Here is a 57,671-nt window from a genome sequence, read left to right as displayed (position 1 = left end):
GCACCATCGTGGTGGTCGGACACGGCATGGTCGGCCAGCGCTTCCTGGAGGAGCTCGCCGCCCGCGGGATCACCGACCGGGCCCGGGTGGTCGTGCTGGCCGAGGAGCCGCGCGCCGCCTACGACCGGGTGCAGCTGACCTCGTACTTCTCCGGCACCACCCCGGACGAGCTGTCCATGGTGGAGGGCGACTTCCTGACCCGGCACGGCGTCGAACTGCGGCTCGACGACCCCGTCGAAGCACTGGACCGCGAGGCGAGGACGGTCACCACCCGCGGCGGCTTCACCGTCCGCTACGACAGCCTGGTGCTGGCGACCGGCTCGTACCCGTTCGTTCCCCCGGTGCCGGGCAAGGACAGCGAGGGCTGCTTCGTCTACCGCACCATCGAGGACCTGCTCGCCATCGAGGAGTACGCGCGGCGCTCGCGCACCGGCATCGTGGTCGGCGGCGGGCTGCTCGGGCTGGAGGCCGCCGGTGCGCTGCACGGGCTCGGCCTGGACACGCACATCGTGGAGTTCAACCCGCGGCTGATGGCCCTGCAGATCGACGAGGGGGGCGGTGCCGCGCTGCGCCGCACCGTCGAGGAGATGGGGCCGGTCGTGCACACCGGCGTCGCCGGGCAGGAGATCACCGCGGACGAGAACGGCGCGGTCACCGGCATGACACTGTCCGACGGTTCCTCCCTCGCCGCCGACCTGGTGATCTTCTCCGCCGGTATCCGTCCCCGCGACCAGCTCGCCCGCGAGGCGGGGCTGGAGGTCGGTGAGCGCGGCGGGATCGTCGTCGACGAGCAGTGCCGCACCTCGGACCCGGCCGTCCTCGCGATCGGCGAGTGCGCCAAGGCCGCGGACGGCACGGTGTACGGGCTGGTGGCGCCGGGATACGAGATGGCGGCCACCGCCGCCGACGCCCTGGCGGGCGGGGAGCGCGGCTTCACCGGCGCGGACACCTCCACCAAACTGAAGCTGCTCGGCGTGGACGTGGCGTCCTTCGGCGACGCGCACGGTGCCGCCGAGGACTGCCTGGACGTCGTCTACTCGGACTCCCGCTCCGGCGTCTACAAGAAGCTGGTCGTCGCCAAGGACGGCACCCTGCTGGGCGGGGTGCTCGTCGGGGACGCCGAGTCGTACGGGCTGCTGCGCCCGCTGACGGGCAGTGTGCCGCCGGTCGCGCCCGAGCAGCTGGTGCTGCCGGCCGGGCTGTCCCCGGCCGGGTCGCTGGGTCCGTCCTCGCTGCCGGACGAGGCCGTGATCTGCAGCTGTCACCACGTCGACAAGGGCACGGTGCGGGCCGCGGTGAGCGAGCACCGGTGCACCACGCTGCCCGAGGTGAAGAAGTGCACGAAGGCCGGGTCCGGCTGCGGCAGCTGCGTGAAGGTGCTGGGGCAGCTCGTCAACGCCGAGCTGGAGGCAGCCGGTGTCACGGTCGACAAGGGTCTGTGCGGCTGCTTCTCCCACACCCGTCAGGAGCTGTACGAGGTGGTGCACGCCCTGCGGGTGACCTCCTACCGGCAGCTGCTGGCCTCGCACGGGCGGCCGGAGGCGCGGGACGGCGAGGGCTGCGAGATCTGCAAGCCCGCGGTGGCCTCGATCCTCGCCTCGCTCGCGCCGACGATCGGCGCCCCGGGGCACGTGCTGGAGGGTGAGCAGGCGGCTCTGCAGGACACCAACGACCACTTCCTCGCCAACATCCAGCGCAACGGTTCCTACTCGATCGTGCCGCGGATCCCGGGCGGTGAGATCACCCCCGAGAAGCTGATCGTGATCGGCGAGGTGGCCCGCGACTTCGGGCTCTACACCAAGATCACCGGCGGGCAGCGCATCGACCTGTTCGGGGCCCGGGTGGACCAGCTGCCGCTGATCTGGTCCCGGCTGGTGAACGCGGGCTTCGAGTCGGGGCACGCCTACGGCAAGTCGCTGCGGACCGTGAAGTCCTGCGTGGGCTCGACCTGGTGCCGGTACGGGGTGCAGGACAGCGTGCGGATGGCCATCGACCTGGAGCTCCGCTACCGGGGTCTGCGCGCCCCGCACAAACTGAAGTCCGCGGTCTCCGGCTGCGCCCGGGAGTGCGCGGAGGCGATGGGCAAGGACTTCGGGATCATCGCCACGGCGAACGGCTGGAACCTCTACGTGGGAGGCAACGGCGGGGCCACTCCCCGGCACGCGGACCTGCTGGCGCAGGATCTGTCGGACGCCGAGCTGGTCCGCCTGATCGACCGGTTCCTGATGTTCTACATCCGTACCGCCGACCGGCTGGAGCGCACCTCGGTGTGGCTGGAGCGGATCGAGGGCGGCCTCGAACACGTCAGGGACGTCGTCGTGCACGACTCGCTGGGGATCTGTGCCGAGCTCGAGGCGCTGATGGCCGACCACGTCGCGCACTACCGCGACGAGTGGGCCGAGGTACTCGGTGACCCGGAGAAGCTGGGCCGGTTCGTCTCCTTCGTGAACGCCCCGGACGCTCCGGACCCCTCGGTGCGGTTCGTGTCCGAGCGGGACCAGGTGAAGCCGGATCTGACGATTCTTTCCGGGCCGGACATTCCGGTCCGCACCCTCGAAGGGAGCACCCGCTGATGACCACCGCGAGCATGACGCAGGCACCGGACCGGACCGCCCCGGAGCCTTCCGCTCCGACCGCACCGCACTCGTCGGCCACGGTCACCGGAACGGCGTCCCGGGTACAGATCCGGGCGGGCGGGCAGTGGGTCGCGGTCTGCGGGGCGGACGACCTGATTCCCGGGCGCGGGGTGGCCGTCGTGCTGCCGGACGGCAGCCAGGCGGCGGTGTTCCGGGACCGCGGCGGACGCACGTACGCGGTGGGCAACCGGGACCCGTTCACCGGCGCCTACGTGCTCTCCCGCGGGCTGCTCGGGTCGGCCGGCGAGACACTGTTCGTCGCCTCCCCGCTGCTGAAGCAGCGCTTCGACCTGACCACCGGCCAGTGCCTGGACGACCCCGAGAAGGCGGTGCCGGTGCACCCCTGCCGCACGGTCTGACGCTTCGCCCGCCCGAGGGCGGGCCGGGGCAGCCGTCCCCGGCCCGCCCCGGGCTTCGAGCCGGTGCGACCCGGAACGTCCCGTTGGTTGAGGGCTGAACGGACCAGGAGGGGGCCCACCGGCCCCTGCCTGCGGCGACGCGCTCGCCGCCAAGCTGTAGGCGAGCGACAGTGGAAAGCGTAATGTCGCCGCAGGCAGCAGGTCCTACCCGGAGGTACACCATGACTCAGCAGATCACCGTCGGCCTTGACGGCTCCCCCGAAAGCCGCGCAGCCGCGGACTGGGCGGCCAGAGAAGCCGGCCATCGCGGACTGTCCGTGCACCTGGTGCACGCCTGGCTGCTCGAGCCCCTCACCACCCCGCCCACCCGGGACACCGCCTGGTCCCAGAAGCTGCTGGACGAGGCGGCCGCCGAACTGACCGAACGCCACCCGGGGGTGACCGTCACCACCGGCCCCGTCTCCGCCACCGCCACCGTCGGCCTGCTGGAGCAGGAGGACAACTCCGAGATGATCGTGCTCGGTTCCCGCGGGCGCGGTGCCCTGGTCGGCTTCCTGGTCGGCTCGATCGGCCTCCGGGTGCTGGCCCGGGCGAAGAAGCCCGTGGTGCTGGTCCGCGAGGAGGAGGCCCGCGCGGCAGCCACCGCGGGCAGCGAGATCGTCGTCGGCGTCGAAGACCTGGACGGCCCGGCCGCCGCACCGCTCGACTTCGCCTTCTCCACCGCGAAGACCCGCGGTGACACGGTCCGGGCGGTGCACGCGCTGCACCACCGCGACCGCAGCGGCCGGCTGGAGGAGGAAATCGCCCGGGTGCGCGGCGGGCACGACGACGACAAGAGCCTGGCGGACGCCCTCTCGCAGGCGAAGGAGCAGCTGAGCGCCGCCCTGGCGCCCTGGCGCGAGCGGTACCCCGACGTGCAGGTGACCGAGGACGTGCGCCCCGGGAACGCCGCCGAGGTGCTGCTGACCGGGGCCTCCGAGGCTGCGCTGGTCACCGTCGGCCGACGGACCGAGCGCCCGGCCCTCTCGCCGCGCATCGGCTCGGTCGCCCACGCGGTGCTGCACCACTCGGCGGCGCCGGTCGCCGTCATCGCCTACAGCTGAGCACACTCTCCGTGGACCGACGCCCCGGATCCGACGGCTCCTCCCTCAGCGGGGGAAGGCCGCCGGATCCGGCGTCGCCGCGCCGCGCGGCCGGCGGTGCCCGCCGTCAGGGGGTGGCGAGCGGCAGTGGCAGCAGGCGCTGCTCCCCCGGGGCCAGAGCGATGCTCCGGTCGGGCAGCATCACCCGGATGGGCGGCTCGTCCGACGGCGGGACGGTGATCAGCAGTTCCCCGGGCTTCATCCGCACCTCGATGCCCCAGTGACCCCGGTAGCGGATCGAGAAAGTGAACTCCGACAGCTCCGGCAGCGGGGCCGGGTCCAGCCAGAGGGCGCCCTCACGGGTCTCCAGACCGGTGAGCCCGCGCTGCAGCAGATCCAGGGTGCCGGCCATGGCACCGAGATGAATGCCTTCCTCGGTGGTACCGCCCTGCACGTCGGCCACATCGCTGAGCAGGGCCTGCTGGCAGTGCTGCCACGCCTGTTCGTGCCGGGCCCGGGCCAGCACCCAGCCGTGCACCAGTCCGCTGAGCGTCGATCCATGGCTGGTGCGGGCCAGGTAGTAGTCGGCCGTGCGCCGCCACAGCTCATCGTCCAGACGGTGGCCGAGCCGGGCGAACAGATCGGACAGCTCGGTGGGTGAGAACAGGTAGCCGAGCATCAGCGCGTCGGCCTGCTTCGACGCCTGGTACCGGTTGACCGAGTCGCCCTCGGCCTCCAGGATCCGGTCGAGCCGGTGGATGTCGCCGTACCGCTCGCGATAGCCGGCCCAGTCGAGCTCCTCCAGCTTCCCGTATCCCTCGAACTGGCTGACGACGCCCTGGTGGAAGGGCACCCGGAGCCGCCGGGAGACGTCCTCCCACAGCTCCAGCTCGGTGCTGTCCAGCCCGGCCCGCTCACACAGCTGGTCGCGGCGCGGGGCCGGTACCGTGCGGACGAGATCCAGCGCCCGCCACAGCACCCAGGCGGCGGTGACGTTGGTGTAGGCGTTGTCGTCGAGCCCGGCCCGGTCCGCGTCCGGGTATGCCTCGTGGTACTCGTCCGGCCCCACCACGCCGAGGATCCGGTAGCGCTCGTACGCCGGGTCGAAGACCGCGGCGTCCGCCCAGAACCGGGCGATCTGCAGCAGCATGTCGGCGCCCTTGGTATGCAGGAACTCCAGGTCGCCGGTTGCCTGAGCGTACCGCCAGACGTTGTACGCCACCGCCGAGCCGACATGGTGCTGGAGCCGGGAGTGGTCGGGCAGCCAGCGGCCGGAACGCGGGTTCAGGTGCAGCTGCTGGGTTTCCTCCCGGCCGTCGCTGCCGCTCTGCCAGGGGTACATCGCCCCGGCGCGGCCCGCCCCCCGCGCGGCCCGGCGCGCGGCCGGCAGCCGGCGGTGCCGGTACTCCAGCAGCGACCGGGACACCTCGGGGAAGTGCAGGTTCAGATAGGGCAGCACGAAGAGCTCGTCCCAGAAGACGTGTCCGCGGTACGCCTCGCCGTGCAGCCCCCGGGCCGGCACCCCGACGTCCAGCTCCGCGGTGTGCGGGGAGAGGGTCTGCAGGACGTGGAACAGGTGCAGCCGCAGAATACGGCCCGCCTCCCCCGGCTCCTCCAGCCTGGCCTGCCCCCAGAGGGCTTCCCACGCCGCGGCGTGCGAGGCGAGCAGGAGGTCCACCTCCGGCGCATGCTCCAGCCGCTCGATCGCGGCCTGCAGCGGGCTGCTGATCGCCGGGTCGCGGGAGGTGTGCAGTGCCACGGTCTTCTCCACCACGGCGGGCCTGCCGGGCTCCACGGGGACGGTCACGCACTGGGTGGCGGTCCGGTCCGTGAGCCGGGTGGTGGCCGGTCCGTGAGCCGTGCCGTCGGCCGCCTCGGAGGTGATCCGGGTGCGGGCGGCCATCGCGATACGCCGGTCGGAGGTACTGGTGAGGCAGCGCAGCCAGACGGTGTCGGGGTCCGCGGTGCCGGTGCGGAACTCGGTCAGGTGCTCGCCGTTCAGCTGCCGGTACCGGGCCACTCCGTCGTTGGTGACCGTGCCGTCGATCGCCGACTCGACCTCGACCCGGCCCGACCAGTCCTCGGCGGTGAACGTGGTCGTCATGGCCGCCAGATGCTGGTCCCCCATGTGTACCAGCCGGGTCTGCCGCACTCCGGTGTGCCGGCCCTGCGCGTCCCGCACGCGCATGATCCGGGTCAGGGTGCCGCGGCGCAGGTCGAGTTGCTGGCGGTACATCAGCAGCTCGTTCTCCGGGTCGTCCGGGGAGAACCACCGGTCGCCGGGAGCATCGGCCCCCCCGGTGGCGCCGGGGGCATCGGGCGAGCGGATGCGGAAGCGGAGGGGGAGCCAGTTCGGCAGATTGACCAGGTCCTCGTTCTCCACCTCACGGCCGGAGACGGTCGAGACGAGGCGGTTGTAGAGGCCTGCGGCATAGGTGCCCGGGTAGTGGATCGGGTCCGCCGCCGCCTCCGGGGCGGCGCCCCGGGTCGCGAAGTAGCCGTTGCCCAGCGTGCACAGCGCCTCCCGGAGGCGCTCCTGACGGGGGTCGTACCCCTCGTACTCCCACATCCACTCCGACGCCATGCTTCAGTCTCCCCTCAGGTCTTCGGCGGAGCCGGTCAGCAGCTCCGCGAGGTCCTCGACGACCAGGTCCGCTCCGTGTTCCCGCAGGCTCGCCGCACCGGCCGGGGTGGCGGACCGGTCCACCCCGATCACCGGCGTGAAGCCGCCGGCCCGGCCCGCCGCGACGCCGGCCCGGGCATCCTCCACGACGGCTGCCTGCCCGGCGGGCACGCCCAGCCGGCGGGCCGCCTCCAGGAACAGCGCGGGGTCGGGCTTGCCGGGCAACCCGAGCCGCGCGGCCTCGTTCCCGTCGACGACGGCGTCGAACCACCCACGGCCGAGGCCGGCCGAGGCCAGCAGCTCCCCCGCGTGCCGGGAGGCGGAGACGGCGGCGCACGGCACCCGGCTGTTCCGCAGCACCTCCAGCAGCCGCACGCTGCCCGGCAACGCCTCCACGCCACGGTCACGCAGGGCGGCGGTGAACAGCTGCTCCTTACGGGCCGCGACCGCCCGGACGGATCCGGTGCCGGGCGGGTCGTCCGGCTCGCCGGCCGGCCGGTCCAGGCCGCGCGCGGCCAGAAAGGCCGCGGCTCCGTCCAGCCGCGACTTGCCGTCGACGTACCGGCGGTAGTCGTGGTCCGGATCGAACGGCTGGTCCCGGCCGGCACCTGCCCGCTCCCGCAGGCAGGCATCGAAAGCTTCCTTCCAGGCGGCCGCGTGTACGCCGGCGGAGTCGAGCAGGACCCCGTCGGTGTCGAAGACCACCGCCCGGCATCCGCGCAGGACCGGTCGCAGCGCTGCGTCCCCCACCTCGGATCAGCCCTTCCCGGCGCAATAGGCCGGGCGGGCCCCGGTGGCCCGGGGGCTGCCCGCGGAGCGGGAGCCCGGGGAGTGTCCCCTCCGGGCCCCCGGGTGGCCGGCCGTGCCGGTCGGTGCTTGGGACACGCACTCACTCCCCTTCGCCGCCGGGCCGCTCCGGCCCGTTTCTCTCCCTGTCTCCAGCTGTGCGGAGTTTACGCACGAGGACGCCGTTCCTCCTGTTTATCCACAACAGGAGGAACGGCGTCTGTTTCACGGGGTGTGGGGTGATGCCGGGACTGCGGGGGTGTGGGGGATGGGGGGACGGCGCCGGGTCAGGACCCGGCGCAGGCGGTTCCGTTCAGGCTGACCCGCGGAGTCGCGTACTCGTCGCCGCTGTTGGTCTGGAAGCCGAAGCTGAGCGAGCCGCCGGCGCCGATGTTGCCGTTGTAACCGAGGTTGCGGGCAGTCACCCGGTTGCCCGACTGACTGACCTCGGCGTTCCAGGACTGGGTGACGCTGCCGGAGGGCAGGTCGAAGGTGACCTCCCAGCCGTTGAGCGCCTGCTGCGAGGTCACCCGGACCTCGACCACGGAGCCGGCGTTCCAGCGGTTGATCTGCAGATCGGCGGAGCAGTCACCGACCGGGTCGGTGCCACCGGTACCGCCGTTGTCACCTCCGCCGTTGTCACCGCCGCCGTTGTCACCGCCGCCGTTGCTGCCGCCGTCGCCGTCGCCGCCGAACGCCTCCCGCATGGCGTAGTACGCGGGCTTGGGCTGGTAGTTGTCGTCGTAGAGGTTCGCCGCCCCCTGGCCCTCGAACCAGTCGGGCACCCAGGAGTCGCGGTCGCCGAAGCCCCACACGGTGATGCCCGAGCAGCGGCTCACCGCCAGGCACGCCTCGGTGACCGAGGTGTACTGCCGCGCCTGCTGCTCCAGCTTGCTGCTGTTGGACGGCATGTCCATCCGGATGTCCAGCTCGGTGACGACCACCTCGAGGCCGAGGTCCGCGAAGCGCTGGAGGTTCTGCTGGTAGTCGCCGGGCATCTGACCGAGGATCATGTGCGACTGGAAGCCGACGCCGTCGATGGGCACGCCCTGCTGCTGCAGCCGCTGCACGAGCTGGTACATGCCGTTGCTCTTGGCGTTGATGCCGTCGGTGTTGTAGTCGTTGATGAACAGCTTCGCGTTCGGGTCCGCCTGACGGGCCGCCCGGAAGGCGTCGGCGATGTAGTCCTCACCCAGCACCTGCAACCACTTCGAGTTGCGGAAGGTGCCGTCCTCGTTGAACGCCTCGTTCACCACGTCCCAGCGGTCGATCTGGCCGGCGTAGCGGCCCGCGTAGGTCGCGATGTGGTCGTGCATGATCTGGTTCAGCTCGGTGGCGCTGAAGTTGCCGTTCTCCAGCCAGCCGGGCATCTGGCTGTGCCACACCAGGGTGTGCCCGTAGGTCTGCTGGTTGTTCTGCTGCGCGAAGGCGATGAAGCGGTCCGCGCCGCCCCAGTTGTACTGTCCGCGGTTGGGCTCGACGGACTCCCACTTCATCTCGTTCTCAGCGGTGACGCTGCTGAACTCGCGGCTCGCGATGGCGGTGTAGGTGGAGTCGTTGAGCCGGTGGTCGGCGATGGCCGTGCCGACGAATCTGCCGCTTGACTGGGCCGCCTCGCGCAGGGTCTGATTCTGCGCGGAGGGCGGCTGGGCAGCGGACTCCTCGGCCGCCGAAGCGGTACCGTAGACCGCGACTCCAGTGAGCAGCGCTCCGGCCGCAACAGCGACCCCTGCTCTGCGCATCAGACGGTTGTGCGTGGTGCGATTACGAGACATGCCTGTCCCTTCTTGTCATGACCCCCGCAGCCGACGGGGACAGTTCTATGGGGGCCCCCGACAGCCGTCAACCCTTCCGGAATAATCTCGGAAAACTTTCGGTACTGTCAGCGTGCTCACCGCGGGGTGGAGAATGCGGCCAGGAGGGCTCATGACAGTCGAAAGAAAAGTGACCATCACGGCGATCGCCCGGGAGGCCGGGGTATCGGTTCCCACCGTCTCCCGGGTGGTGAACGGCCGCTCGGACGTGGCGCCCGAGACCCGGGCGAAGGTCGAGGGCCTGCTGCGCCTGCACGGCTACAGCCGCCGCGCCAGCGCCCCCGGGGACCGCGCGGGCCTACTGGACCTGGTGTTCAACGACCTGGACAGCCCGTGGGCGGTGGAGATCATCCGCGGCGTGGAGGAGGTGGCGCACGCCGCCGGGATGGGCACCGTGGTGTCCGCCATCCATGACCGCGCGGGCCCGGCCCGGCAGTGGATGAACAACCTGCGGGCCCGCGCCTCGGACGGGGTCATCCTGGTGACCTCGGCCCTGGAGCCGGTCCTGCACAAGGAACTGCACCGGCTCGGGGTTCCCATAGTGGTCGTCGACCCGGCGGGCTCGCCGGCCCTGGACGCCCCGACCGTGGGCGCCACCAACTGGGCGGGAGGCATGGCCGCCACCGAGCACCTCCTCGGGCTGGGACACACCCGGATCGGCTTCATCGGCGGCCCGCCGCGCCTGATGTGCAGCCGGGCCCGAATGGACGGCCACCGTGCCGCCCTGGAGGCGGCGGGTGTGCCCGCGGACGACGACCTGACGGTCCCGGGCGACTTTTACCACGCGTCCGGGTTCACCGGCTGCAACACGCTGATGGATCTGCCCGTGCCACCGACCGCGATCTTCGCCGCCAGCGACCAGATGGCACTGGGTGCCATCGAGGCGCTGCGCTGCCGTGGCCTCCGGGTGCCGCAGGAGGTGAGCGTGGTCGGCTTCGACGACCTGCCGGAGATGCGGTGGTCGGCCCCCCCGCTGACCACGGTGCGTCAACCACTCGCGGAAATGGGCAAGATGGCCGCCCGCACCGTCCTGCGCAAGGCACGGGGCGAGGAGATCGACTCCCCGCGGGTCGAGCTGGCGACGGAACTGATGATCCGGGCCAGCACGGCACCGCCGGGCGGCCTGCCGGGAGAGTAATCGTCTCGAAATGTAGGAACCGTTGACGCGGGTGTCGGGATGTCCGTAACTTCCTCAGCAACGAACCGATAATTTTCGGCGACTTTCCGGAAGGGCGCGACGATGCACACCTCACTCCCTCGGAGACTACGGATGATCGCGGCGATCTCCGCTGCTGCTCTCGGGACCTCCGCACTGGCCGCATGCGGCAGCGACAACTCCGGCGGAAGCGGAGACGCGCTGGAGGTGTGGGTCTACCAGGACGCCTCGACCGCGGTGCAGGAGCAGTTCATCGAGCAGTTCAACGAGACCTCCGACATCAAGATCAACCTGACGCAGATCCCGGGCGACAACTACCAGGACAAGACCCGCACCTCCCTGGGCACGCCCAATGCGCCGGACATCTTCTTCAACTGGGGCGGCGGCAGCATCAGCGACTTCGTGGAGCAGGACATGCTCCTCGATCTCACCGACATCCTCAATGACGACCTGGAGTTCAAGCAGTCGTTCATCCCCTCGATTCTGGATGCCGGCCGGATCGACCAGCAGTACTACGGCATCCCCATGCGCGGCGTGCAGCCGGTGCTGCTGTTCCACAACAAGGAGGTCTTCGAGGCCGCCGGTGTCGAGCCGCCGAAGACCATGGACGACATCTGGAATCTCGTCGAGGTCTTCCAGGCCGAGGGCGTGGTGCCCTTCGTGCTGGCCGGGGCCGACCCCTGGACCGAGCAGATGTGGATGCAGTACCTGCTCGACCGCTACGGCAGCACCGAGGTCTGGCAGCGCATCCAGAACGCTGACTCCGAGGCCTGGGGCGACCCTGCCATGCTCTGGGCCGCCGAAACCGTCCAGGAGCTGGTCGAGGCCGGAGCCTTCGGCAACAACTTCCGTTCCATGGACTACGTCGCCGACGGTGCCTCCACCTTCTTCGCCCAGGGCGGTGCCGCCATGCACCTGATGGGCAGCTGGGAATTCTCCAACCAGAAGTCCAACCAGCCGGACTTCGCCGACAACAACCTGGGATGGACCGCCTTCCCCGAGATCGAGGAAGGCATCGGCGACCCCAGCGCCGTCACGGGCAACCCGACCAACTTCTGGTCGGTGAACGCCAACGTGCAGGGCGAGCGCCAGGAAGCCGCCATCGAGTTCCTCAAGATGGCCGGTGACGACTCCTACGCCGAGGCTCTGATCGCCAACGGCGACGTGCCCGCCACGTCCAACGCCGAAGCGCTGCTGGAGAAGCACGAGAACCCGGAGTACGCGGCCTTCCAGTACGAACTGGTCCGCGAGGCCTCCAACTTCACTCTCTCCTGGGACCAGGCCCTCCCGGCCCGGCCCGCAACCACGATGATCAACAACATCGAGCAGCTCTTCAACGGCCAGATCACCCCCCAGGAATTCGTCGACGCCATGCAGGACGTCTAAGTGTCCGTTCCGTCCACCACTGCGCCACCGCGCGCCGGTCGCCCAGGCCTCGCCTGGGCGATTCCCGGCGTCCTCTTCTTCGTCTTCTTCGCCGGCTTCCCGATGCTGCTGGTCGCGTACCTGTCCTTCACCGACTGGAACGGGCTGGGCAGCCCGGTCTGGACCGGCACGGAGAACTGGTCCCGGCTGTGGAACGACCCGACCATGCGGCAGGCGATCTGGCTCAGCGTGCTGCTGACCGGTCTGACCTGGCTCGTCCAGACCCCGATAGCCCTGCTGCTCGGGGTGTGGTCCGCGGGCCGCCAGCGGAACCGGGCCGTGCTGTCCGCGATCTTCTTCCTGCCGCTCCTCGCGTCCTCCGTGGCGCTGGCACTGATCTGGCGCACCCTGCTCAACCCGAACCTCGGGGTCGCGGCCGACGTGGCCAACTGGTTCAACCTGGACAACGCCGATGTGCTCGGCTCCCCGCGGGGCGCGTTCATCGCCATCGTGTTCGTTGCGGCCTGGCAGTTCATCCCGTTCCACACACTGCTCTACCAGGGCGGCGCCCGGCAGGTCCCGGCCTCGCTCTACGACGCCGCCTCGATCGACGGGGCCGGAACGGTCCGGCAGTTCTTCGCCGTCACCCTGCCGCAGTTGCGCAACACGATCATCACGTCGTCCGTGCTGATGGTCGTCGGGGCGCTGACCTTCTTCGACACCGTCCTCATCCTCACCGGCGGCGGCCCCGGCCACGCCACGACGATCGTGCCCTACTACATGTACGAAACCGGTTTCCAGGCATTCGACCTCGGCTACGCGAGCGCCGTCGCCGCCACCCTGGTCATCGTCGCCACCACCGTTTCCCTGCTGATGGTGCGGCTCACCGGCTTCACCAAGATGCGCAGCACCCGGGAGGGCATGTGAAGCCGCAGTCGAGAGCGTCGCGGCCGAACATTCCCGCCGGCGTCGCCGTGACGATCTGGCTGGTGATCGTCGGCCTGCCGCTGTACGTGCTGGTCAGTTCGACCCTGCAGAGCCGTGAGGCCTACCTGCGGGACGGGCCGCTGTCGCTCCCCACCGAAATCACCTTCGACAGCTACCGGCGCGTGCTGGACAGCGGGTTCCCCACCTACCTGTTCAACACGGTGCTGGTCACCGTCGCCGTCGCGGCCCTGGTGATCCTGCTGGCGGTGACCGTCAGCTACGCCATCGTCCGCAACCGCAGCCGGTTCTCCCGGCAGCTCTTCCAGGTGTTCCTGCTCGGTCTGGCCATCCCGGCCCAGGCGGTGATCATCCCGATCTACATGATCATCATCGAGCTGGACCTGTACGACACCCTGCTCGCGATCATCCTGCCCACGGCAGCGTTCTCGCTGCCGGTCAGTGTGCTGATCCTGGTCGGCTCCATGCGCGACATCGACGAGGAGCTCTACGAGTCGATGTCCCTGGACGGGGCCTCCCAGACCAGGACGCTGCTCCAGCTGGTGGTCCCGCTCTCCCGGGCCGGGATCTCCACGGTCGGGGTGTTCTCCGCACTCAACGCCTGGAACGGGTTCCTCTTCCCCCTGATTCTCACCCAGTCCGCCGACACACGGGTCCTCACCCTTGGCCTGTACGACTACGTCGGGGAATTCCGGGTGGACATCCCCGCCCTGCTCGCCGCCGTGGTGCTGTCGATCGTGCCGATCTTCATCGCCTACCTGTTCGCCCGCCGCCAGCTGATCAACGGCCTGATGGGCGTCGGCGGCAAGTGACACGGCCGCCTCAGACAAGGAGTCTCATGCAACATCCATGGCAGGACCCCGCCCGTACGGCCGAGTCCCGCGCTGCGGACCTGCTCACTCGCATGACGCTGGAGGAGAAGCTCGCCCAGCTCTCCAGCATCTGGCCGGGTTCGTCCGCGGGCAACGAGGACGTCGCCCCCCTGCAGCACGAGATCAGCGAGCTGACCGAGCTGACCGAGCCGGGCCGGACCGGACCGCTGGAGACGGCCGAGCTGCCACCGCACGGCCTCGGCCAGCTCACCCGCCCCTTCGGCACCATCCCCGTCGAACCCTCGGACGGCGCGCGCAACCTGGCCGCCGCCCAGCGGCGGATCATCGCCGGCAACCCCTTCGGCATCCCCGCCCTCGCCCATGAGGAGTGCCTCACCGGGTTCACCGCCTGGCAGGCCACGGTGCTGCCCACCCCGCTGGCCTGGGGTGCGACCTTCGACCCCGAGCTCGTCGAGCGCACCGCCTCCCTCATCGGCGGCACACTGCGCTCGGTCGGCATCCACCAGGGACTCGCCCCGGTCCTGGACGTCACCCGCGACCCCCGATGGGGGCGCACCGAGGAGAGCATCGGTGAGGACCCGTACCTGGTGTCCACCATTGCCACCGGTTACGTCCGCGGGCTGGAGGCGACCGGCATCGTCGCCACCCTGAAGCACTTCACCGGTTACTCCGCCTCCCGCGGCGCCCGCAACCACGCCCCGGCCTCGCTGGGTGCGCGCGAGCTGGCGGACGTCATCCTGCCGCCCTTCGAGCTGGCGGTCCGCGACGGCGGAGCCCGCTCCGTCATGGCCGCCTACAACGATGTCGACGGCGTCCCCGCGCACGCCGACCCGGCACTCCTCACCGAGCTGCTCCGGGGCGAGTGGGGCTTCACCGGCACCGTGGTCGCCGACTACTTCGGAATCACCTTCCTGGAGCTCGCCCAGCGGACCGCAGACTCACCCGCGAGCGCCGGAGCCCAGGCCCTGGCCGCTGGCGTGGACGTCGAGCTGCCAGGAGTGCGGTGCTACGGCGAACCGCTGCTGAAGGCCGTCCTGGCCGGTGACGTACCGGAGGACCTCGTCGACCGCGCCGCCCTGCGGGTCCTGACCCAGAAATGCGAGCTGGGTCTGCTCGACGCGGACTGGTCCGCCGAGCCTCCCGCCCTGGTTGCCGGGGAGCCGATCGACCTCAACCCGCCGGAGCTGCGGTCCGCCGCCCGGACGCTGGCCGAGGAGTCCGTGGTACTGCTGGCTGCCGACGGCTGCCTGCCGCTGGCCTCCGACGCCCGGATCGCCGTCACCGGCCCGCTCGCCGACGACGCGGCCGGCATGCTGGGCTGCTACACCTTCCCCCGGCACGTCGGAGTCGAGTACCCCGACATGCCGATGGGTGTGGAGGTGCCCACGCTGCTGGAGTCGCTGCGCGCCGAACTCCCCGGCGCCCGGATCTCCTACAGCCCGCAGTACATCGCCGCGGAGGCGGCGGAGGAGCGGCCCACCGTCCGGATCGCCGTGGTGGGTGACCGCTCCGGCCTCTTCGGACGCGGGACCTCCGGCGAGGGCTGCGACGCCGCGGACCTGACCCTGCCCGACGGCCAGGAAGCACTGGTCGACGAGCTGGTGGCCACCGGTGACCCGGTGGTGCTGGTACTGCTCAGCGGACGTCCGTACGCGCTCGGCCGGTGGGACGGCAAGCTCGCTGCCGTGGTGCAGGCCTTCTTCCCGGGCCAGGAGGGCGGGCCCGCGGTGGCCGGCGTGCTCTCCGGCCGGGTGAACCCTTCCGGCCGGCTGCCGGTGGGCGTGCCCCGGCACCCCGGCGGCCAGCCGTGGAGCTACCTCGCTCCGCCGCTCGGCCGGCACAACGACGCCAGCTCCCTGGACCCGGCCCCGATGTTCCCCTTCGGCCACGGGCTGTCCTACACCACCTTCCGGTGGGACGACGCCGAGGCGGGCACGACCACGGTGCCGACCGACGGGGAGACCACTGCCTCGGTCACCGTCCGCAACACCGGGGACCGGGCCGGCACCGAGATCGTGCAGCTGTACCTGCACGACCCGGTCGCCCGGATCGTCCGGCCGGTGAACCGGCTCATCGGCTACGCGCGCGTGGCGCTGGAGCCCGGCGAGTCGGCCCGGGTGTCCTTCGACGTGCACGCCGATCTGGCCTCGTACACGTTGCGGGCCGGCGAGCGGATCGTCGAACCCGGGGCGCTGGAGCTCCGCTTCGGCGCGTCGAGTGAGGACATGCGGCACACCGTGCCGCTGGTGCTGACCGGTTCGGAGCGGCCGGCCGGCCACGACCGCCGGATGGTGTGTCCGGTGCGGGTCGAGCCGGTGCGGTAGCGCACCGCCCAGTCCCCGAGGGCCCCGTGTCCTGCCGTGTGCGCGGTGGGACACGGGGCCTCGGCCGTGCGGGGCGCCCGGCGGGGGCGCGGCGGAGGCGCGGGAGGGAGCCGGTCTTCTACGCTGGACTGTCCGGCCCGCCGGCCGTTCCGGCGAGGCCCTGAGCGAGAGGACGGGCACGCATGGGCTGGACCGTACGCGACCTTCCCGACCTGAAGGGCCGCACCGCCGTGGTCACCGGTGCCAACAGCGGCCTCGGCTATGTGACCGCCCGGGAGCTCGCCCGGTTCGGAGCGACGGTGGTGCTGGCCTGCCGGAGCGAGACACGGGGCCGGGCGGCCCTGGACCGGCTGCTGGGCGAGGTACCGGAGGCGGACGCCGAGCTGCGGCGGCTGGATCTGGCCGACCTGGCCTCCGTACGGGAGTTCGCCGACGGCTGGGGCAGTGCCCGGCTGGATCTGCTGATCAACAACGCCGGGCTGATGGCGGTGCCCCTGGCCCGCACCACGGACGGCTTCGAGATGCAGTTCGGGGTCAACCACCTGGGTCACTTCGCGCTCACCGGGCTGCTGGCGGAGCGGCTGCTGGCCACCCCCGGTGCCCGGGTGGTGACCGTCTCCAGCCTGATGCACCTGAAGTCGAACATCGACCTCACCGATCTCAACTCCCAGCGCTCCTACCGGCGCTGGACGGCTTACGCCCGCTCCAAGACCGCCAATCTGCTCTTCACCCACGAGCTCGCCCGCCGCTCCGCGGGCCTGGACCTGCTGGCCACCGCCGCCCACCCCGGGTGGGCGAGCACCGAGCTGCAGACAAAAGGGCCCCGGCTCGCGGACAGTTCGGCCCAGGAACGCGGGGCGCGGCTGCTGAACCGGCTGGTCGCCTCCTCCGCCGAGACCGGCGCCGCCCCGACGCTGTACGCCGCGACCGCCCCGGAGGTGCGTCCCGACTCGTTCCACGGCCCGTCGGTGCTGACCGGCCGACGGCTGCGCGGCGGCCCGGGCAGACCTTGGCGGGCCCCCTGGACCACCAACGACGCGGTGTCGGAACGGTTGTGGGAGGCGTCCGAACGGCTGACCGGAGTCCGTTACGAAGGTCTTCGATACTGACCGGAGTCCGATCACCCGCGGTCGGTCATCGAGATCCCTTCGGCCGCATTTCTCCGCTGTGAGTAGACTGATGACCATGAACGGCCGGCAGCTGACCCTGGTTCTGCCAGGGGTCCGGGTGCTGTCGGGACGGGCGAACGGCCACTCACACGCTCCGGCGCGGACACCGGCTCCCGCTGTGGCGGAACCGGGGTCGGACGCCGGGGCCTCTTGCCGCCCCGGTGCTCGGAGCACGGGCCGGCCGCGCCGCCCGAATACCGCAGCCCCCGCGCGAAGGAGAGCCGCGCAAGGGCCTGGCCGTCGCAGTCAGCGTCGACTGCTCCCCCGCTCCCCGGCACCCGGTCAGGATGACCGGGAGACTGCCGGGCCACCGAACCGGCCGGCTGATCCCGTCCTGTACGGCGGACCACGACACGGCTGACAGCACGAATCCCCGGGAGGGCGATGTGGGTAAGGCACACGATCCGCTGGTGCGGCACACCGAGGAGTGCGGATACCCCGATCCGTCCGTCGACGTGCTCGCCGGCCCCCCGGCCCGGACCCTGCCGGACCCGGCGCACCGGGAAGGCACCGGGGTCCTCCCGGTGATGCGCTCCCGCGTTCCGGCCCTGTTCGCCCCGGCCGGAACGGGCGGGTCATGACGGACCAGAAGGCACTTCGGGAGGAGCAGCGAGCAGCGCACGAGCTGAGCGCCGAAGCAGCGGTGCGGCAGCTCGGAACGGATGTGCACCAGGGCCTGAGTTCGGCCGAGGCGGAACAGCGGCTGGAGCAGTACGGCCCCAACGTTCTCCCGCAGGCCGGGACCACCGGACCGCTGAAGCGGCTGCTGCTGCAGTTTCACAATCCGTTGATCTATGTCCTGCTGGTCGCCGCCGCGGTGGCGCTGGCCATCGGGGAGACCGTGGACTCCGCGGTCATCCTCGGTGTAGTACTGGCCAACGCAGCGATCGGGTACGTCCAGGAGTCGAAGGCCGAGTCCGCGCTGGACGCCCTGCGCGCGATGGTGCGGACGCAGGCCCGGGTGGTGCGCGACGGCGCAGCCCGCGAGGTCGACTCCGAGACGCTCGTGCCGGGCGATGTGGTGCTGATCCAGTCCGGCGACAAGGTACCGGCCGATGTGCGGCTCCTGCGACTGGCCGAGCTGCGGGTGGACGAGTCGGCGCTCACGGGTGAGTCCGACCCGGTGTCCAAGGAGAACGTGGCGCTGCCCGCGGAGACCGTCGTCGCCGACCGGCGCAACATGGCCTACTCCGGCGCCCTGGTGACCAGCGGGAACGGTACCGGCGTCGTGGTGGCGACCGGCAGCGGGACCGAGCTGGGCGAGATCCACCGGCTCGTCGGCAGTGCCCAGATGCTCGCCACCCCCCTCACCCGCAAGCTCTCCGCGTTCAGCAAGGTCCTGACATTCGCCATCCTCGCGCTGGCCGCCTTCGCGTTCGTGGTGGGTCTGGCTCGCGGTGACGACGCCGCGCTCACCTTCACCGCCGCCGTCGCTCTGGCCGTGGCGGCCATCCCGGAAGGGCTTCCCGCCGTCGTCACCATCACCCTGGCCATCGGCGTGTCCCGGATGGCCCGCCGGCATGCGGTGATCCGGCGTCTGCCGTGTGTGGAGACGCTGGGCAGCACCACCGTCATCTGCTCCGACAAGACCGGGACCCTCACCCAGAACGAGATGACCGTGCACACGGTCTGGACCCCGGACGGCAGCTTCCGGGCCACCGGCACCGGCTACGCGCCGCACGGCGAACTGCAGGACCTGGACGGACGGCCGCTGGGACGGCACGGCTCGGATTCCGGCTGGGAGGGCGGCGAGGCACTGCACTGGACCCTGCTCATCGGAGCCGCCTGCAACGACGCCCGGCTGACGGAGCACGAGGAGTCCTGGCACCTGGTGGGCGACCCCACCGAGGGCGCCCTGCTGGCCTCCGCGCACAAGGCGGGTCTCACCCCCCGGTACATGAACAGGCACCTGCCGCGCGTCGACACCGTGCCGTTCAGTTCCAAGCGGCGCCGGATGGCCACCCTGCACCGTGACCGGGTACCGCACGGAGAGCAGGCAGCCGACCGCACCGTCACTCTGGTCAAGGGGGCGGTCGAAGGGCTGCTGCCCGCCTGCGACAGGGAGATGGCCGCGGACGGCACACTGCGTCCGCTGGACCGCGAAGCGGTGGAGGAGGCCCTGCACGAGTTGGCCGCCAAGGGCTTGCGAGTGCTGGCCACCGGGCTCCGGCGCGAACCGGGCTCCGCGGAGACCCTCTCCGAGGACAGCCTCGACGAGGGCTTCGTCCTCACCGGCCTCCAGGCCATGTTCGATCCTCCGCGCGAGGCCGCGAAGGAGTCGATCCGCGCCTGTCACACCGCGGGGATCGACGTCAAGATGATCACCGGCGACCACGTCGCCACTGCGAAGGCCATCGCCACCCGGCTCGGGCTGCCCACCGACCGGGAGAACGCGGTGGTCTCCGGAGCCGAACTGTCCGAGCTGCCCCCCGACGAGTACCGGGAGACCCTGCGGGGCGCGACCGTGCTGGCCCGGGTGTCCCCCGAGCAGAAGCTGCGGATGGTCGAGGCGCTGCAGGCGGACGAGCAGGTGGTGGCGATGACGGGCGACGGCGTCAACGACGCTCCGGCGCTGCGCCAGGCCGACATCGGGGTCGCCATGGGCCACAGCGGTACCGAGGTCGCGAAGGAGGCGTCCGACGCGATCCTGCTCGACGACAACTTCGCCACCATCGAGGCCGCGGTCGAGGAAGGCCGTGGAGTCTTCGACAACCTGTCGAAGTTCATCGTGTGGATCCTGCCCACCAACATGGGACAGGGTCTGGTCATTCTGACCGCTATCGTGCTGGGTTCCGCCCTTCCCGTGCTGCCGACCCAGATTCTGTGGGTCAACATGACCACCGCGGTACTGCTCGGACTGATGCTGGCCTTCGAGCCGCGGGAGCGCGGCATCATGGAGCGGCCGCCGCGCAGCCCGGCCCAGCCCTTGCTCACCTGGGGGCTGGCACTGCGGATCTTCCTGGTCGGCATCCTGATCGTCGCCGCCGCCACCTGGCTCTTCGAGTGGGAGCGCACGAACGGCGGGGTGTCGGAGGAAGCGGCCCGGACCTCCGCGATGAACGTGATCATCGCCATCCAGGTGTTCTACCTGTTCAGCTGCCGCTCGCTGACCCGGTCCGCCTGGCGCACCGGGTTCTTCAGCAACCCGTGGATCTTCCTCGGCGTCGGTCTGCAGGTCCTGGCCCAGCTGGCGATCACCTACATCCCGGTGATGAACACCCTCTTCCAGACCGAGCCGCTGTCGCTCGAGGCATGGCTGCGGATCCTCGCCCTCGCGGCGGCGGCCTCCGTCATCATCGCCCTCGACAAGCATCTGCGCCGCAACATGACCTGACCCGGCGGCCCGGCCCTCTCACGACCCGGGGCCGGGCCGCCGGTCCGGACCGCCGGCGTCCGCGTCCGGGCCGGCGGCGTCCGCTGTGGGTGTGACGTCCTCCGGGGTGCCGGTCCCGGGAGTGACGTCCTCCGGGACGGCGGGGTCGTGCAGGGCTTCCGCCGCGGCGGTGGCGGCGGCGGCGAAGGGCTCCAGCACTATGTCGGCGCCCGCCTCACGCAGCAGGTCCGCGTCGCGCCGGGTGTGGGCGGTCAGCACGGTCCTGCCCCCGTAGTTGTGGTGCTCCAGACCGTGCAGCAGTGCCCTGCCGGTCTCCGGAACGGGGACGGTGCTGATGACGTACCGCGCCTGCGTCAGCGGCAGGGTCTCCAGGAAGTGCACGTCCTCGACGCTGCCGAAGACGGCGGTGACGTTCTCCCGGTCGTTGATCTCCACCCGGTGCGGGTCGAAGTCCACCGCCAGCACCCGGTACCCGGCCTGGCCCAGCCGGTCCGCGAGGTGACCGCCGAACCGGCCGAGCCCGAACATGATGACGTCCACCTCGCGGTCGGTCTCGCTGAGATCCCTCTTGCGGCTGCCGGTCCGTTCCAGCTTCGACAGCCAGGGTTCCAGGCGCGCGAAAATCTGGTGCGAGTACAGGATCAGGTAGGTGGAGCCGCCGATGGTGATCAGCCCGATGACGGTGATCAGGCTGACCGTGGCGTTGGTGATGTGGCCCAGACTCAGCCCGAGCGCCGCGAGGATCAGCGAGAACTCCGAGATCTGGGCGACCGTGAGGCCGGCCAGGAACCCGATCCGCACCGGATAGCGCAGGAACACCATGATCAGGATGACGATCAACGGGTTGCCGATGAGCACGAAGGCGGAGAAGACCGCCGCTTCGCCGAGCTGCTGCGCCGCGTCGGTGAACTCGAGCTTGGCACCGAGGTCGAGGAAGAAGAACAGCAGCAGGAAGTCGCGCAGGCTGATCAGGCGGGCGCCCAGGGCGTCACGGTAGGGGGTGGTCGCCAGCGAGACTCCGGCCAGGAACGCTCCCACCTCGGAGCTGAAGCCCATCTGCTCGCTCACCGCCGCCACGGACACGGCGTAGGCCACGCCGAAGAGCACCAGCAGTTCCTGGGACTCCGCGATGCGGTGCAGCAGCGGCGGCAGCACGTAACGCATCAGCAGTGCGATGCCGCCCAGCAGCCCGGCACCCTTGGCCAGCACCAGCAGCACGTCCTGGGTCAGGTTGTCCCCGCCCGCCTGCTGCCCGAACGCGGTGAGCCCGATCATGACGAGCACCACGACGATGTCCTGGACGATGAGGAAGCCCACCGCGATGCGTCCGTGCAGCTGGTCGAGCTCCCGCTTGTCGGACAGCAGCTTCACGATGATGATCGTGGAGGAGAAGGTGAGGGCGACCGCGACATAGAGGGCGGTGACCGGCTCCATGCCCAGCGCGATCGCGATGAAGTAGCCGACCCCCGAGGTGAACGCGACCTGCCCCAGTCCGGTGGCCAGGGCGATCGGGCCGGTGGTCCGGATCAGGTGCAGGTCGAGCCGCAAGCCCACCAGGAACAGCAGCACCGCGATGCCCAGGCCGGCGAGCAGCTCAATGGTGCTGTCGGCGACGACCCAGCCGGTCCCGGCCGGGCCGACCAGGATCCCGACGCCGATGAACGCGACGATGAGCGGCTGCCGCAGCCGGGTCGCCACCATGCCGGCCACGGCGGAGACGGCGAGGACGGCGGCGACAAGGGAGAAGTCGTGGAATTCCATGGAGACCCATCGCGGTGAAGAGCTGATACGGGAAGCGCGGTCACTCTCCGGTGCCGCGGACGACGAGCACGTCGGAGGGCGCACGGCGCAGGACGTACTGGGCGACGCTGCCGACCAGCGCGTAGCCGAACCTGGAGTGCGTGCCGGTCCCGACCACGGTCAGGTCCGCCTCGTACTCGGAGGCCAGCTCCACGATCCGGCTCTCCGGGCGTCCGGGAACGACCAGGACCCGGGCCGGCGGCGGCGTCAGCCCGGCTGCCGCCTCCTCGATGCCCGGCCGTACCCGCTCGGTGCTCACCCGCCGCAGCTCGGCCAGCGAGGCGTCGTCCACGCCGCGCATCTGCATGAGGTGCTCGCCGGGGACAGTGCTCACGTGCACCACCAGGTGCTCCGCCCCGGGAGTCAGTGCGATCCCCTCCTGGGCGGCGGTGAACGAGATGTCCGAGGGCTCGACAGGAAGCAGGACCGTGCGGTAATCCCGGTCGGGCGGGTGCTGGACGACGAGCACCGGGACGTGGCTCCGCCGGACCAGAGCCTCCGCCGTTCTACCCGTGAGCATGTCGGCCAGCCAGTGTGCGCCGTGCGCCCCCACCACGAGCAGGTCGGCGGCGCATTCCCGCGCCTCGACCGTGATCACCGACGCGGGCCGTCCGGACCGCACCACGGTCTCGACGGTCACGTGCGGGGCGTGCCGTTCGACGTGCGCGCGCAGCTCGGAGCGGGCGAACCCCACCAGGTCCGCCTCGATGCCCTGCGGCACCGCGTGCAGGGCGGTGAGCCGCGAGCCGTGCCGGGCGGCGAGCTGCGCGGCCCGCTGAACGGCCCGGCCCGCCCGCGGGGACAGGTCGGTGGCCACCAGCACTCGCCGGGGTGGCGGCGCGTCCATCGAAGATCACTCCCCCTCGTCGGCTGATCACGTCAGACTAGCCGTCACCGTGCCGCGCAGCAGCGGTACCCCGGCAGGGGCGGCGCCTTCCGCACCGGGCGCCGCCCCTGTTCCCCCGCGGGGGTTCCGGAGCTCTGCCGCGGTGAGGGTCGGGCGCGGCAGAGCTCCGGAGGTCTCACACCGGCGGTCGGGCGACCGCCGCCCGGCCGGCCTCGAGCCGGGCCACCGGGATCCGGAACGGGGAGCAGGACACGTAGTCCAGCCCCACCTCGTGGAAGAAGTGCACCGACTCGGGGTCGCCGCCGTGCTCGCCGCAGACGCCCAGCTTGAGGTCCGGGCGGGTGGCCCGGCCGGACCGGACGGCGGTGCGGACGAGTGCGCCGACACCGTCCACGTCGATCGTTTCGAACGGGGAGGTCCCGAAGATGCCCTTCTCCAGGTAGGCGGCGAAGAAGCTGGCTTCCACGTCGTCCCGGGAGAAGCCCCACACGGTCTGCGTGAGGTCGTTGGTGCCGAAGGAGAAGAAGTCCGCGGACTCCGCGATCTGACCGGCGGTCAGTGCGGCCCGGGGGAGCTCGATCATCGTGCCGAGGGTGAGTTCGAGAACGACGCCGCGGGCCTGCTCGACCTCCGCGATGATCCGCTCGGCGTCCTCCCGGACGATCTCCAGCTCCTGCACGGTGCCGACCAGCGGGATCATGATCTCGCCCCGGGGGTCGCCGCCGGCCGCGAGGCGGTCGGCCGCGGCCTCGGCGAGGGCCCGCACCTGCATGGAGAACAAGCCGGGTATCACCAGCCCGAGGCGGACGCCGCGCAGGCCGAGCATCGGATTCTGCTCGTGCAGGCGCTCCACCGCGTGCAGCAGGCGGGTGTCCTTCTCCTCGGTCTCCTGGCGGGAGTCGGTGAGCGCGACCCGCACGGACAGCTCGGTGAGGTCCGGCAGGAACTCGTGGAGCGGCGGATCGAGCAGCCGGACAGTGACGGGGAGCCCGTCCATCGCTTCGAGGAGTTCCTGGAAGTCGGCCCTCTGCAGGGGCAGCAGCGCGTCCAGGGCGGCGCTCTGCTCGGCGTCGGTCTCGGCGAGCACCAGGTGCTCGACCAGCTCCCGCCGGTCACCGAGGAACATGTGCTCGGTGCGGCACAGGCCGATGCCCTGGGCGCCGAACCGGCGGGCCCGGGCGGCGTCCTCCCCGGTGTCGGCGTTGGCGCGCACCCGCAGCCTGCGGACCCGGTCGGCGTAGGACATGAGCCGGTGCACGGCGCGCACCAGGTCGTCCGCGGGCTCGGCCCGCGGGTCGATGCGGCCTTCGAAGTACTCGACGACCGGGGAGGGTACGACGGGTACCTCGCCGCGGTACACCTTGCCGGAGGTGCCGTCGATGGAGAGCGTGTCGCCCTCCTCGATGACCACCCCGTCACCGGTGGTGATGCGGCGGCCCTTGAGGTCCACGTCGAGCTCCTCGACACCGCAGACGCAGGTCTTGCCCATGCCACGGGCGACCACGGCCGCGTGCGAGGTCTTTCCGCCGCGGCAGGTGAGGATGCCCTCGGCGGCGATCATGCCGTCCAGGTCGTCGGGGTTGGTCTCGCGGCGCACCAGGATGACCTTCTCGCCCGCGGCGGCCCGGCGGACGGCGGCCTCGGAGTCGAAGACGGCCACGCCGACCGCCGCGCCGGGGGAGGCGGCGATGCCGGTGGCGAGAAGATCGCCCTCGGCCTCCCCGTCGAAGTGCGGGAACATCAGCTGGGCCAGCTGCGCGCCGTTCACCCGGTGCAGCGCCTCGGTCTCGTCGATCAGGCCCTGGTCGACCAGCTGGGTGGCGATCCGGAACGCGGCGGCGGCGGTCCGTTTGCCGACCCGGGTCTGCAGCATCCACAGGGTGCCGCGCTCAATGGTGAACTCGATGTCGCACAGGTCCTTGTAGTGCGTTTCGAGGGTTTCCATGATCTGCAGCAACTGGTCGTAGGACGTCTTGTCGAGCTGCTCGAGGTCGGCCAGTGACACGGTGTTGCGGATGCCGGCCACCACGTCCTCGCCCTGGGCGTTGGCCAGGTAGTCGCCGTAGACGCCCTGCCGGCCGCTGGCCGGGTCGCGGGTGAAGGCGACGCCGCTGCCGGAGTCGGGGCCGAGGTTGCCGAAGACCATCGCGCAGATGTTGACGGCGGTGCCCAGGTCGTGCGGGATGCGCTCCTGACGCCGGTAGAGCCGGGCGCGGGAGCCGTTCCAGGAGTCGAAGACCGCGCGGATGGCGAGGTCCATCTGCTCCCGGGGCTCCTGCGGGAAGTCCTGGCCGGTTGCCTCCCGCACGATCTTCTTGAAGTCGGTGACCAGCTGTTTGAGGTCCGGGGTGGTCAGGTCCACGTCGCTGGCGGCACCGGCGGCCCGTTTGGCTTCCTCCAGGCGGTCCTCGAAGAGGTCGCCTTCGATGCCGAGCACGGTCTTGCCGAACATCTGGATGAGCCTGCGGTAGGAGTCCCAGGCGAAGCGCTCGTCCCCGGCGCAGGCACCCAGGGCTTCGACGCTCACGTCGGAGAGTCCGATGTTGAGGACGGTGTCCATCATTCCGGGCATGGAGAACTTCGCGCCGGACCGCACCGACACCAGCAGGGGGTCCCGGCCCTCGCCGAGCTTCTTGCCCATCCGCTGCTCCATGGCGTCGAGGTGCGCACTCACCTCGGCGCGGAGAGCCGCGGGCTCGTCACCGGATGCCAGGTAGGCCCGGCAGGCTTCGGTGGTGATGGTGAAGCCCGGGGGGACCGGCAGGCCCAGCCTGGTCATCTCGGCGAGGTTGGCTCCTTTGCCGCCGAGCAGGTCCTTGAGGTCCTTGTTGCCCTCGGAGAAGGCGTACACGAACTTCACCGGGACGTCGGTCTCCGGGCCGGCGGGTAGCGGGGCCTGGGAGGGTGGTCTGGTCTTGATGTCCGCCACGAGTCTCGACTCCTCGATGGGGTGCTCCCGGACGGAATCCGGGAAAGGGCTGCCCTGACGCCGGGAGACTACCCCGCAATCCGCTCATCTGAGCATTACGGCCATCATACGTGGCACGGGTCACGCGGGCATAAGCGGGCACATCCTCATCTACGGGACCCTTCACCCGCCCATGACAGCCGGCTGGTGTTCACCTGAGCGCCGACCCACCCCGAAGCCTCTTGTCCGGCGGTTGGGTGCGTGATATGGCTGTATAAACGACGGGGGTACCCTTTGTCCTTGTCGGAAAAACCGCCCTCCCAGGAATACGTCTCCTCCATTCCGGAGTTCTCCCTTGGCAGCCGCCCGGCCCCTTCTCCCCACAACAGCACGACGACGGACGAAGGCATGAGCGCGTCTGCCCCTGACGTGACCACCCCCTCCCGGGCGACTCGCCCACCCCGCACCACCGCACTGCGGCGCCGTGCCCGGCGGGTCCTGCGACGCAACTGGACCGGCACCTCCAGCGTCCCCTCCCGGCAGCTCTACCCGCACCAGTGGAGCTGGGACTCGGCGTTCATCGCCATCGGGCTGCGTCACCTCTCGGCGGTGCGGGCCCAGCGGGAGCTGGAGACCCTCTTCGAGGCCCAGTGGGGGGACGGGCGCGTCCCGCACATCGTGTTCAACGCCGCCGTACCGCGCGGTGCCTACTTCCCGGGCCCCGACTTCTGGGACTCCAGCAGCGCCGGAGCCGGCGTGGGTGCCCCGGCCGGCGTGGAAACCTCCGGCCTCGTCCAGCCGCCGGTGCATGCCCTCGCCGCCTGGCTGGTGCACTGCGCCGACCCCGCGGCGAGCCGGCGGCGCGGCTTCCTGACCCGGCTGTACCCGCGGCTCAACGCCTGGCAGCGCTATCTCACCGCACACCGGGACCTCGGCGGCGGCGGGCTGGTGTCCGTGGTGCACCCCTGGGAGTCGGGCATGGACAACAGCCCGTGCTGGGACGAACCGCTGTCCCGCATCGAACCCAGCGCCCCCGGCTCGTTCCGCCGCGCGGACCTCCACCACGGCTCGCCCGCCGACCGGCCCACCGACCTGGACTACGGACGCTACGTCCGGCTCGCCGCCGACTACCGCGACCACGGCTACCGGGACGAGGAGGCACCGCACCACTTCGCCGTGGAGGACCCGGGCGTCAACGCCCTGCTGATCGCCTCCGAATACGCCCTCGCCGACATCGCCGGGGCAACCGGCCACGACCCGTCCGTGCACACGACCCGCGCCGAGCGCCTCACCACCGCGCTGGTCCGACGGCTGTGGGACGCCGAGGCCGGGCTCTTCCGGTGCCGGGACGTGCGCCGCGACACCCTGGTGCCGGAACGGAGCGCGGCAGGACTGCTTCCGCTGCTCCTGCCCGGGCTCCCCGCGGAGACCGCCGCCACCCTGGTGCGCACCATGACCGGGCCGCATTTCGGGCTGCACGACACCACACGGCTGGTGCCCAGCTACGACCTGCTCGGCAGCGCCTTCGACCCCGCCCGCTACTGGCGCGGCCCCGCGTGGATCAACGTCAACTGGCTGCTCGTGCGCGGTCTGCGGCAGCACGGCGAGGAGGCGCACGCCGAGGCGCTGAGCACCGCGGTGCGGGCCACCGCCGCGGACTCCGGCTTCGCCGAATACGTCGACCCGTACACCGGCCGGGCCCACGGAATCCGGGACTTCAGCTGGACCGCCGCCCTCGCCGTCGACCTCCAGGACCAGGCGTCCGGCGCACGCACGCCGGGCCCGGCGGGAGCCCGCCTGCCCCGGCAGCGGCAGACCTCCCGGACCCGGCCGCGGGAGGCTCAGCCGCCGGAGGTGTCCAGCTCCGCCTCGGCGCAGACAGCCGCGCCGTCGTAGGGGTCGTCCAGCCAGCCGTCCGGCAGGACCACCCGGTTACGCCCCGACGTCCGCCCGCGCGGCCCGTCGGCCCCGGCCGGCCACGGCTGGTCGAGGTCCAGCCCGTCCAGCAGTCCCGTCAGCTCCTCGATCGAGGAGCTGACGGCCAGCTTCCGGCGCAGTGCGGAGCCGACCGCGAACCCCTTGGTGTACCAGGCCACGTGCTTGCGGAAGTCGATCACGCCGCGCGCCTCGTCCCCCGTCCACTCCCCCAGCAGCCGGGCGTGCCGCACCATGGTGCCGGCGACCTCCCGCAGCGCGGGACGGGCGTAACTCTCCGGCCCCCGGCCGTCGAAGGCCGCGACCAGGTCCGTGAACAGCCACGGCCGGCCCAGGCAGCCACGGCCCACCACGACCCCGTCGCAGCCGGTCTCCCGGACCATCCGCACGGCGTCATCGGCCGTCCAGATGTCGCCGTTGCCCAGCACCGGGACCTCCGGGACCGCCTCCTTCAGCCGGGCGATGGCCTCCCAGTCGGCCGTCCCGCCGTAGTGCTGCGCCGCGGTGCGCCCGTGCAGGGCGATCGCGCTGACGCCCTCCTCGACCGCGATCCGGCCGGCGTCCAGGTAGGTGAGGTGGTCGTCGTCGATGCCCTTGCGCATCTTCATGGTCACCGGCAGTCCCCGGGCGCCCGCGACGGCCTCCCGCAGAATCGCCCGCAGCAGCGGACGCTTGTACGGCAGCGCCGAGCCGCCGCCCCGGCGGGTCACCTTCGGGACCGGGCAGCCGAAGTTCAGGTCGATGTGATCGGCCAGGTCCTCGTCACTGATCATGCGGGCGGCCCGGCCCACCGTCTCCGGATCGACTCCGTACAGCTGGAGGGAGCGCGGCTTCTCCGCCGCGTCGAAGCGGACCAGCTGCATGGTCTTGGCGTTGCGCTCGACCAGCGCCCGGGTGGTGATCATCTCGCTGACGAAAAGCCCCCGGCCGCCGCTGTGCTCCCGGCACAGGGTCCGGAACGGGGCATTGGTGATCCCCGCCATCGGCGCCAGCACCACGGGAGGTGAGACCGTGTGCGGTCCGATCTGCAACGGGCCGGGGAGGCCGGAGGGCGGGGTCATGGCCGGGTGTCCTCGAGGGTGGGAGCGGGCGGGGTCGACCCCCTATTGTCCCGCATCCACCGGGCTCACTGTCCCGGGCTCTGCGCCACCATGACGACGAACAGCACGAGCAGCGTCGTGAACCCCAGGACCCAGGGCAGGGGGGTGAACTCCGGGCTGCCGGAATCCGGCCCCGCCTCGGCGCCGTTCACGCCGTGCGAGGCCAGATGCCGGTCGGCCTTGCCCCGCGCGCCGAACTGCGCGAACTGCCGGTGGCCGCAACTGGCGCACTCGATCCAGCGGACATCTCCGAAGCCCCGGCCGATCCGTACCTCGTGCACGGCTCCGGAGCCGGTCGCTCCACTGACGGTGCTCGTGGTCAGCATCCGTCTCCCCTTTTTTCGTGTTCTGCAACTGTCCTGACGAAGAGGTTCAGTACAGCACAACGCCCGGTATCCGAAGGCCAGTTGAGGCCGGATACCGGGCGTTGTGCCCTAGCTGTGACGGATCAGCAACCGAGCAGGCGACTGCCGAGGTAGGACTCGATCTGATCGAGCGAGACCCGCTCCTGCTTCATGGTGTCGCGCTCCCGCACGGTCACCGCGTTGTCGTCCAGAGTGTCGAAGTCGACGGTGACGCAGAACGGCGTGCCGATCTCGTCCTGACGGCGGTAGCGTCGGCCGATGGCACCCGCGTCGTCGAAATCGATGTTCCAGTGCTGGCGCAGCGCGCTCGCCAGGCCCTTGGCCTTCGGGGAGAGCTGCGGGTTGCGGGACAGCGGCAGAACCGCGACCTTGACCGGCGCCAGGCGCGGGTCGAGGCGCATCACGACACGCTTCTCCAGCTTGCCCTTGGCGTTGGGCGCCTCGTCCTCGAGATAGGCGTCGAGCATGAACGCGAGCATCGCCCGGCCCACCCCCGCCGCCGGCTCGATGACGTACGGCGTCCAGCGCTCGCCGGCCTCCTGGTCGAAGTAGTTCAGCTCCTGACCGGAGGCCTTGGAGTGGGCCGTGAGGTCGAAGTCGGTGCGGTTGGCCACCCCCTCCAGCTCACCGAACTCCGAGCCGCCGAAGGAGAAGCGGTACTCGATGTCGGCGGTGCGCTTGGAGTAGTGCGAGAGCTTGTCCTTGGGGTGCTCGTACCAGCGCATGTTCGCCTCGCTCAGCCCGAGGCCGCGGTACCAGTTCCAGCGCTGCTCCATCCAGTATTCCTGCCACTGCTCGTCCTCGCCCGGCTTGACGAAGAACTCCATCTCCATCTGCTCGAACTCACGGGTCCGGAAGATGAAGTTGCCGGGAGTGATCTCGTTCCGGAACGACTTGCCCATCTGGGCGATGCCGAACGGCGGCTTCTTGCGGGAGGTCTGCTGGACCTGGGCGAAGTTGGTGAAGATGCCCTGGGCGGTCTCCGGCCGGAGGTAGGCCACCGATCCGGAGTCCTGGGTGGGGCCGAGGTGGGTGGAGAGCAGCCCGGAGAACTGCTTGGGCTCGGTGAAGCCACCCTTGTTCCCGCAGTGCGGGCAGTTCAGGTCGGCGAGACCGGCGGCCGGGGGCCGCCCGTGCTTGGCCTCGTAGGCCTCCTCCAGGTGGTCGGCCCGGTAGCGCTTGTGACACGAGGTGCACTCGGTGAGCGGATCACTGAAAGTGGAGACATGACCCGATGCCTCCCACACCTCACTGGCGAGGATCACCGACGAGTCGATGCCCACCACGTCATCACGCGAAGTGACCATGGCGCGCCACCACTGGCGCTTGATGTTTTCCTTCAGTTCAACACCGAGGGGTCCGTAGTCCCAGGCAGCCCGCTGGCCGCCGTAAATCTCACTGCAGGGGTAGACGAAGCCACGGCGCTTGCTGAGGCTGACGATGGTGTCGATCTTGTCGGCTGCCACGGTGCTCTCTTCATGACGGCGATGGAGTCGGGCCAGGTTACCGGCGGAGCGGGGTGCCGCAGCAAATCGGTGGCGGATCAACCGGACACCCGGGGCCGGCCTGAGGACGAGTCGGTCGTCACAGAGGCGCTCATGCAATTGACAACGGTTTCCATAATATCTGAAAATGGCTGTCATGACCGCTCCTCGTGCCACCCGTTCCTCCCGTTCGCCCCGAATAGTCCCCGGCAGCCTCGCCGCGGGAGCCACTACTTTGAGCCTGCTCGCCCTGTCAGCCTGCGGGACCGCCGACTCCACCGCGGAGGAGAGCCCGGAGGGCGGCCGGCTCGATGTGATGGCGTCCTTCTATCCCATGGAGTTTCTGGCCGAGCGGATCGGTGGTGAGCATGTGTCGGTGACCACCCTCACCGGGCCCGGCATCGACCCGCACGACCTGGAGCTGAGCCCGCGGCAGACCGCCCAGCTCACCGAGGCGGACGCGGTCGTCTACCTGGAGGGTCTGCAGCCCGCCATCGACGCGGCCATCGCGCAGTCCGGCGTCGAGCACATCGCCGAGGCCACCTCGTACACCTCGGTCGACCCGCACGACGGCGGCCACGGCCACGACGACGCGCATGACGACGACGACCACGGTCACGACGACGCGCACGAGGACGACGGGCACGGTCACGACGACGCGCACGACGACGGGCACGGTCACGACGACGCGCACGACGACGACCACGGCCACGACGACGCGCACGACGACGACCACGGCCACGACGACGCGCACGACGACGACCACGGCCACGACGACGCGCACGAGGACGAGGACGGGCACGGCCACGAGGACGACCACGACCACGGCCCCGGGGACCCGCACGTCTGGCTCGACCCGCTGAAGTACGCCGAGGTCGCCGAAGGAGTCGGGGGTGTCCTGGCCGAGGCCGACCCGGACAACGCCGCCGACTACGAGAAGAACACCGCGGACCTGGTCGCCGAGCTGCATACCCTGCACGAGGAGTTCGCGTCCGGTCTGACGAACACCGAAACCGACACCTTCATCACCACTCACGCGGCCTTCGGGCACCTCGCCGGGCGCTACGGCATCCGCGAGGAAGCCATCGCCGGCATCGACCCGGAGTCGGAGCCCAGCGCCGCCCGTATGCGGGAGCTGCACGCCGTCGCGAAGGACGAGGGCGTGACGACGGTATTCTTCGAGACACTGGCCAGTGACGCGACGGCCCGGACCCTGGCCGAGGACCTCAACCTGCAGACCGATGTCCTGGACCCGCTGGAAGGGCTCACGGACGAGTCCCGGGGCGAGGACTACTTCGAGGTCATGCGCGCCAACCTCGAGGCTCTGCAGAAGGCGCTCGGCGCCGCCTCGTGACCGCCCTCCCCTGATGGAGAACCACCGGAGGCCTCCCATGGAGCCCGTCATATCGCTCAGCGAAGTGACCGCCGAACTCGGCGGGCGCCCCGTGCTGCGCGGGATCGATCTGACTGTGCAGCCGGGTGAGGTGGTGGCTCTGCTCGGGCCCAACGGCTCGGGGAAGTCGACGACCGTGCGGGCGGCGGTCGGACAGGTGCCGCTCACCGGCGGCGGTCTGGAACTCTTCGGCACCCCGGTGCGCCGCTTTCACGACTGGCGGCGCATCGGCTACGTACCGCAGCGTTCCACCGCCGCCGGCGGGGTCCCGGCGACCGTCCGAGAGGTGGTCTCCTCCGGCCGCCTGGCCCACCGGGGATTCCGGCCCTTCAGCCGCGCCGACCGGGCCGCGGTGCAGGATGCCCTGCGGCTGGTCGGCCTCGCCGACCGGGCCTCGGACTCGGTGAACACACTCTCCGGAGGCCAGCACCAGCGGGTGCTGATCGCCCGGGCCCTCACCACCGGGCCCGACCTGGTGATCATGGACGAGCCGCTGGCCGGGGTGGACCTCGCCAGCCAGCGGATCCTCGCCGACGCCCTGCGCGTCCAGGCCGCGGAAGGCACCTCGGTACTGCTGGTCCTGCACGAGCTCGGGCCGCTGGAGCCGCTGATCGACCGGGCGGTGGTGCTCTCCGACGGGCGCGTAGAGCGCCAGGTCGAGCATCCCTCCCAGCTGCCCGAGACGCACGCCTGCCACCCTCCCGACGCGCCGGAGCCCTCGGCGGAACCCCAGCTCCAGACCGGGATCCTGTGATGCTCGAACTCCTCGACTACCCCTTCATGCAGCGCGCCCTGCTGGCGGCGGTTCTGATCGGCATCGCCGCTCCGGCCGTGGGCATCTACCTCGTCCAGCGCCGGCAGGCCCTGATGGGTGACGGCATCGGCCACGTGGCGCTCACCGGCGTCGCGCTCGGCTTTCTGTTCAGCACCAACCCGGTCTGGATGGCGATGCTGGTCTCGGCGCTCGGCGCGGTCGTCATGGAGCTCATCCGGATCTCCGGCCGGGCCCGCGGCGACGTCGCCCTCGCCATGCTGTTCTACGGCGGCATGGCCGGTGGCGTCATGATCATCAACCTGGCGCCGGGCGGCTCCACGGCCAGCCTCACCACGTTCCTCTGGGGCTCGGTCACCACCGTCTCCCCCAGTGACATCACGGCCATCACCGTGCTCTCCGCCTTCGTTCTCACCGTCTGCATCGGCCTCCGCCGCCAGCTGTTCTCCATCTGCCAGGACGAAGAGTTCGCCCGGGTCACCGGCCTGCCGGTGCGGCTGCTGAACCTTCTGCTCGCCATCACCGCCGCGGCCACCGTCACGGTGGCGATGCGGGTGGTCGGCCTGCTGCTGGTGAGCGCCCTCATGGTGATCCCGGTGGTCGCCGCCCAGCAGGTCACCCGCGGCTTCGCGGCGACGCTCGGCCTCTCGGTGACCATCGGCGTGCTGGTGTCGGTGTCCGGAACGGTCACTTCGTACTACGCGGACGTGCCGCCCGGTGCCACCATCGTGCTCATCGCCATGGGCGTGTTCGCCCTGATCGCGCTCCTCACTCTTCCGCTGGCCAGGCGGCGGGCCAGGCGGGAAGCGGTCCCGGAACCCGCCGCCACGGGCGCGTCGGTCGCCGCTGCCTGACCACCTGGCACAATGGCAGCGCAGCATTGGCGCCAGGTGCAACGAGGAGGCACATAGTGGCGACGGCAGGACCCCCGGTCCGCGGCCGGTCGACTCGGCAGCGCACGGCAGTGGCCGCGGCGCTCTCGGAGGTCGACGAGTTCCGCAGCGCACAGGAGCTGCACGACATGCTCAAGCACCGCGGTGACTCGGTCGGGCTGACGACCGTCTACCGCACCCTGCAGTCCCTGGCCGACGCGGGTGAGGTCGACGTTCTGCGCACCCACGACGGCGAAGCGGTGTACCGCCGGTGCAGCACCGACGATCACCATCACCACCTGGTGTGCCGCACCTGCGGCAAGGCCGTGGAGGTGGAGGGCCCCGCGGTGGAGAGGTGGGCCGACGCGGTCGCCGCGGAGCACGGCTTCGTCGATGTCGGCCACACCGTGGAGATCTTCGGCACCTGCGGGGAGTGCGCCAAGCGTTAGTGCCGTACCGGTCAGGTTCCGCGACGGCGGTCTGCGGCGACGCCGGGCCGGCCCGGCCCGGTGCCTGGCCCGGAGGGCCTTTCAAGTTGCTGTCGGCGGCGAACGGCAGGACCGTGGAAGGACGTACTCGGGGACCACCGCAGTACCTCACCCGGCCCTCGGCCGCGGTCTCAGGAACGGTCATGGCGTGCGGGCGGTGGGGCGCTGCCCGCACCGAGGAGTGGCCATGCAGCACGCACAACCGGGCGGCGACGGCGGGCACGCCGAGCACGGGGGCCATCCCTTCGCCGACAGAGGAGTCACGAAACTGCCGGGGACCTGGACGGGCCGCTACCTGGTCCTTCTGGACCCCCGGTCCGGCACCCGGGGCCTGGACGCCCTCCGCTCGGGCGCGGGCATCGCCCCTGCCCAGCGGGTGACGGGAAGCGAGAGCGGAGGCACCGCCGAGGCGCTGGAGGAAGCGGGCTCGGTGGTTTTCGACGGTCTCGGCGTGGCCGTGGTGGAGGCTTTCCCGGACCAGCGCGACGCGTTGCTCGTCACCGCACGGGAAAGTCCGGCCGTCCTGCACGTGGAACGTGAGCGCCTGCTGTTCGCCTCCGCGGTCTCCCCTCCCCCGGAGCTGACGGCCTCCGCGGACTACCTGCAGGGGTACCGCGACGGGGTGGCGCAGTTGGTCGACCAGGCCCTGGAGCGTCCGGCGACGGCGGCCGGCCGGGACGGCGACCGCGCCCCCGGGTGGTCCGAGACCTCCATGACGTGGGGGCTGCAGGCGACCGGGATCACGGAGTGTTCCGCCACCGGGCGCGGCGTGCGGGTCGCCGTGCTGGACACCGGCGTGGCGCTCTCGCACCCCGACCTGGCCGGGCGCCTCGGTGCCACGCTGTCGTTCGTGGCGGGGGAGTCGGTGGAGGACGGTCAGGGGCACGGCACCCACTGCGTCGGCACGGCGTGCGGCCCGGCCGAGCCCGGGGAGGCGCCCCGCTACGGCGTGGCCACGGAGGCGGACATCGTCGTCGGGAAGGTGCTGAGCGACCAGGGCAGCGGTACGGACAGCCAGATCCTGGCCGGTATCAACTGGGCGGTGGAACAGGGCTGCCGGGTGATCTCGATGTCCCTGGGCGCCCCCACCCGCCCCGGGCAGCCGCACTCGCGCGTGTACGAGCAGGTGGCGCGGCGAGCGTTGCACGCCGGCAGCATCCTGGTCGCCGCCTCGGGCAACGAGAGCGACCGGCCGGGGCGGGTGGCTCCGGTCGGCCACCCCGCGAACTGCCCCTCGGTGCTGGCCGTCGGGGCCGTCGACCGGGACCTCGGCATCGCGTTCTTCTCCAGCGCCGGGACCACCCCGGACGACGGCCAGGTCGACATCGCGGCTCCGGGCGTGGACGTGCTGTCCTCCTGGCCGGCCCCGGCCCACTACGAGCGGCTGATGGGCACCAGCATGGCGACTCCGCACGTGTCCGGGGTTCTGGCCCTGCTCGCCGAGCAGGAGCCGGAGGCCACCGCCGCCGAGCTGAAAACGCTGCTGCCGTCGCTGGCCCACCGGCTGCCGCTGCCGGCCGCCGACGTCGGCGCGGGCCTGGTGAGGGCCTCATGATCGCCGAGGTGCAGGTCGTGGTCTCGGCGGAGCCGAGCAGGTTCGCCGAGGTGGTGGCCGCTGCCCGGGCGGCCGGGCTGATGGTGGAGGCGGAGCACCCGGAGATCGGGGCCTTCTCGGGCACGATCGATGAGGACAGGCTGCCCGAACTCAGGGCGGTCGACGGTGTGGAGGCCGTGGAGCTGGAGCGCACGCTGCGCATCCCCCCGGGGGAGACACCGCCCGGCTGAGGACGCCTACGGTCCGGCCGCGGTGCCGTCCGGCTCCGGGTCGGCCTCCGTCCCGCTGCCTGGCGGCACCGCATTGGGCAGGGCACCCCCGAAGCGCCGGTCGCGGGAGGCGTACTCCACGCAGGCCCGCCACAGGTGGCGCCGGTCGAAGTCGGGCCAGAGCACGTCCTGGTACACCATCTCCGCGTAGGCGCTCTGCCACAGCAGGTAGTTGGAGGTGCGCTGCTCACCCGAGGGGCGCAGGAACAGGTCCACGTCCGGCATGTCCGGGTGGTACAGGTAGCGCGCGAGCGTCTTCTCGGTGACCTTCTCCGGATCGATCTTTCCGTCCCGGGCGTCGGCGGCGAGCCGGCCGGCGGCATCGGCGATCTCCGCCCGGCCGCCGTAGTTGACGCACATGTAGAGCGTCATCGCGTCGTTGTCCCGGGTGCGCTCCTCGGCCGCCCGGAGCTTGTCGACCACGGAGGTCCACAGCCGCGGCCGGCGGCCCGCCCAGCGGATGCGTACGCCCATGGCGTCGAGTTCCTCGGTGCGCCGGTCGATGACGTCGCGGTTGAAGGCCATGAGGAAGCGGACCTCCTCCGGGGAGCGCTTCCAGTTCTCGGTGGAGAAGGCGTACAGCGAGAGGTTGCCGACGCCGAGCTCCAGACAGCCCTTGACCACGTCCAGGACCACGCTCTCGCCGACCTTGTGCCCCTCGGTGCGCGGCAATCCGCGCTCCTTGGCCCAGCGGCCGTTGCCGTCCATCACGATCGCCACGTGCCCGGGGATCAGCTCGCGGGGCAGTTCGGGCGGGCGGGCGCCGGAGGGGTGCGGCTCAGGTGCGCGGTAGGCGCGATGCTGCCGGGACAGCATTCCGCGGCGGGCCATAGGGATTCTCCTGGGTCGTTCGGACTGGCTGCGAGCCTAACCGGTCGCCGGGGCCGGCCTGCCGGTGACCGGAGGGCCGTCAGCCCTTCTCGACGAACCGCAGGGAGCGCAGACCGCGCTCCAGGTGCCAGTGCAGGTAGGCCGAGACCAGCCCGCTGCCCTCCCGGACGTGCCGGGCCTCGGCGGCGTCGGCGGTCGCCCAGTCACCGGTGAGCAGCGCGCCGAGCAGCGTCAGCGCCTCGTGGGACGGCAGGACGCTGCCGGGCACCCGGCAGTCCGCGCACACCACGCCGCCCGCCGCGACGGAGAAGAAGCGGTTCGGTCCGGGCAGTCCGCAGCGGGCACAGTCGTCGAAGCTGGGGGCGTAGCCGCCGACGGCCAGGGAGCGGAGCAGGAAGGCGTCCAGTACCAGGCCCGCGGCATGGTCGCCGGCCGCGAGCGTGCGCAGGCCGCCGACGAGCAGCAGGTATTGCTGGACGTTCGGTTCGCCCTCGTGGTCGGTGAACCGCTCGGCGGTCTCCAGCATGGCGGTGCCCGCGGTGTACCGGGAGTAGTCGCTGACGATGCTGCGGCCGTAGGGCGCGATGGTCTCGGTCTGGGTGCACAGGGGGAGGCCGCGGCCGACCAGGTCGCCACCCCGGGCGAAGAACTGCACGTCCACGTGCGAGAACGGCTCGAGCCGGGCGCCGAACTTGGACTTGGTGCGCCGCACGCCCCGGGCGACCGCGCGGACCCGCCCGTGGTGGCGGGTGAGCAGGCTGATGATGCGATCCGCCTCACCCAGCTTCTGGGTGCGCAGCACGATGCCGTCGTCGCGGAACAGGGTCATGAGGGCATTCTCGCCTACCTCAGCAGCAGTACCGCAGGTACGCCTGCAGATCGCTGAGCGCCCGGCCCGTCCCCTCCCGGTCACCGCGGTAGTAGACGGTCTTCCCTTCCCGCCAGGAGGTGACGACGCCACCGCGGCGCAGCAGGGTGAGCTGTTCGGAGGCCGTCGACTGGCTGATCCGGGCCCGCTCGGCCACCTCCCCCACGGAGAGCTGGGCGCCCTCGGCGAAGAGACGCATGATGCGCTGGCGGGTCGGGCTGGCGAGGGCCTTGAGGAAGTCGTGCGTGGCCGGACTCAGCTCGTCGGTCACCCCAGGAGCTGCGCGATCGTCCACGGGTTCGGCCATGGCTCCATCTTCTCGCACCGAGTTCATTTTGACATTTCGCGATACGACGATACGTTGGACGGCATGACGCCTTCTCCTGATCCCGTTGTCGTCGTCGGCGGCGGCCAGTCCGGCATCGCCGCGGCCCGCGCGGTGCACGAGGCGGGCCTGCGCCCCCTCCTGCTGGAAGCCGGTGACCGGCCCGGGGGCTCCTGGCCCGCGTACTACGACAGCCTCACCCTCTTCTCCCCCGCCCGCTTCAGCGCCCTGCCCGGCCTGCCCTTCCCCGGTGACCCCGACCGCTACCCCGTCCGGGACGAGGTGACGGACTACCTGCGGGACTGTGCCGGACGGCTCGGCACGGAGATCCGCACCCGCACCCGGGCCGAGGCAGTGGAAGGGCGCGGCCCCGGCTTCCTGGTGCGCACCACGGACGGAGAGGAGATACCCGCCGGCGCCGTCATCGCCGCCAGCGGCTCGTTCTCCCGTCCGCATGTCCCCCGCCTCCCGGACCGGGAGCGGTACACCGGCACGCTGCTGCACGCGGCGGACTACCGCTCACCGGAGCCGTTCGCGAACCAACGGGTGGTCGTCGTCGGGGCCGGCAATTCCGCCGTGCAGATCGCCCACGAGCTGGCGGCGCACGCCACGGTCACACTGGCCACCCGCGCCCCGCTCCGCTTCCTGCGCCGGCGCGTCCTGGGCAGGGACATCCACCACTGGCTGGCCGGCAGCGGCTTCGACCACCTGCCCGCGGCCTGGCTCGGCGCGCTCGGCGGCGGCACCCGGGTGCTGGACACCGGGGTGTACGAGCGGGCCCTGGCCGTCGGCCGGATGGACCGGCGGCCGGTGTTCCGCTCCCTCGACGGTGACGGGGTCGTCTGGTCCGACGGCACCAGGGAACCGGTCGACACCGTGCTGCTCGCCACCGGATACCGGCCGTCCCTCGACTACCTGCGCGGACTCGGCGCGCTCGACGCGGACGGCGCTCCGCTGCACAGCGGCGGCATCTCCACCACCCACCCCGGCCTGGCCTACGTGGGCCTGGAGTTCCAGCGCTCCTTCTCCTCGAACACACTGCGCGGAGTGAGCCGCGACGCCGGCCACGTCGTCCGTCCGCTCGCCGCGTGGGTTCGCGGCGCGGGCCGTCCTCTCACCTGACCCCGCCGCGGGAACCCGCCGCACCGCGGGCTCCAGGAACGGCTACCGGACGGCGCCCTGCCGGCCGGCCGTGACGGACCGCCGGTACAGCGGGCCGGGCCACCACATGCGGTGCCCGAGCAGCCAGGCCGAGGAGGTCACCAGGTACGTCCGCACGAGGAAGGTGTCGAGCAGCACCCCGACCGCCACCACGAAGCCCAGCTCGACCATGACCACCAGGGGCAGTGTCATCAGGACGGAGAAGGTGGCCGCGAGCACGATGCCGGCCGAGGCGATCACCCCGCCGGTCCGGCGCAGCGCGGTCAGCGCCGCCGTCCGGGTGTCCGCCCCGGCCAGGGCCTCCTCCCGCATCCGGTGCATCAGGAAGATCCCGTAGTCCACCCCCAGCGCCACCCCGAAGACGAACGTGAGCAGGGGAATCCAGCCGTCCATGCCGTCGAAGCCGAACACCGGCCCGAAAACCAGGCCGCCCAGGCCCAGCGCCGCACCCCAGGACGCCACCACCCCGGCCAGCAGCACCAGCGGCGCGACCACACTGCGCAGCAGCACGATCAGGATCGCCAGCACGGACACCAGCACCAGGGGGATCACCAGCATCCGGTCCCGGGCGTTGGTGTTGTCCAGGTCCAGGGCCTGCGCACTGGGCCCGCCCACGAGGGCCTGCGCGCCGTCCACCGTCTCCAGGTCGTCCCGCAGCTCCCGGATGATCTGCTTCTCCTCCTCCGACTCGGGCACGCTGCTGGAGAACACGGAGATCTCGGTCCACTCCTCGTCGCCGCGCCCCCGCTCGGCCTCCTCCACCCCGTCGGCACCTCGCACGACCCGCAGCGTCTCCTCCGCCCGGTCGGTCCTGCCGAGCACGGTGATCGGCTGGGTGCTGCGTTCGGGGAACGCCTCCTGAAGGGTCTGAGCGGCGGCCACCGACTCGGGCGGGTCGGTGAAGAAGTCGGTGTCGCGCAGCGGTCCCGGAAGGTTCAGCACACCGAGGCTCATGGCACCGAGGAGCACCACGCCACCGGTCAGGACGGCCACCGGGCGACGGCTGACGGAGCTGCCGAGCCGGGCGAAAAGGGTGGTGGTCCCGGACTCCCGCGCGGCGCCCTCGGGGTCGTGGCGCGGGATCTTGGGCCAGAAGACCCGGCGGCCCAGCAGCACCAGCATCGCGGGCAGCAGCGTGGTCATCGCGGCCAGTGCGCACAGGACACCGGCGGTGCCCACCGGGCCGAGTCCGCTGCTGCTGTTGAGGTCGGCGGCCAGCAGGCACAGCAGACCGGCCGCGACGGTGCCCGAGGAGGCCAGCAGGGCGGGACCGGCACCGCGCAGGGCGGCGAGCATCGCGGTGTGCGGGAGGCGGTGGGAGTGCAGCTCGTCGCGGTAGCGGGCGACGAGGAGCAGCGCGTAGTCGGTACCGGCTCCGAAGATCAGCACCGTCATGATCGAGGTGTTCTGGGTGGTGACGGTGATGCCGAACAGCTGGGTCAGGCCGTACACGACGGCCATCGCGGTCATCGCGGCGACGCCCACCGCGATCAGCGGGAGCAGCCACAGCAAGGGGCTCCGGTAGATGAGGATCAGCAGCAGGGTGACCACGCCGACGGTGGTCAGCAGCAGGGTGGTGTCGATGGTCCCGAAGACCTCGGAGGCATCGGCGCTGAATGCCCCGGGGCCGCCGACCTGCACCGTCAGCCCGTCGGGCAGGTCCTGCCCGACCCGGTCGCGAATGTCCTGCACCGCTTCGGTGTCGGCGTCCTCGCCGGTCAGGCCGGACAGCGGGAGCGGGTACATCTCCGTGTTCCCGTCGGGCGAGGGGATCCCCCGGGGCCCGCCGTCGGCCGCCTCACCCGCGAGATCGTAGGAACCGGAGATCTCCCGTACGTGCTGCCGCGCGAGGTCGCGGTCCTGGGCGGTCAGCCCGGCGTCCCGCTGGTACACCAGGATCAGGTCGGTGGTGCCGCCGCCCGGCAGGTCCTGCTGGATCCGGGCCACCTGGGTGGACTCGGCACTGTCCGGCAGGTACTCGACCGTGTCGTCCTGTTGCACGTCGGTGAGCTGGGTCGCGAACGGCATCAGGACCGCCAGCAGGGCGACCCAGAGCCCCAGCGCCGCCCACGGGAGGACGCGGTACCGGGCAGTCGGGCGGGCCGGGCCGCCCGGGTCGTCCGGCCTCCCGGCGTTCTCCCGGGGCGGGGTGCTGGTCGTCATCGGGCGGCTCCGTGGGTTGGCGGCGGCGTACCGGGGCGGAGGGCGCGGCGGCTGCCCGCCGCGTCCCGCACACTCTTCCCCGCGTGGCACCCGAATGGATGCACGCCACACGGAATGTCCCGGACCGGATCCGGAGCGGCTTACGGGCCTGCCGCCCCCGCCCCGGTCACCGGTCGTCGGCGGCCCGTTCAGCTGCCGGCCGGGACGCGGCGGGCAGCCGCGGGGAGGGGGCCGGCCGGGACCGGCGGTCCAGTGCGCCGGGCCACCAGATCCGGTCGCCCAGCAGCCAGGCGGTGGAGGTGACGATGTAGGACCGCACGAGGAAGGTGTCGAGCAGCACCCCCACCGCGACCACGAAGCCGACCTGGATCATCACCACCAGGGGCAGGGTGGTGAGCACGGTGAACGTGGCCGCGAGCACGAGGCCGGCCGAGGCGATCACCCCGCCGGTCCGGCGCAGCGCGGTCAGCGCCGCCGTCCGGGTGTCCGCCCCGGCCAGGACCTCCTCCCGCATCCGGTGCATCAGGAAGATCCCGTAATCCACCCCCAGCGCCACCCCGAAGACGAACGAAATGATCGGCAGGACGGGGTCAGTGCCCTGGAAGCCGAACAGCGGCCCGAAGACCAGGCCGCCCAGGCCCAGCGCCGCACCCCAGGACGCCACCACCCCGGCCAGCAGCACCAGCGGCGCGACCACACTGCGCAGCAGCAGGATCAGGATCGCCAGCACGGTGCCGAGAACGAGTGGGATGACGGTCCGCAGGTCGTCGGCGGAGGTGGCACCGAGGTCGAGTTGCTGCGCGGAGACGCCCCCCACCAGCGCCTCCGCTCCCGGCACGGCACGCAGCTCCGCACGCAGGTTCTCGATGAGGTCTGCCTCTGCCGCCGTTTCCGGGGCGGCGGCGGGGTAGACGGCGATCTCGGTCCAGCCGGCGCCGTCGCGGGTGATCCCGGCTTCCGCGACGCCGTCGGTGTTCCTGGCCTGCTCCAGCACCGCCCCGGCCTGCCCGGTGCGGGTCAGCACGGTGAGGGGACTGCTGCTGTGCTCCGGGAAGGCCCGGCCGACGGTCTCGACGGCCGTGACGGATTCGGGCGGAGAGGTGAAATTGTCCTGCTGCCGGAGCTGGTCCGGAAGGCTGAGCGTGCCGAGGGCGAGCGCCCCGAGGACCGCGGCACCGGCCCCCAGGATGGTCACCGGCCGGCGGCTGATGGAGCTGCCCATCCGGTCGAAGAGGTTCCGTCCGGAGGGCTCCGGCCCGCCGTGGGCAGGGACGCGGGGCCAGAACACCCGGCGGCCGAGCAGCACCAGCAGCGCGGGCAGCAGAGTGAGCATGGCGGCCAGCGCGGACAGGACGCCCACCGCTCCGACCGGACCGAGGCCGCGCGTGCTGTTGAGGTCGGCGGCCAGCAGGCACAGCAGACCGGCCGCGACGGTGCCCGAGGAGGCCAGAATCGCCGGCCCGGCGCCGCGTACCGCGGCTGTCATCGCGTCGGACGGTCGCGGGTGGCGGCGCAGCTCCTCGCGGTACCGGGCGACCAGCAGCAGCGCGTAGTCCGTGCCCGCGCCGAACACCAGCACCGTCATGATCGAAGAACTCAGCGTGGTGACGGTCAGCCCGAATCCCTGGACCAGTCCGTACACCACGGCCATCGCGGTCACCGCGGCGGTGCCGACGCAGACCAGCGGGACGAGCCACAGCATCGGGCTGCGGTAGATGAGAATCAGCAGCACGGTGACAACCCCGACGGTGACCATCATGAGCGGGCCGTCGACCCCGTCGTAGACATCCTCCATGTCGGCGAGCAACGCCTCCGAGCCACCGACCCGCACCGACACGCCCTCGGGAACACCTTCGCGGACCCGGTCCCGGATGTCGGGGACGACGGCCTGCCGTTCGTCCTCCGTCACCCCCAGCACGGTGAAGAGGTGCATCTCGGTGGTGCGGTCCTCCGACAGCATGCCCTGCGGGGTGCCTGCGAGTCCGAGCTCCCGGGCGAGGTCCTCGGCCTGCTGCCGGGCGGCCTCCCGGTCGGCAGCGGTCAGCCCTTCCTCCCGGTGGTGGACGAGGACCACCTCAAGGGCCTCACCGCCGGGAAGTTCCTGCTGAAGCTCGGCGACCCGGGTGGAGTCGGCGCCCGCCGGCAGGTAGTCCACCGCGTCGTCCCGGGTGACGCCGTGGAGCCGGCCGGCGAACGGCAGCGCCAGAACGAGCACCACCAGCCACAGCCCGGCGAGAGCCCAGGGCAGGGCGCGTCGGCGCACCGGCAGGGGGCGCGGGGGGTGGCTGTGCTCCGGCCCTGCTGCGGCGCCCGCACTCATCGGCAGTCTCCTCCTCACGAGACACGTTCCGGCCGCTGTCCGCGGGCCTGCTCCCGAGTGCGCAGTGCGGCGCGTTTCACTCCTCCGTCCGGCGACGCCACGGGGAGCGGCGGTGTGGTGTCTCGCATACTGAACAGCGGGGCCCTCGCGGGCCCGGTCGGTTACGCTGGGGTCACGATGCGATGCGGGATGCTTTTCCTTAGCCGCCGCGGCGAGGGTCTGTAGTCAGTTCGGCCGACCCCCTCCCCGCGGAGTGTGACGCTGCCCGTCGGTCCCCGCAGCTCGTCATTCCCTGGAGACCCCAAGCATCATGAGCGCTTCTTCTTCCTCCGCCTCGCACGGCTCCGCCGGGCAGCCCGCTGCCGTACGGCCACCGACCCCCGTGACGGCCGCCCGGGTCCGGCAGCAGCCGTCCGGTATGCCGATTCACCGATACGGGCAGTACGAGGCGGTGGACATCCCGGACCGCACCTGGCCGGGCAAGCGGATCACCGTCGCCCCCCGCTGGCTGTCCACCGACCTGCGGGACGGCAACCAGGCCCTGATCGACCCGATGTCGCCCGTCCGCAAGCGCGCGATGTTCGACCTGCTGGTGCAGATGGGTTACAAGGAGATCGAGGTCGGCTTCCCCTCCTCGGGGCAGACCGACTACGACTTCGTGCGGTCCATCATCGAAGAGGACGCCATCCCGGACGACGTCACGATCTCCGTGCTGACCCAGGCCCGCGAGGAGCTGATCGAGCGGACCGTGCAGTCACTGGTCGGCGCGCGCAACGCCACCGTCCACCTCTACAACGCCACCGCGCCGGTCTTCCGGCGGGTCGTCTTCCGGGGCGGCAGGAACGAGATCAAGCAGATCGCCGTGGACGGCACCCAGCTGGTCATGGAGTACGCCGAGAAGCTGCTCGACGACCGGACGGCCTTCGGCTACCAGTACAGCCCGGAGATCTTCACCGACACCGAGCTGGACTTCGCGCTGGAGGTCTGCGAGGGCGTCATGGACGTCTGGCAGCCGGAGGCCGGCCGCGAGATCATCCTCAACCTGCCGGCCACCGTGGAGCGTTCCACTCCGTCCACGCACGCCGACCGCTTCGAGTGGATGTCGCGGAACCTGTCCCGGCGCGAGCACGTCTGCCTGTCGGCGCACCCGCACAACGACCGCGGCACCGCCGTGGCCGCCGCCGAGCTGGCCGTGATGGCCGGAGCGGACCGGGTGGAGGGCTGCCTGTTCGGCCAGGGTGAGCGCACCGGCAACGTCGACCTGGTCACCCTGGGCCTGAACCTGTTCAGCCAGGGCGTGGACCCGCAGATCGACTTCTCCCGAATCGACGACATCCGCCGCACCTACGAGTACTGCAACCAGATGGAGGTTCCCCCTCGGCACCCGTACGCCGGTGACCTGGTGTACACCTCCTTCTCCGGCTCCCACCAGGACGCCATCAAGAAGGGCTTCGAGGCGCTGGAGGCGACCGCCGCCACCCGCGGGGTGAGTGTCGGCGAGGTGCCCTGGGAGATGCCGTACCTGCCGATCGACCCCAAGGACGTCGGACGCAGCTACGAGGCCGTCATCCGGGTCAACTCGCAGTCCGGCAAGGGCGGCATCGCTTACGTCCTGAAGAACGAGCACCACCTGGACCTGCCGCGCCGGATGCAGGTCGAGTTCTCCCGGATCATCCAGGGCAGGACGGACACCGAGGGCGGTGAGGTCACGCCCGCGCAGATCTGGGAGACGTTCTGCGACGAGTACCTGCCGACGCCGCACAAGAGCTGGGGGCGCATCACGCTGCGCTCCGCGCAGACCTCCTCCAGCAGCGCCGGGCACGACGAACTGACGGTCGAGGCCGTGGTGGACGGCCGGGAGACGGCGCTGACCGGCTCCGGAAACGGCCCGATCGCGGCGTTCTTCGACGCGCTGGGAAGCGCCGGCGTCTTCGACGGTCTGTCCGACGTCCGCCTGCTGGACTACGTGGAACACACCATGAGTGAGGGTGCCGGCTCCCAGGCCGCGGCCTACATCGAGTGCGCCGTCGGGGACCGGGTGCTGTGGGGCGTGGGCATCGACGCGAACATCGTGCGCGCCTCGCTCCAGGCCGTGGTCTCCGCCGTCAACCGGGCGGCCCGCTGAGCCCTGCGCGTGCGGCCCGGTCCCCTGCGGACCGGGCCGCACGCGCGTGCGAGATCCGGGCATTTTTCTGCACCGGAGTACTGACGCCACTGCCCTTCTGTGGCTAGCATCACTCCCCCACGGCACTGTTGCCGGACGTGACGGAGGTACAGGGTGGTGCACTCCCGGGACCGGGGCGGCCTTTGGCCGGGCGTGGCGGGCATCCGCACGACGTGGCGGGTGACCGACGACGGGGAGTTCTTCTGCCCCGCGTGCGGCGGGGACCGCTGCTACCAGCAACTCACCGGCCGGCGCCGGCTCGCCGTGCTGGGCATCCCCTTGCTGGCCCGCGGCCCCGCCGGGCCGCTCGCCGCGTGCGTGTCCTGCAATTCACGGTTCACCGCCGACGTGCTGGACACCCCCACCACGACCCGGCTGGGCTCGCTCCTGCGGGACGCGGTGCACACGGTGGCGCTCGCCCTGCTGATGGCCGGCGGCACCGAGTCCCGCGCGGCGCGCGAGGCCGCGGTGCAGTCGGTGCGCTCAGCCGGCTTCGCCGACTGCACGGAGGAGCGGCTGCTGACGCTGCTGGCTGCTCTCTCCGCGGAAGGCCTGCCCGCCGTGGAGCTGGAGCTTCGCGAGGACCTGGCGGCGGTTTCGCCGCACCTGGCACCTCCCGGCCGGGAGAGCCTGCTGCTGCACGGTGCCCGCATCGCCCTGGCGGACGGCCCGTACGGCGCCGAGGAGATCGCCGTGCTCAGCCTGATCGGAGGCACGCTCCGGCTGTCCCCGGCCGACACCGACCTCCTCCTGGCCGCCGCCGCCCGCACCCCGTCCTGACACCGCGTCTCCGCGCCGCCGGGCAGTGCGCCGTTCCGGTGGGCCCGGCCGGCCGTCGCTACCGGCCGGCGGCCCTGAGGATCCGCTCGGCGGCGGCCGGGGAGTCGACGAGCGGATGCAGGGCCAGCGCCCGCAACGCCGCCTGCGCGGATCCGGACACCGCGGCGGCGATGGTGGCCCGCTCCGCCGCCTTGACCTGAAGCATCAGCCCCAGCTCGGCACCACCGGGGGAGACGCACGGCACCGGGTGCGCGCCGTCGGCCCCCACCTCGCAGACCGTCTCGACGACCGCGCCGTCCGGCAGAGCCGGGACCGTGCCGCCGTTGCGCACGTTGAGGATCAGGCGGACCCGCCGGTCACCCTCGATGGCCCGCATCAGGTCCAGCGCCACCGTTTCGTAGCCGCCTCCCGCCAGGTCCTGCGCGTCCCGGCCCCAGCCCCCGCTCGCGTCCCGGGCCTCCGCCAGGTAGGTCTCCTCACGCTCCCGCCGGGTGCGCTCCCACAGCTCGTGCGCCCGCTCGGGACTGCGGGCGGCCGCCGCGAAGAAGGCGGACTGCTGCCGGTCCAGGAACTCCCCCCGGGTCTTCTCCGCGGCCAGCGCGGCGGCCAGCGCCTCACGCCGGAAGTAGTAGGCGTACAGGTACTCGTTGGGCAGCATGCCCAGGGTCCGCAGCCAGCCCGCGCCGAACAGCCGGCCCTCTTCGAAGGAGGCCAGCGCCGCGGAGTCCGCCAGCAGACCCGGCAGCAGGTCACGTCCGTGCAGGGTCATGGACCGCAGCCAGCCGAGATGGTTCAGGCCGACATAGTCGTACCGGACGGCCGCCGGGTCGGCGCCCGCCGCCCGCGCCGCCCGTCGCACCAGCCCGGACGGCGAGTCGCAGATGCCGATCACCCGGTGCCCCAGCACCGAGGACATCGCCTCCGTCACCAGGCCGGCCGGGTTGGTGAAGTTGACCACCCAGGCAGCGGGGGCCAGCTCCCGCACCCGCCGGGCGATCTCCAGCGCCACCGGCACGGTCCGCAGCCCGTACAGCACCCCGCCGGCGCCGAGGGTCTCCTGGCCCAGCACCCCCTCGGCCAGCGGAATCCGCTCGTCCCGCACCCGCCCCGCGGTGCCGCCGGCCCGGATCGCGGAGAACACGAAGTCCGCCCCGCGCACCGCGTCGTCCAGGCTCGCGGCCACCCGCACCGGCGGTCCGTCCCCGAGCCGGCGCAGTACGGCGGCGATCACCTCCACCCGGGCCGGGTCGGTGTCGTACAGCGTGACGGCGCTGTCCGGGTCGTCCAGCAGCGCCCGGTACACCAGGGGGACACGGAAGCCGCCGCCGCCGATAATGGTGAGCCTCATGGGACGGAAAGTACCGTAGACACCCGTCGGCCCGTTGACGGCCGGCCGGCCAGAACGACCCGGGAGAGTCCCACGGTGAGCGACAGCAGACCGCAGCCCCAGCCGGTGTTCCGCCCTGCGTGCTGCCTCGACCCCCTGGCCGCCGTGCGCGGCCCCGGGGACCCCGAGTGGGACGTCCACCTGACCGGGACCGTCTTCCTCGACATCATCTTCACCGGCCTGGATTCCGCGCCCGTGCGCGGCACCGAGTCCTGGGCCCGGGGCATGGGCTCCAGCCCCGGGGGGGTCGCGAACATGGCCACCGCGCTGGCCCGGCTGGGGCTGCGCACCTCCCTCGCCGCGGCCTTCGGCGACGACCAGTACGGCGCCTACTGCTGGGACGCCCTGCAGCACGGCGAGGGCATCGACCTGTCCCGCTCCCGCACCGTGCCCGGCTGGCACTCCCCCGTCACCGTCTCCATGGCCTACGAGGGGGAACGCACCATGGTCTCGCACGGCCACGAAGCCCCCGTTCCCGACGTGCCCCCGGGGCCGGCCTCCCCTCCGCCGGCCCGGTCCTGCATCGCCTCACTTGCCCCGGAGCACCCCCAGGAGTGGGTGGAGGACGCTGCCCGGCAGGGCAGCCTCGTCTTCGCGGACGTCGGCTGGGACGACAGCGGACGCTGGGAGCTGGACGCCCTGCCGGAGCTCGCCCACTGCGAGGCATTCCTGCCGAACGCCGAGGAGGCCATGCGCTACACCCGCACCCGCTGCCCGCGGGCCGCCGCCCGGGCACTGGCCGAGCGGGTACCGCTCGCCGTGGTCACGCTGGGCGCGGAAGGTGCCTGCGCCGCGGACGGCCGCACCGGGGAGACCGCCGAGGTGCCGGCCGTCGCGGTGGAGGCCCTGGACACCACCGGCGCCGGGGACGTCTTCATGGCGGGGTTCGTCACCGGCACCCTGGCCGGCTGGCCGCTCGCGGACCGGCTGGCACTGGCCGGGCTCACCTCGGCGCTCTCGGTGCAGGAATTCGGCGGCTCCCTCTCCGCCCCGGGCTGGACGGAGGTGGACGCCTGGTGGCAACAGGCCCGCCGCAGCGGCCAGGCACCCCCGCGGTACGCCTTCCTCGACGCGCTGCTGCCCGCCGGCGGGCGCCCCGGCCCACCGGCTCCCGCCGACCACCGGACCGAGCCGCTGCGCCGGGCGCTGCCGACCCTCGGCTTCCGCCGGACGTGACGCGGCACAACGGTCTCGTCTCACCGCACAATCCACTGGGGATCCGGGGGCCGCACGTCGTATCCTGGACGGCAGCAGTGACAGATGAGAGAGGGACGACAGGCCTCCGACGGCCGCCCATGACGCAGACACCCACACCTCAGGCCGCGCCCCGCGGGGCGGCGGCGACCGCCCGCTTCAGCGTTCCGGTGAAGCACCCCATGGTCACGGTGCTCGGCAGCGGGGACACCCTGCTGCGAGTCATCGAGAACGCCTTCCCCACCACCGACATCCATGTCCGGGGCAACGAGATCAGCGCCACCGGCGAGGCGTCGGAAGTCGAGCTCGTACAGCGCCTCTTCGACGAGATGATGCTGGTGTTGCGCACCGGCCAGCCGATGACGGAGGACGGCGTCGAGCGGTCGATCGCCATGCTCCGCAGCGCCGAGGGCGGCAGCGGGCCGGCCGAGACTCCCGCGCAGGTCCTCACCCAGAACATCCTGTCCAACCGCGGCCGGACCATCCGCCCCAAGACGCTCAACCAGAAGCACTACGTCGACGCGATCGACCACCACACCGTGGTGTTCGGCATCGGCCCGGCCGGCACCGGCAAGACGTACCTGGCGATGGCCAAAGCGGTGCAGGCCCTGCAGTCCAAGCAGGTCAACCGCATCATCCTGACCCGCCCGGCGGTCGAGGCGGGCGAGCGGCTGGGCTTCCTTCCCGGCACGCTGTACGAGAAGATCGACCCGTATCTGCGGCCGCTCTACGACGCGCTGCACGACATGCTCGACCCCGACTCGATTCCCCGGCTGATGGCAGCGGGCACCATCGAGGTCGCCCCGCTGGCCTACATGCGCGGCCGCACGCTGAACGACGCGTTCATCATCCTGGACGAGGCGCAGAACACCAGCCCCGAGCAGATGAAGATGTTCCTCACCCGGCTCGGGTTCGACAGCAAGATCGTCATCACCGGTGATGTCACCCAGGTGGACCTGCCCGGCAGCTCCCAGAGCGGGCTGCGCCAGGTGCAGCGCATCCTGGAGGGTGTCAACGACGTGCATTTCTCCCGGCTCACCAGCACCGACGTGGTCCGGCACAAGCTCGTCGGCCACATCGTCGACGCGTACGAGCGCTACGACGACAGCGTCGAAGACCGTGCGCACCGCCCCGACCACACCGGTGCGAGCACCGCTGAGCGGCGCAGCGAGCGCCGCGACAAAGGCAACGGAAAGCAGCCGCCGCGACCATGACCATCGAGGTCAACAATGAATCCGGCCTGGAAATCGACGAGCGGGCCGTGCTCGACATCGCCCGCTACGCGCTGGCCCGGATGCGGATCCACCCGCTCTCCGAGCTGTCCGTGATCGCGGTCGACATTCCCGCCATGGAGCAGCTGCATCTGCAGTGGATGGACCTGCCGGGGCCGACCGATGTGATGTCCTTCCCGATGGACGAGCTGCGCCCGCCCTCCCGCGACGACGAGGAGCCCCCACCGGGGCTGCTCGGGGACATCGTGCTCTGCCCTCAGGTCGCCCGGACGCAGGGAGCGGAGGCTCCGACCGCGCACTCCATGGACACCGAGCTGCAGCTCCTGACCGTGCACGGAGTCCTGCACCTCCTCGGGTACGACCACGAGGAGCCGGACGAGCGGACCGAAATGTTCGGTCTGCAGAAGGCCATCGTCGACGGGTGGCGCACCGAGCAGGGCCTCGAGGGGCCCTCGCCGGCCCCCACGATGACATGACCGGTTCACTGGCCGCATCGGTCGCGGGACTGGTCCTGCTCGCGTGGCTCGCGTCCTGCGCGGAGGCCGGGCTGGCCCGCACCACGAGCTACCGGGCCGAGGAGGCGGTGCGCTCCGGCCGCCGGGGCGCGGAACGGCTGGCCGTGGTCGCCGAGGACCCGGCCCGCTACCTCAACCTGGCCCTGCTGCTGCGGGTGGCCGGGGAGACCGCCGCCGCGGTGCTGACCGCCCACGCCTTCCTGCAGCTTCTCGACGAGGTCTGGCAGGCGCTCACCGCCGCCTTCGTGGTGATGCTGCTGATCTCCTTCGTGATCGTCGGGGTCTCCTCCCGGACCATCGGCCGCCAGCACCCGCTGAACGTCTCCCTCGTCGCGTCGTACGTCCTCCCGCCGGTGGCCCGGGTACTGGGGCCGCTGACCCAGCTGCTGATCCTGCTGGGCAATGCGCTGACCCCCGGAAAGGGTTTCCGGCGGGGGCCGTTCGCCTCCGAGGCCGAGCTGCGCGCCATGGTGGACCTGGCCGAGCAGGAGAAGCTGATCGAGGCGGAGGAGCGCCGTATGGTGCACTCCGTCTTCGAGCTCGGCGACACCCTGGTTCGTGAGGTGATGGTGCCGCGCACCGATCTGGTGTCGGTGGCCCGGGTCAAGACCCTGCGGCAGGCGCTCACCCTGGCGCTGCGCTCCGGTTTCTCCCGGATCCCGGTCACCGGCGAGAACGACGACGACATCGTCGGAGTCGTCTATCTCAAGGACCTGGCCCGCAAAGTGCATGTCAGCCGGGATGCCGAAACGGACCTGGTGGAGACGGCGATGCGCCCCGCCACCTTCGTGCCGGACACCAAGAACGCCGGTGACCTGCTGCGCGAGATGCAGCGGGATCGCATACACGTGGCCGTCGCCATCGACGAGTACGGCGGCACGGCCGGGATCGTCACCATCGAGGACATTCTGGAGGAGATCGTCGGGGAGATCACCGACGAGTACGACAAGGAACTGCCGCCCGTGGAGGACCTGGGCGAGGGCAGCTACCGGGTCACCGCACGTCTCGACCTGGGGGATCTCGGCGAGCTGTTCGGCCTGGACCTGGAGGACGAGGACGTGGAGACGGTCGGCGGGCTGCTCGCCAAGCAGCTCGGCCGGGTTCCGATCGCCGGGGCGACGGCCGTGGTCGACGTGCCGACCGGGTCCCTCGGCCTGCCGCCGGCCGGCCTGCGGCTCACCGCCGAGTCCCTGGCGGGGCGCCGCAACCGGGTGGACCGGGTGCTGGTGGAGCCGGTGGGGCCGGCCGTGGCGGAGCCCGGCACGGCCGGTGAGGCCGGCGGCAGCGGCGGCTGACCGGGCCGGTATCCTCCGGATGGCGGACGGCCGGATGCCGTGCTGCCATGGAAGACATGCACTGGCACTCGCGTATGCGCCTCACGGCCCTGGCTGCCGGAGCGGCCCTGCTGCTCCCGGCCACCGCACCGCCCGCCTCGGCCGCCCCGGTCGACGAGGCCGGCCTGCGGGAGGCCTTGCTGGACCAGGTGGACTTGCCACCGGGCTGGGCCGCCGACAGCGAACAGGCCGCCGCGGAACGCGGCATCGGGGTGCCGACGCCCCGCGAGCAGGCCTGTCTGCCGCTCTTCCTGGACGCGGCGGAGTCCGTCGAGGCACGCGCCCGTGCCGACTTCGCCCGCACACCCAGCGGTCCGTTCCTGGTGACCACGGCCGCCTCCCACGACAGCGAGGCGGCCGCCCGGGCGGCCGTGGAGGCGTTCACCGAGGCGACCCGGGAGTGCCGCACCTTCCAGACCGAGGAAGGCGTCGAGGAGTACACCGTCACCATCGTCTACCGGGCCACCGACCTGGACGTGGAAGGGCTGGGCGACGAGAGCACCGCCATCCGCTTCCACCGGCAGCCGGAGACCCCGGACGATCCCCCCGTGATCACCGACGTGGTGCTGGTCCGGGTCGGGGAACACACGGTGCGGGTGGCGCAGGCGGGCCGGGACGACCCGGGCACCGAGAACATCGAACCGCTCGCCGAACGGGCGGCCGAGAAGCTCCGGGAGGTGAGCGAGGGCCGCACGCCCCTCCCTCCCGCCGACCAGCCGGGCGCGGTCGATCTGTGACCAGGGGTTCGCCCACGGCCCTCCCGGACCCCGACATTAGACTCAGCGGCATGAGTGACACGAAGAGTGACCCGGCGGGCAATGCCGTGGACCCCGAGGACCGTAAGCTCCTCACGCTCGCGCGCAGCACCCGTGCCCGGAACGGCGTGCCCGAGGGCGCGGCCGTGCGGGACGGCGATGGCCGTACCTATGTCGCCGGTACGGTCGCCCTGGAATCGCTGCGGCTCTCCGCCCTGCAGACAGCTGTCGCCATGGCGGTGGCGAGTGGGGCGGCGACACTGGAGGCCGCGGCCGTGGTCTCCGCGGACGGCACCGTCCCGGACTCCGACCTGTCCGCGGTCCGGGACCTCGGCGGTTCCGGCACCCCGGTACTGCTGGCCGGCCCGGACGGCGTGCCCCACACCACCGTCGCGGCGGGCTGACCCGGCCGGGTTCCACGGGCCCACTCCGGGGCGTGGTGAAGCGGGGGCGGACGATCAGGGAGAATGGCGGCCATGAGCGATCGTTCTCCCTCCCAGCCGGCGCCCGACCACCGGGCGGGCTTCGCCTGCTTCGTCGGCCGTCCGAACGCGGGCAAGTCGACCCTGACCAACGCGCTGGTGGGCATCAAGGTCGCGATCACCTCCAACCGGCCGCAGACCACCCGGCACACGGTGCGCGGCATCGTGCACCGTCCGGACGCCCAGCTGGTGCTGGTCGACACCCCCGGCCTGCACAAGCCGCGCACCCTGCTCGGTGAGCGTCTGAACGATGTGGTGCGGGCCACCTGGTCCGAGGTCGACGTCATCGGCTTTTGTCTGCCGGCCGACCAGAAGGTCGGCCCCGGTGACCGGTACATCGCCAAGGAGCTGGCAGGGATCCGCCGCACCCCGAAGATCGCCGTGATCACCAAGACCGACCTGGTGGACTCCCGGACGCTGGCGGAGCAGCTGATCGCCGTCGACAAGCTCGCCGGAGAATTCGGCTTCGAGTGGGCCGAGATCGTACCGGTCTCGGCCGTCAAGGGCGAGCAGGTGGACCTGCTCGCCGACCTGCTGGCGCCGCTCCTGCCGCTGAGCCCCCCGCTGTACCCGGAGGGCGACCTCACGGACGAGCCGGAGCAGGTCATGATCGCCGAGCTGATCCGGGAGGCGGCGCTGGAGGGGGTGCGGGACGAGCTTCCGCACTCCATCGCCGTGGTCGTGGAAGAGATGATCCCCCGTGAGGACCGGCCGGCGGACAAGCCGCTGCTGGACATCCACGCCAATCTCTTCATCGAGCGGTCCAGCCAGAAGGGCATCGTGATCGGCCCTCAGGGCAAGCGGCTGAAAGAGGTCGGCACCAAGTCCCGCCGGCACATCGAGGCGCTGCTGGGCACCCCGGTCTTCCTCGATCTGCACGTGAAGGTCGCCAAGGACTGGCAGCGCGACCCCCGGCAGCTGCGCAAGCTCGGTTTCTGACTCCCCGTCCGCCGGCCGGACGGTGCGCTCCGGTCAGCGGCGGCGGGGCACCGGGATGCGCTGCAGGTCCTCCGCCACGGTCAGTTCACCCGTGAATCCCGCGGCGCGGGCCTGCCCGGCGAACTCCCCCGGCTCGGCGTACCGCTGGGAGAAGTGGGTCAGCACCAGGTGCCGCACGCCGGCCTCGGCGGCGGCCCGGCCGGCCTGACCCGCCGTGAGGTGGCCGTACTCCTCGGCGAGAGCGGCGTCCTCGTCCAGGAACGTGGACTCGATGACCAGCAGGTCGCAGCCCTCGGCGAGCACCCGCACCCCGTCGCACATGCGGGTGTCCATCACGAACGCGAAGCGCTGGCCCGCGCGCCGCTCGCTGACCTCCTCCAGGGTGATGCCACGCAGGGACCCCTCCCGCTGGAGCCGGCCGATGTCGGGCCCCTCGACCCCGCGCTCCGCCAGACGCTCGGGGAGTATCCGGCGGGAATCCCGCTCCACCAGGCGGTAGCCGAAGGAGTCCACCGGGTGGGAGAGCCGGGCGGCCGACAGGATGAACGCCCGGGTCTCGGCCAGCACCCCGTCGCCGTGCACCGGTTCCTCGCGCAGCCGCACCGTCTCGCGGTAGGCCGAGGAATGGCGCAGCCGGTCGAAGAAGTGCCGGCCGGAGGCCGGGTAGTGGGCGGTGACAGGGTGCGGCACCCGGTCGAGGTTGATCCGCTGGATGACCCCGGGCAGGCCGAGGACGTGGTCCCCGTGGAAGTGGGTGACGCAGAGCCGGGTGAGGTCGTGGGCGCTCACCCCGGCCCGGAGCATCTGCCGCTGGGTGCCCTCCCCGGGGTCGAACAGCAGCCCTTCGGCGTCCCACCGCAGCAGGTAGCCGTTGTGGTTGCGCCGCCGGGTCGGGACCTGGCCGGCCGTGCCGAGCACGACCAGCTCGCGCGGGGACACCGGCGCTCAGCCCGGGGGCCACTCGAGGCCGCGGCCCGCCAGCACATGGGCGTGCGCGTGAAAGACGGTCTGTCCCGCGCCGGAGCCGGTGTTGAGGACGATCCGGTAACCGACGCCGGTCACCTTCTCCTGCTCGGCGACGCGTCCGGCCGCGGCCAGCAGGTCGGCCGCGGTGCCGGGCTCCGCGGCGGCCAGCGAGGCGGCGTCCGGGTAGTGGGCCCGGGGGATCACCAGGACATGCGTGGGGGCCTGCGGATTGATGTCCCGGAAGGCGACCGTGGTCTCCGTCTCGTGCACGACGTCCGCCGGGACCTCACCCGCCACGATCTTGCAGAACAGGCAGTCGGCCTGCGGTTCTCCAGCCATGCCCAGGATGCTATCCGGTCTCCCCGTGCCGGGGCCTCAGGGCTCTGCTGAGCAGCGCACCCGCACGGCACTTTTCCACGCCGGGACGGCCCTCGTGCACGGGGCAAGGCGCCGGGCTCGCCGCTCCGGCCGTCGGCATTAGGATGCAGCGCGTGTGGGGCGACAGGTGGGGACAGCGAATAGGGCAGGTCGCCGAGGCGGGAGCCCGGCCGGTCAGCGGAGCAAGCGTTGCGGTCTTCCGCGTCGCCTTCGGCATCGCGATGGCGGTGAACACGCTGCTGTACCTGCCGTACCTGGTGCACGAGTACTACGTGCGCCCGTCGTTCACCTTCCCGTATCCGCCGTTCGCGTTCGTGCAGCCGCTGCCCGGGGTCGGCATGCAGCTGACCTACATCGCGATGGGCGTGCTCGGTCTCACCATTGCGGCAGGCTTGTGGTACCGCGCCTCCTGCGGCGCGTTCTTCGTGCTGACGACCTACGTGTTCCTGCTGGACTCGTCGTACTTCCAGAACCACGAGTACCTGATCTCCCTGCTGTCCTTCCTGATGATCTTCCTGCCCCTGCACCGCAAGTGGTCGATGGACGCCCGGCGGCGGCCCGCGGTGGCCTCGCCGACCGTGCCGGCCTGGGTGGTCTGGCTGCTGCGCTTCCAGATCGGGGTGCCGTACTTCTTCGGCGGCATCGCCAAACTGAACGAGGACTGGCTGCGGGGCGAGCCGCTGCGGATGTGGCTCGCGGAGCGCACGGACGTGCAGGTGATCGGCCGGTTCTTCACCGAGGAACCGGTGGTCTGGTTCATGGTCTACGGGTCGATGGTGTTCGACCTGGTGGTGGTCTGGCTCCTGCTGTACCACCGGACCCGGCCCTTCGCCTTCGCGGTGGCGCTCTGCTTCCATCTGCTCAACGCCCGGATGTTCGGGCTGTACGTCTTCCCGTGGCTGATGATCGCGGCCACCACCCTGTTCTTCCCCCCGGACTGGCCGGAGCGGCTGTGGGCGCGGCTCCGGCGGTTCACCGGCGGGGCGCCGGACCGCCCGGGGCCCGCACGGAGCCGGGACACCACCGCACCGGACACCACCGCCCCGGACGGCTCCGCACCGGGCAGCGCCCCGGCCGCCGCCGTGCTCCCGCCTGCCGCCGCACCGGCGGCCGCGGGCCCGCGGGCCCGCCGGGCCGGTCCCCTGCTGGCGGGCTGCCTGGCGGTCTGGGTACTGGTGCAGGTCCTGCTCCCGCTGCGCCATTTCGTCATCCCGGGCACGGTCAACTGGACCGAGGAGGGGCACCGTTTCGCCTGGCACATGATGCTGCGCACCAAACACGGGTCGGCGGAGTTCCAGCTGTCCGACCAGGACCGGACCTGGCGCGTCGACAACTCCGCCCACCTGACCCCGAAGCAGGAGCACCGGATGGCCGGCCACCCGGAGCGGATCGTGCAGTACGCGCATCACCTGTCCGAGCTGCACGACGGCGCGGAGGTCCGGGTATCGGCCCGGGTCTCCCTCAACGGCCGGGAGCGCGCCCTGTTCATCGACCCGACGGTCGATCTCTCGCAGGTCCCGGCCACCTGGTGGGGCGCCGCCGACTGGATTCTGCCGCTGGAGGAACCCCTGCGGCGCTGACAGCCCCGGGCCCCGCAGGACCGGCCTGCGCGCCCCGGCGGGATTCGGGCCCCGCCGGGATCCGGGTCCCGGCGGGGCGCGAC

46 protein-coding genes are annotated in these 57,671 nt (G+C 71.6%); 29 read left to right on the top strand and 17 right to left on the bottom strand.

All coding sequences use genetic code 11. The annotated features are described in order from the left end of the window. Nucleotides 1-26 precede the first annotated feature (26 nt). The 3 genes from nirB (at nt 27) to PJ985_RS11890 (ending at nt 4,098) form a co-directional block, all read left to right on the top strand. Complete coding sequence (nirB, locus tag PJ985_RS11900) at nt 27-2,573, top strand: nitrite reductase large subunit NirB (RefSeq protein ID WP_271683773.1); 2,547 nt, start codon at nt 27-29, stop codon at nt 2,571-2,573. Then, nucleotides 2,573-2,995 carry a nitrite reductase small subunit NirD gene (gene nirD / locus PJ985_RS11895; RefSeq protein ID WP_333909849.1) on the top strand — a complete coding sequence of 141 codons (423 nt, stop codon included), beginning with the start codon at nt 2,573-2,575 and terminating at the stop codon, nt 2,993-2,995. The genes nirB and nirD overlap by 1 nt, the downstream gene beginning before the upstream one ends. Nucleotides 2,996-3,216: 221 nt before the next feature. Beyond that, nucleotides 3,217-4,098 (top strand): universal stress protein, encoded by an 882-nt coding sequence (locus PJ985_RS11890; RefSeq protein ID WP_271683646.1) that lies wholly within the window; start codon nt 3,217-3,219, stop codon nt 4,096-4,098. 106 nt (nt 4,099-4,204) lie between these two features. On the opposite strand, the gene PJ985_RS11885 is transcribed toward PJ985_RS11890, so the two are convergent. From PJ985_RS11885 to PJ985_RS11875, 3 genes are all read right to left on the bottom strand, one after another. After that, complete coding sequence (locus PJ985_RS11885; protein WP_271683645.1) at nt 4,205-6,661, bottom strand: glycoside hydrolase family 65 protein; 2,457 nt, start codon at nt 6,659-6,661, stop codon at nt 4,205-4,207. A gap of 3 nt (nt 6,662-6,664) precedes the next feature. Continuing rightward, nucleotides 6,665-7,450 (bottom strand): HAD family hydrolase, encoded by a 786-nt coding sequence (locus PJ985_RS11880; protein ID WP_271683644.1) that lies wholly within the window; start codon nt 7,448-7,450, stop codon nt 6,665-6,667. 323 nt (nt 7,451-7,773) lie between these two features. Then, nucleotides 7,774-9,261, bottom strand: a complete 1,488-nt coding sequence (locus PJ985_RS11875) for an endo-1,4-beta-xylanase (RefSeq protein WP_271683643.1) — start codon at nt 9,259-9,261, stop codon at nt 7,774-7,776. A gap of 151 nt (nt 9,262-9,412) precedes the next feature. Here PJ985_RS11875 and PJ985_RS11870 point away from each other — a divergent pair, with 151 nt between their 5' ends. From PJ985_RS11870 to PJ985_RS11835, 8 genes are all read left to right on the top strand, one after another. Then, nucleotides 9,413-10,438 carry a LacI family DNA-binding transcriptional regulator gene (locus tag PJ985_RS11870; RefSeq protein WP_271683642.1) on the top strand — a complete coding sequence of 342 codons (1,026 nt, stop codon included), beginning with the start codon at nt 9,413-9,415 and terminating at the stop codon, nt 10,436-10,438. Between the two features lie 132 nt (nt 10,439-10,570). Continuing rightward, on the top strand, nt 10,571-11,842 hold the full coding sequence (locus PJ985_RS11865; RefSeq protein ID WP_271683641.1) for an extracellular solute-binding protein: 1,272 nt from the start codon (nt 10,571-10,573) through the stop codon (nt 11,840-11,842). Then, nucleotides 11,843-12,748, top strand: a complete 906-nt coding sequence (locus tag PJ985_RS11860; RefSeq protein ID WP_271683640.1) for a carbohydrate ABC transporter permease — start codon at nt 11,843-11,845, stop codon at nt 12,746-12,748. After that, nucleotides 12,745-13,578 (top strand): carbohydrate ABC transporter permease, encoded by an 834-nt coding sequence (locus PJ985_RS11855; protein WP_271683639.1) that lies wholly within the window; start codon nt 12,745-12,747, stop codon nt 13,576-13,578. The genes PJ985_RS11860 and PJ985_RS11855 overlap by 4 nt, the downstream gene beginning before the upstream one ends. Nucleotides 13,579-13,604: 26 nt before the next feature. Next, nucleotides 13,605-15,923, top strand: coding sequence for a glycoside hydrolase family 3 N-terminal domain-containing protein (locus PJ985_RS11850; protein WP_271683638.1), 2,319 nt, complete (start codon nt 13,605-13,607; stop codon nt 15,921-15,923). 182 nt (nt 15,924-16,105) lie between these two features. After that, nucleotides 16,106-17,032: an oxidoreductase gene (locus tag PJ985_RS11845; RefSeq protein ID WP_271683637.1), complete on the top strand. Its 927-nt coding sequence runs from the start codon at nt 16,106-16,108 to the stop codon at nt 17,030-17,032. Between the two features lie 446 nt (nt 17,033-17,478). Then, nucleotides 17,479-17,673 (top strand): hypothetical protein, encoded by a 195-nt coding sequence (locus PJ985_RS11840; protein WP_271683636.1) that lies wholly within the window; start codon nt 17,479-17,481, stop codon nt 17,671-17,673. Further along, entirely contained in the window at nt 17,670-20,426 is a 2,757-nt protein-coding gene (locus PJ985_RS11835; RefSeq protein WP_271683635.1) for an HAD-IC family P-type ATPase, read from the top strand. Before PJ985_RS11840 ends, PJ985_RS11835 begins: the two co-directional genes overlap by 4 nt. A gap of 18 nt (nt 20,427-20,444) precedes the next feature. On the opposite strand, the gene PJ985_RS11830 is transcribed toward PJ985_RS11835, so the two are convergent. The 3 genes from PJ985_RS11830 to ppdK form a co-directional block, all read right to left on the bottom strand. After that, nucleotides 20,445-22,187: a cation:proton antiporter gene (locus tag PJ985_RS11830; RefSeq protein ID WP_271683634.1), complete on the bottom strand. Its 1,743-nt coding sequence runs from the start codon at nt 22,185-22,187 to the stop codon at nt 20,445-20,447. Nucleotides 22,188-22,227: 40 nt separating this feature from the next. Next, on the bottom strand, nt 22,228-23,073 hold the full coding sequence (locus tag PJ985_RS11825; RefSeq protein ID WP_271683633.1) for a universal stress protein: 846 nt from the start codon (nt 23,071-23,073) through the stop codon (nt 22,228-22,230). Nucleotides 23,074-23,248: 175 nt separating this feature from the next. Then, nucleotides 23,249-25,933 (bottom strand): pyruvate, phosphate dikinase, encoded by a 2,685-nt coding sequence (gene ppdK, locus PJ985_RS11820; RefSeq protein WP_271683771.1) that lies wholly within the window; start codon nt 25,931-25,933, stop codon nt 23,249-23,251. A gap of 456 nt (nt 25,934-26,389) precedes the next feature. On the opposite strand from ppdK, the gene PJ985_RS11815 reads away from it, so the two are divergent. Beyond that, nucleotides 26,390-27,877, top strand: a complete 1,488-nt coding sequence (locus tag PJ985_RS11815) for an MGH1-like glycoside hydrolase domain-containing protein (protein WP_271683632.1) — start codon at nt 26,390-26,392, stop codon at nt 27,875-27,877. Here the strand turns inward: PJ985_RS11815 and dusB are convergent. From dusB to PJ985_RS11800, 3 genes are all read right to left on the bottom strand, one after another. Continuing rightward, nucleotides 27,823-28,977, bottom strand: a complete 1,155-nt coding sequence (gene dusB / locus PJ985_RS11810) for a tRNA dihydrouridine synthase DusB (RefSeq protein WP_271683631.1) — start codon at nt 28,975-28,977, stop codon at nt 27,823-27,825. The genes PJ985_RS11815 and dusB overlap by 55 nt on opposite strands. Before the next feature lie 65 nt (nt 28,978-29,042). After that, nucleotides 29,043-29,342 (bottom strand): hypothetical protein, encoded by a 300-nt coding sequence (locus PJ985_RS11805; protein ID WP_271683630.1) that lies wholly within the window; start codon nt 29,340-29,342, stop codon nt 29,043-29,045. Nucleotides 29,343-29,464: 122 nt separating this feature from the next. Continuing rightward, on the bottom strand, nt 29,465-30,847 hold the full coding sequence (locus PJ985_RS11800; RefSeq protein WP_271683629.1) for a glycine--tRNA ligase: 1,383 nt from the start codon (nt 30,845-30,847) through the stop codon (nt 29,465-29,467). Nucleotides 30,848-31,022: 175 nt separating this feature from the next. Here PJ985_RS11800 and PJ985_RS11795 point away from each other — a divergent pair, with 175 nt between their 5' ends. From PJ985_RS11795 to PJ985_RS11770, 6 genes are all read left to right on the top strand, one after another. Beyond that, a complete protein-coding gene (locus tag PJ985_RS11795; RefSeq protein ID WP_443033469.1) occupies nt 31,023-32,219 on the top strand; it encodes a metal ABC transporter substrate-binding protein in 1,197 nt (398 codons plus the stop codon). 13 nt (nt 32,220-32,232) lie between these two features. Then, nucleotides 32,233-33,012: an ABC transporter ATP-binding protein gene (locus PJ985_RS11790; protein ID WP_271683627.1), complete on the top strand. Its 780-nt coding sequence runs from the start codon at nt 32,233-32,235 to the stop codon at nt 33,010-33,012. Then, on the top strand, nt 33,012-33,884 hold the full coding sequence (locus PJ985_RS11785; RefSeq protein WP_271683626.1) for a metal ABC transporter permease: 873 nt from the start codon (nt 33,012-33,014) through the stop codon (nt 33,882-33,884). Before PJ985_RS11790 ends, PJ985_RS11785 begins: the two co-directional genes overlap by 1 nt. Before the next feature lie 56 nt (nt 33,885-33,940). After that, entirely contained in the window at nt 33,941-34,351 is a 411-nt protein-coding gene (locus PJ985_RS11780; RefSeq protein ID WP_271683625.1) for a Fur family transcriptional regulator, read from the top strand. Nucleotides 34,352-34,577: 226 nt separating this feature from the next. Then, nucleotides 34,578-35,945, top strand: coding sequence for a S8 family serine peptidase (locus PJ985_RS11775; RefSeq protein WP_271683624.1), 1,368 nt, complete (start codon nt 34,578-34,580; stop codon nt 35,943-35,945). Next, nucleotides 35,942-36,175, top strand: a complete 234-nt coding sequence (locus tag PJ985_RS11770) for a hypothetical protein (RefSeq protein ID WP_271683623.1) — start codon at nt 35,942-35,944, stop codon at nt 36,173-36,175. Before PJ985_RS11775 ends, PJ985_RS11770 begins: the two co-directional genes overlap by 4 nt. 6 nt (nt 36,176-36,181) lie before the next feature. Here PJ985_RS11770 and PJ985_RS11765 read toward each other — a convergent pair whose 3' ends face one another. From PJ985_RS11765 to PJ985_RS11755, 3 genes are all read right to left on the bottom strand, one after another. Next, the gene (locus tag PJ985_RS11765; protein ID WP_271683622.1) at nt 36,182-37,045 is read right to left on the bottom strand and encodes an isoprenyl transferase; all 864 of its coding nucleotides are present in this window, start codon (nt 37,043-37,045) and stop codon (nt 36,182-36,184) included. A gap of 79 nt (nt 37,046-37,124) precedes the next feature. Next, nucleotides 37,125-37,874, bottom strand: coding sequence for a DNA repair protein RecO (recO, locus tag PJ985_RS11760; protein WP_271683621.1), 750 nt, complete (start codon nt 37,872-37,874; stop codon nt 37,125-37,127). Between the two features lie 19 nt (nt 37,875-37,893). Further along, a complete protein-coding gene (locus PJ985_RS11755; protein ID WP_271683620.1) occupies nt 37,894-38,220 on the bottom strand; it encodes an ArsR/SmtB family transcription factor in 327 nt (108 codons plus the stop codon). A gap of 63 nt (nt 38,221-38,283) precedes the next feature. Between PJ985_RS11755 and PJ985_RS11750 the strand changes: the two genes are divergently transcribed. Then, nucleotides 38,284-39,360 carry a flavin-containing monooxygenase gene (locus PJ985_RS11750; RefSeq protein WP_271683619.1) on the top strand — a complete coding sequence of 359 codons (1,077 nt, stop codon included), beginning with the start codon at nt 38,284-38,286 and terminating at the stop codon, nt 39,358-39,360. A 42-nt stretch (nt 39,361-39,402) separates the two neighbouring features. On the opposite strand, the gene PJ985_RS11745 is transcribed toward PJ985_RS11750, so the two are convergent. Both PJ985_RS11745 and PJ985_RS11740 read right to left on the bottom strand, forming a co-directional pair. Beyond that, complete coding sequence (locus tag PJ985_RS11745) at nt 39,403-41,562, bottom strand: MMPL family transporter (RefSeq protein ID WP_271683618.1); 2,160 nt, start codon at nt 41,560-41,562, stop codon at nt 39,403-39,405. Between the two features lie 166 nt (nt 41,563-41,728). Then, nucleotides 41,729-43,882 (bottom strand): MMPL family transporter, encoded by a 2,154-nt coding sequence (locus PJ985_RS11740; RefSeq protein WP_271683617.1) that lies wholly within the window; start codon nt 43,880-43,882, stop codon nt 41,729-41,731. Nucleotides 43,883-44,192: 310 nt separating this feature from the next. Between PJ985_RS11740 and leuA the strand changes: the two genes are divergently transcribed. Both leuA and PJ985_RS11730 read left to right on the top strand, forming a co-directional pair. Further along, nucleotides 44,193-46,007, top strand: coding sequence for a 2-isopropylmalate synthase (gene leuA, locus PJ985_RS11735; RefSeq protein WP_271683616.1), 1,815 nt, complete (start codon nt 44,193-44,195; stop codon nt 46,005-46,007). A 153-nt stretch (nt 46,008-46,160) separates the two neighbouring features. Further along, complete coding sequence (locus PJ985_RS11730; RefSeq protein ID WP_443033468.1) at nt 46,161-46,826, top strand: TerB family tellurite resistance protein; 666 nt, start codon at nt 46,161-46,163, stop codon at nt 46,824-46,826. Nucleotides 46,827-46,884: 58 nt separating this feature from the next. Here PJ985_RS11730 and PJ985_RS11725 read toward each other — a convergent pair whose 3' ends face one another. Continuing rightward, entirely contained in the window at nt 46,885-48,174 is a 1,290-nt protein-coding gene (locus PJ985_RS11725; RefSeq protein WP_271683615.1) for a family 4 glycosyl hydrolase, read from the bottom strand. Nucleotides 48,175-48,249: 75 nt separating this feature from the next. Between PJ985_RS11725 and PJ985_RS11720 the strand changes: the two genes are divergently transcribed. The 7 genes from PJ985_RS11720 (at nt 48,250) to era (ending at nt 54,664) form a co-directional block, all read left to right on the top strand. Continuing rightward, nucleotides 48,250-49,389 carry a carbohydrate kinase family protein gene (locus PJ985_RS11720; protein WP_271683614.1) on the top strand — a complete coding sequence of 380 codons (1,140 nt, stop codon included), beginning with the start codon at nt 48,250-48,252 and terminating at the stop codon, nt 49,387-49,389. Between the two features lie 119 nt (nt 49,390-49,508). After that, nucleotides 49,509-50,621 (top strand): PhoH family protein, encoded by a 1,113-nt coding sequence (locus PJ985_RS11715; RefSeq protein WP_271683613.1) that lies wholly within the window; start codon nt 49,509-49,511, stop codon nt 50,619-50,621. Continuing rightward, complete coding sequence (gene ybeY / locus PJ985_RS11710; protein ID WP_271683612.1) at nt 50,618-51,115, top strand: rRNA maturation RNase YbeY; 498 nt, start codon at nt 50,618-50,620, stop codon at nt 51,113-51,115. The genes PJ985_RS11715 and ybeY overlap by 4 nt, the downstream gene beginning before the upstream one ends. Then, entirely contained in the window at nt 51,112-52,449 is a 1,338-nt protein-coding gene (locus PJ985_RS11705) for a hemolysin family protein (RefSeq protein ID WP_271683611.1), read from the top strand. The genes ybeY and PJ985_RS11705 overlap by 4 nt, the downstream gene beginning before the upstream one ends. A 56-nt stretch (nt 52,450-52,505) precedes the next feature. Next, nucleotides 52,506-53,225: a hypothetical protein gene (locus tag PJ985_RS11700; RefSeq protein ID WP_271683610.1), complete on the top strand. Its 720-nt coding sequence runs from the start codon at nt 52,506-52,508 to the stop codon at nt 53,223-53,225. 50 nt (nt 53,226-53,275) lie between these two features. Next, nucleotides 53,276-53,647 (top strand): cytidine deaminase, encoded by a 372-nt coding sequence (locus PJ985_RS11695; RefSeq protein WP_271683609.1) that lies wholly within the window; start codon nt 53,276-53,278, stop codon nt 53,645-53,647. Between the two features lie 63 nt (nt 53,648-53,710). Further along, a complete protein-coding gene (era, locus tag PJ985_RS11690; protein WP_271683608.1) occupies nt 53,711-54,664 on the top strand; it encodes a GTPase Era in 954 nt (317 codons plus the stop codon). A gap of 33 nt (nt 54,665-54,697) precedes the next feature. Here the strand turns inward: era and PJ985_RS11685 are convergent, their stop codons facing one another. Continuing rightward, nucleotides 54,698-55,603 (bottom strand): ribonuclease Z, encoded by a 906-nt coding sequence (locus PJ985_RS11685; protein ID WP_271683607.1) that lies wholly within the window; start codon nt 55,601-55,603, stop codon nt 54,698-54,700. A gap of 6 nt (nt 55,604-55,609) precedes the next feature. Continuing rightward, entirely contained in the window at nt 55,610-55,969 is a 360-nt protein-coding gene (locus PJ985_RS11680) for a histidine triad nucleotide-binding protein (protein WP_271683606.1), read from the bottom strand. Nucleotides 55,970-56,121: 152 nt separating this feature from the next. On the opposite strand from PJ985_RS11680, the gene PJ985_RS11675 reads away from it, so the two are divergent. Then, nucleotides 56,122-57,588 carry an HTTM domain-containing protein gene (locus PJ985_RS11675; RefSeq protein ID WP_271683605.1) on the top strand — a complete coding sequence of 489 codons (1,467 nt, stop codon included), beginning with the start codon at nt 56,122-56,124 and terminating at the stop codon, nt 57,586-57,588. Nucleotides 57,589-57,671: the final 83 nt, after the last annotated feature.

This window comes from Streptomyces sp. ACA25, from assembly GCF_028200735.1.
Taxonomy (GTDB): domain Bacteria; phylum Actinomycetota; class Actinomycetes; order Streptomycetales; family Streptomycetaceae; genus Streptomyces.
This window is presented reverse-complemented; position numbering and strand designations above follow the sequence as displayed.

Coding starts and splice junctions, on each gene's coding strand:
- nirB (WP_271683773.1), top strand. CDS start 27: ATGGTCGGCCAGCGCTTCCTGGAGGAGCTCGCCGCCCGCGGGATCACC.
- nirD (WP_333909849.1), top strand. CDS start 2,573: ATGACCACCGCGAGCATGACGCAGGCACCGGACCGGACCGCCCCGGAG.
- PJ985_RS11890 (WP_271683646.1), top strand. CDS start 3,217: ATGACTCAGCAGATCACCGTCGGCCTTGACGGCTCCCCCGAAAGCCGC.
- PJ985_RS11885 (WP_271683645.1), bottom strand. CDS start 6,661: ATGGCGTCGGAGTGGATGTGGGAGTACGAGGGGTACGACCCCCGTCAG.
- PJ985_RS11875 (WP_271683643.1), bottom strand. CDS start 9,261: ATGTCTCGTAATCGCACCACGCACAACCGTCTGATGCGCAGAGCAGGG.
- PJ985_RS11870 (WP_271683642.1), top strand. CDS start 9,413: ATGACAGTCGAAAGAAAAGTGACCATCACGGCGATCGCCCGGGAGGCC.
- PJ985_RS11865 (WP_271683641.1), top strand. CDS start 10,571: ATGATCGCGGCGATCTCCGCTGCTGCTCTCGGGACCTCCGCACTGGCC.
- PJ985_RS11850 (WP_271683638.1), top strand. CDS start 13,605: ATGCAACATCCATGGCAGGACCCCGCCCGTACGGCCGAGTCCCGCGCT.
- PJ985_RS11845 (WP_271683637.1), top strand. CDS start 16,106: ATGGGCTGGACCGTACGCGACCTTCCCGACCTGAAGGGCCGCACCGCC.
- PJ985_RS11835 (WP_271683635.1), top strand. CDS start 17,670: ATGACGGACCAGAAGGCACTTCGGGAGGAGCAGCGAGCAGCGCACGAG.
- PJ985_RS11830 (WP_271683634.1), bottom strand. CDS start 22,187: ATGGAATTCCACGACTTCTCCCTTGTCGCCGCCGTCCTCGCCGTCTCC.
- PJ985_RS11825 (WP_271683633.1), bottom strand. CDS start 23,073: ATGGACGCGCCGCCACCCCGGCGAGTGCTGGTGGCCACCGACCTGTCC.
- PJ985_RS11815 (WP_271683632.1), top strand. CDS start 26,390: ATGAGCGCGTCTGCCCCTGACGTGACCACCCCCTCCCGGGCGACTCGC.
- dusB (WP_271683631.1), bottom strand. CDS start 28,977: ATGACCCCGCCCTCCGGCCTCCCCGGCCCGTTGCAGATCGGACCGCAC.
- PJ985_RS11805 (WP_271683630.1), bottom strand. CDS start 29,342: ATGCTGACCACGAGCACCGTCAGTGGAGCGACCGGCTCCGGAGCCGTG.
- PJ985_RS11795 (WP_443033469.1), top strand. CDS start 31,023: ATGACCGCTCCTCGTGCCACCCGTTCCTCCCGTTCGCCCCGAATAGTC.
- PJ985_RS11790 (WP_271683627.1), top strand. CDS start 32,233: ATGGAGAACCACCGGAGGCCTCCCATGGAGCCCGTCATATCGCTCAGC.
- PJ985_RS11785 (WP_271683626.1), top strand. CDS start 33,012: ATGCTCGAACTCCTCGACTACCCCTTCATGCAGCGCGCCCTGCTGGCG.
- PJ985_RS11775 (WP_271683624.1), top strand. CDS start 34,578: ATGCAGCACGCACAACCGGGCGGCGACGGCGGGCACGCCGAGCACGGG.
- PJ985_RS11770 (WP_271683623.1), top strand. CDS start 35,942: ATGATCGCCGAGGTGCAGGTCGTGGTCTCGGCGGAGCCGAGCAGGTTC.
- PJ985_RS11765 (WP_271683622.1), bottom strand. CDS start 37,045: ATGGCCCGCCGCGGAATGCTGTCCCGGCAGCATCGCGCCTACCGCGCA.
- recO (WP_271683621.1), bottom strand. CDS start 37,874: ATGACCCTGTTCCGCGACGACGGCATCGTGCTGCGCACCCAGAAGCTG.
- PJ985_RS11755 (WP_271683620.1), bottom strand. CDS start 38,220: ATGGCCGAACCCGTGGACGATCGCGCAGCTCCTGGGGTGACCGACGAG.
- PJ985_RS11750 (WP_271683619.1), top strand. CDS start 38,284: ATGACGCCTTCTCCTGATCCCGTTGTCGTCGTCGGCGGCGGCCAGTCC.
- PJ985_RS11745 (WP_271683618.1), bottom strand. CDS start 41,562: ATGACGACCAGCACCCCGCCCCGGGAGAACGCCGGGAGGCCGGACGAC.
- PJ985_RS11740 (WP_271683617.1), bottom strand. CDS start 43,882: ATGAGTGCGGGCGCCGCAGCAGGGCCGGAGCACAGCCACCCCCCGCGC.
- leuA (WP_271683616.1), top strand. CDS start 44,193: ATGAGCGCTTCTTCTTCCTCCGCCTCGCACGGCTCCGCCGGGCAGCCC.
- PJ985_RS11725 (WP_271683615.1), bottom strand. CDS start 48,174: ATGAGGCTCACCATTATCGGCGGCGGCGGCTTCCGTGTCCCCCTGGTG.
- PJ985_RS11715 (WP_271683613.1), top strand. CDS start 49,509: ATGACGCAGACACCCACACCTCAGGCCGCGCCCCGCGGGGCGGCGGCG.
- ybeY (WP_271683612.1), top strand. CDS start 50,618: ATGACCATCGAGGTCAACAATGAATCCGGCCTGGAAATCGACGAGCGG.
- PJ985_RS11705 (WP_271683611.1), top strand. CDS start 51,112: ATGACCGGTTCACTGGCCGCATCGGTCGCGGGACTGGTCCTGCTCGCG.
- PJ985_RS11700 (WP_271683610.1), top strand. CDS start 52,506: ATGCACTGGCACTCGCGTATGCGCCTCACGGCCCTGGCTGCCGGAGCG.
- PJ985_RS11695 (WP_271683609.1), top strand. CDS start 53,276: ATGAGTGACACGAAGAGTGACCCGGCGGGCAATGCCGTGGACCCCGAG.
- era (WP_271683608.1), top strand. CDS start 53,711: ATGGCGGCCATGAGCGATCGTTCTCCCTCCCAGCCGGCGCCCGACCAC.
- PJ985_RS11680 (WP_271683606.1), bottom strand. CDS start 55,969: ATGGCTGGAGAACCGCAGGCCGACTGCCTGTTCTGCAAGATCGTGGCG.